At 38.1% G+C, this 56,742-nt stretch carries 68 protein-coding genes (2 of these 68 cut by a window edge); 56 read left to right on the forward strand and 12 right to left on the reverse strand.

Features of this window, described 5'->3' with window-relative positions; translation table 11 throughout:
• The 33 genes from ACQY77_RS15945 to ACQY77_RS16105 all read left to right on the forward strand — a co-directional run.
• Positions 1-834, forward strand: the 3' portion of a protein-coding gene (locus ACQY77_RS15945; RefSeq protein WP_421941169.1) for a hypothetical protein. Its footprint begins 489 nt before the window's first position; only the last 834 of its 1,323 coding nucleotides appear in the window; the start codon falls outside the window, past its left edge; the stop codon is at positions 832-834.
• Between the two features lie 215 nt (positions 835-1,049).
• On the forward strand, positions 1,050-1,886 hold the full coding sequence (locus ACQY77_RS15950) for a sulfite exporter TauE/SafE family protein (protein ID WP_421941168.1): 837 nt from the start codon (positions 1,050-1,052) through the stop codon (positions 1,884-1,886).
• Positions 1,886-2,281 carry a DUF1634 domain-containing protein gene (locus ACQY77_RS15955; RefSeq protein WP_421941167.1) on the forward strand — a complete coding sequence of 132 codons (396 nt, stop codon included), beginning with the start codon at positions 1,886-1,888 and terminating at the stop codon, positions 2,279-2,281. Before ACQY77_RS15950 ends, ACQY77_RS15955 begins: the two co-directional genes overlap by 1 nt.
• Before the next feature lie 170 nt (positions 2,282-2,451).
• Positions 2,452-3,069 carry a 50S ribosomal protein L3 gene (gene rplC, locus ACQY77_RS15960; protein WP_090886600.1) on the forward strand — a complete coding sequence of 206 codons (618 nt, stop codon included), beginning with the start codon at positions 2,452-2,454 and terminating at the stop codon, positions 3,067-3,069.
• A gap of 4 nt (positions 3,070-3,073) precedes the next feature.
• Entirely contained in the window at positions 3,074-3,703 is a 630-nt protein-coding gene (gene rplD / locus ACQY77_RS15965) for a 50S ribosomal protein L4 (protein ID WP_421941166.1), read from the forward strand.
• Between the two features lies 1 nt (position 3,704).
• Positions 3,705-3,995, forward strand: a complete 291-nt coding sequence (gene rplW, locus ACQY77_RS15970) for a 50S ribosomal protein L23 (protein WP_421941165.1) — start codon at positions 3,705-3,707, stop codon at positions 3,993-3,995.
• 23 nt (positions 3,996-4,018) lie between these two features.
• The gene (gene rplB, locus ACQY77_RS15975) at positions 4,019-4,843 is read left to right on the forward strand and encodes a 50S ribosomal protein L2 (protein ID WP_421941164.1); all 825 of its coding nucleotides are present in this window, start codon (positions 4,019-4,021) and stop codon (positions 4,841-4,843) included.
• Positions 4,843-5,109 (forward strand): 30S ribosomal protein S19, encoded by a 267-nt coding sequence (rpsS, locus tag ACQY77_RS15980; RefSeq protein ID WP_090886518.1) that lies wholly within the window; start codon positions 4,843-4,845, stop codon positions 5,107-5,109. Before rplB ends, rpsS begins: the two co-directional genes overlap by 1 nt.
• A 7-nt stretch (positions 5,110-5,116) precedes the next feature.
• Positions 5,117-5,476, forward strand: coding sequence for a 50S ribosomal protein L22 (rplV, locus tag ACQY77_RS15985; protein ID WP_421941163.1), 360 nt, complete (start codon positions 5,117-5,119; stop codon positions 5,474-5,476).
• 9 nt (positions 5,477-5,485) lie between these two features.
• On the forward strand, positions 5,486-6,316 hold the full coding sequence (gene rpsC / locus ACQY77_RS15990; protein WP_421941162.1) for a 30S ribosomal protein S3: 831 nt from the start codon (positions 5,486-5,488) through the stop codon (positions 6,314-6,316).
• 40 nt (positions 6,317-6,356) lie between these two features.
• Positions 6,357-6,779: a 50S ribosomal protein L16 gene (gene rplP / locus ACQY77_RS15995; RefSeq protein WP_113951798.1), complete on the forward strand. Its 423-nt coding sequence runs from the start codon at positions 6,357-6,359 to the stop codon at positions 6,777-6,779.
• Positions 6,780-6,852: 73 nt separating this feature from the next.
• Positions 6,853-7,065 carry a 50S ribosomal protein L29 gene (gene rpmC, locus ACQY77_RS16000; protein ID WP_421941161.1) on the forward strand — a complete coding sequence of 71 codons (213 nt, stop codon included), beginning with the start codon at positions 6,853-6,855 and terminating at the stop codon, positions 7,063-7,065.
• A 13-nt stretch (positions 7,066-7,078) separates the two neighbouring features.
• A complete protein-coding gene (gene rpsQ / locus ACQY77_RS16005) occupies positions 7,079-7,333 on the forward strand; it encodes a 30S ribosomal protein S17 (protein ID WP_090886527.1) in 255 nt (84 codons plus the stop codon).
• 1 nt (position 7,334) lies between these two features.
• Positions 7,335-7,703 carry a 50S ribosomal protein L14 gene (gene rplN, locus ACQY77_RS16010; protein ID WP_090886529.1) on the forward strand — a complete coding sequence of 123 codons (369 nt, stop codon included), beginning with the start codon at positions 7,335-7,337 and terminating at the stop codon, positions 7,701-7,703.
• A 1-nt stretch (position 7,704) separates the two neighbouring features.
• Entirely contained in the window at positions 7,705-8,046 is a 342-nt protein-coding gene (gene rplX, locus ACQY77_RS16015) for a 50S ribosomal protein L24 (RefSeq protein ID WP_090886530.1), read from the forward strand.
• The gene (gene rplE, locus ACQY77_RS16020) at positions 8,043-8,609 is read left to right on the forward strand and encodes a 50S ribosomal protein L5 (protein WP_090886532.1); all 567 of its coding nucleotides are present in this window, start codon (positions 8,043-8,045) and stop codon (positions 8,607-8,609) included. Before rplX ends, rplE begins: the two co-directional genes overlap by 4 nt.
• Entirely contained in the window at positions 8,609-8,878 is a 270-nt protein-coding gene (gene rpsN / locus ACQY77_RS16025; protein ID WP_039475193.1) for a 30S ribosomal protein S14, read from the forward strand. The genes rplE and rpsN overlap by 1 nt, the downstream gene beginning before the upstream one ends.
• Positions 8,879-9,029: 151 nt before the next feature.
• Positions 9,030-9,428, forward strand: coding sequence for a 30S ribosomal protein S8 (gene rpsH, locus ACQY77_RS16030; protein WP_115402665.1), 399 nt, complete (start codon positions 9,030-9,032; stop codon positions 9,426-9,428).
• Positions 9,429-9,447: 19 nt separating this feature from the next.
• A complete protein-coding gene (gene rplF, locus ACQY77_RS16035) occupies positions 9,448-10,005 on the forward strand; it encodes a 50S ribosomal protein L6 (protein WP_421941160.1) in 558 nt (185 codons plus the stop codon).
• Positions 10,006-10,010: 5 nt separating this feature from the next.
• Entirely contained in the window at positions 10,011-10,364 is a 354-nt protein-coding gene (gene rplR, locus ACQY77_RS16040) for a 50S ribosomal protein L18 (RefSeq protein ID WP_428429982.1), read from the forward strand.
• Between the two features lie 17 nt (positions 10,365-10,381).
• Positions 10,382-10,900 (forward strand): 30S ribosomal protein S5, encoded by a 519-nt coding sequence (rpsE, locus tag ACQY77_RS16045; RefSeq protein WP_090886540.1) that lies wholly within the window; start codon positions 10,382-10,384, stop codon positions 10,898-10,900.
• A gap of 4 nt (positions 10,901-10,904) precedes the next feature.
• On the forward strand, positions 10,905-11,084 hold the full coding sequence (rpmD, locus tag ACQY77_RS16050) for a 50S ribosomal protein L30 (RefSeq protein WP_090886542.1): 180 nt from the start codon (positions 10,905-10,907) through the stop codon (positions 11,082-11,084).
• Between the two features lie 104 nt (positions 11,085-11,188).
• Complete coding sequence (gene rplO / locus ACQY77_RS16055; RefSeq protein ID WP_421941159.1) at positions 11,189-11,635, forward strand: 50S ribosomal protein L15; 447 nt, start codon at positions 11,189-11,191, stop codon at positions 11,633-11,635.
• Positions 11,636-11,642: 7 nt separating this feature from the next.
• Positions 11,643-12,983, forward strand: coding sequence for a preprotein translocase subunit SecY (gene secY, locus ACQY77_RS16060; RefSeq protein WP_090886544.1), 1,341 nt, complete (start codon positions 11,643-11,645; stop codon positions 12,981-12,983).
• A gap of 9 nt (positions 12,984-12,992) precedes the next feature.
• Positions 12,993-13,778 (forward strand): type I methionyl aminopeptidase, encoded by a 786-nt coding sequence (map, locus tag ACQY77_RS16065; RefSeq protein ID WP_421941158.1) that lies wholly within the window; start codon positions 12,993-12,995, stop codon positions 13,776-13,778.
• A 71-nt stretch (positions 13,779-13,849) separates the two neighbouring features.
• Positions 13,850-14,068, forward strand: coding sequence for a translation initiation factor IF-1 (infA, locus tag ACQY77_RS16070; RefSeq protein ID WP_010599888.1), 219 nt, complete (start codon positions 13,850-13,852; stop codon positions 14,066-14,068).
• A 1-nt stretch (position 14,069) separates the two neighbouring features.
• On the forward strand, positions 14,070-14,186 hold the full coding sequence (gene rpmJ, locus ACQY77_RS16075; protein ID WP_107214554.1) for a 50S ribosomal protein L36: 117 nt from the start codon (positions 14,070-14,072) through the stop codon (positions 14,184-14,186).
• Between the two features lie 70 nt (positions 14,187-14,256).
• Entirely contained in the window at positions 14,257-14,634 is a 378-nt protein-coding gene (rpsM, locus tag ACQY77_RS16080; RefSeq protein WP_010599886.1) for a 30S ribosomal protein S13, read from the forward strand.
• Positions 14,635-14,730: 96 nt separating this feature from the next.
• The gene (gene rpsK / locus ACQY77_RS16085; protein ID WP_121949556.1) at positions 14,731-15,120 is read left to right on the forward strand and encodes a 30S ribosomal protein S11; all 390 of its coding nucleotides are present in this window, start codon (positions 14,731-14,733) and stop codon (positions 15,118-15,120) included.
• Between the two features lie 63 nt (positions 15,121-15,183).
• Positions 15,184-15,792 carry a 30S ribosomal protein S4 gene (gene rpsD, locus ACQY77_RS16090; RefSeq protein WP_421941157.1) on the forward strand — a complete coding sequence of 203 codons (609 nt, stop codon included), beginning with the start codon at positions 15,184-15,186 and terminating at the stop codon, positions 15,790-15,792.
• Positions 15,793-15,877: 85 nt separating this feature from the next.
• Entirely contained in the window at positions 15,878-16,870 is a 993-nt protein-coding gene (locus ACQY77_RS16095; protein ID WP_090886550.1) for a DNA-directed RNA polymerase subunit alpha, read from the forward strand.
• A 127-nt stretch (positions 16,871-16,997) separates the two neighbouring features.
• Positions 16,998-17,531: a 50S ribosomal protein L17 gene (rplQ, locus tag ACQY77_RS16100; protein WP_421941156.1), complete on the forward strand. Its 534-nt coding sequence runs from the start codon at positions 16,998-17,000 to the stop codon at positions 17,529-17,531.
• 157 nt (positions 17,532-17,688) lie between these two features.
• Positions 17,689-20,658: a glycoside hydrolase domain-containing protein gene (locus tag ACQY77_RS16105; RefSeq protein WP_421941155.1), complete on the forward strand. Its 2,970-nt coding sequence runs from the start codon at positions 17,689-17,691 to the stop codon at positions 20,656-20,658.
• 112 nt (positions 20,659-20,770) lie between these two features.
• Here ACQY77_RS16105 and ACQY77_RS16110 read toward each other — a convergent pair whose 3' ends face one another.
• Together ACQY77_RS16110 and ACQY77_RS16115 are read right to left on the reverse strand one after the other, a co-directional pair.
• Entirely contained in the window at positions 20,771-21,403 is a 633-nt protein-coding gene (locus ACQY77_RS16110; protein WP_421941154.1) for a gluconate 2-dehydrogenase subunit 3 family protein, read from the reverse strand.
• Positions 21,404-21,414: 11 nt separating this feature from the next.
• Positions 21,415-23,151: a GMC family oxidoreductase gene (locus ACQY77_RS16115; protein ID WP_421941153.1), complete on the reverse strand. Its 1,737-nt coding sequence runs from the start codon at positions 23,149-23,151 to the stop codon at positions 21,415-21,417.
• 294 nt (positions 23,152-23,445) lie between these two features.
• Between ACQY77_RS16115 and ACQY77_RS16120 the strand changes: the two genes are divergently transcribed.
• Entirely contained in the window at positions 23,446-24,648 is a 1,203-nt protein-coding gene (locus tag ACQY77_RS16120; protein WP_421941152.1) for a class I SAM-dependent methyltransferase, read from the forward strand.
• 131 nt (positions 24,649-24,779) lie between these two features.
• On the opposite strand, the gene ACQY77_RS16125 is transcribed toward ACQY77_RS16120, so the two are convergent.
• Positions 24,780-25,358 (reverse strand): murein L,D-transpeptidase catalytic domain-containing protein, encoded by a 579-nt coding sequence (locus tag ACQY77_RS16125; protein ID WP_421941151.1) that lies wholly within the window; start codon positions 25,356-25,358, stop codon positions 24,780-24,782.
• Positions 25,359-25,375: 17 nt separating this feature from the next.
• Entirely contained in the window at positions 25,376-25,747 is a 372-nt protein-coding gene (locus ACQY77_RS16130) for a DUF1304 domain-containing protein (RefSeq protein ID WP_421941150.1), read from the reverse strand.
• A gap of 168 nt (positions 25,748-25,915) precedes the next feature.
• Between ACQY77_RS16130 and ahcY the strand changes: the two genes are divergently transcribed.
• Complete coding sequence (gene ahcY, locus ACQY77_RS16135; RefSeq protein WP_421941149.1) at positions 25,916-27,232, forward strand: adenosylhomocysteinase; 1,317 nt, start codon at positions 25,916-25,918, stop codon at positions 27,230-27,232.
• A 279-nt stretch (positions 27,233-27,511) separates the two neighbouring features.
• Positions 27,512-27,856, forward strand: a complete 345-nt coding sequence (locus ACQY77_RS16140; RefSeq protein ID WP_421941148.1) for a DUF6370 family protein — start codon at positions 27,512-27,514, stop codon at positions 27,854-27,856.
• Positions 27,857-28,399: 543 nt separating this feature from the next.
• Here ACQY77_RS16140 and ACQY77_RS16145 read toward each other — a convergent pair.
• Complete coding sequence (locus ACQY77_RS16145) at positions 28,400-28,780, reverse strand: GtrA family protein (protein ID WP_421941147.1); 381 nt, start codon at positions 28,778-28,780, stop codon at positions 28,400-28,402.
• Positions 28,781-28,782: 2 nt separating this feature from the next.
• Positions 28,783-30,423 (reverse strand): ArnT family glycosyltransferase, encoded by a 1,641-nt coding sequence (locus ACQY77_RS16150; RefSeq protein WP_421941146.1) that lies wholly within the window; start codon positions 30,421-30,423, stop codon positions 28,783-28,785.
• Positions 30,424-30,615: 192 nt separating this feature from the next.
• Between ACQY77_RS16150 and ACQY77_RS16155 the strand changes: the two genes are divergently transcribed.
• From ACQY77_RS16155 to ACQY77_RS16175, 5 genes are all read left to right on the forward strand, one after another.
• Positions 30,616-31,332: a pyridoxine 5'-phosphate synthase gene (locus ACQY77_RS16155; protein WP_421941145.1), complete on the forward strand. Its 717-nt coding sequence runs from the start codon at positions 30,616-30,618 to the stop codon at positions 31,330-31,332.
• A 112-nt stretch (positions 31,333-31,444) separates the two neighbouring features.
• A complete protein-coding gene (locus ACQY77_RS16160) occupies positions 31,445-32,335 on the forward strand; it encodes an EamA family transporter (protein ID WP_421941144.1) in 891 nt (296 codons plus the stop codon).
• Positions 32,336-33,324: 989 nt separating this feature from the next.
• Positions 33,325-33,888 (forward strand): hypothetical protein, encoded by a 564-nt coding sequence (locus ACQY77_RS16165; protein ID WP_421941143.1) that lies wholly within the window; start codon positions 33,325-33,327, stop codon positions 33,886-33,888.
• Between the two features lie 372 nt (positions 33,889-34,260).
• Positions 34,261-37,137, forward strand: a complete 2,877-nt coding sequence (gcvP, locus tag ACQY77_RS16170) for an aminomethyl-transferring glycine dehydrogenase (protein ID WP_421941142.1) — start codon at positions 34,261-34,263, stop codon at positions 37,135-37,137.
• Positions 37,138-37,641: 504 nt separating this feature from the next.
• Positions 37,642-38,229 carry a YceI family protein gene (locus tag ACQY77_RS16175; protein WP_421941141.1) on the forward strand — a complete coding sequence of 196 codons (588 nt, stop codon included), beginning with the start codon at positions 37,642-37,644 and terminating at the stop codon, positions 38,227-38,229.
• A 288-nt stretch (positions 38,230-38,517) separates the two neighbouring features.
• Here the strand turns inward: ACQY77_RS16175 and ACQY77_RS16180 are convergent, their stop codons facing one another.
• Positions 38,518-39,285: an MBL fold metallo-hydrolase gene (locus ACQY77_RS16180; RefSeq protein WP_421941140.1), complete on the reverse strand. Its 768-nt coding sequence runs from the start codon at positions 39,283-39,285 to the stop codon at positions 38,518-38,520.
• 127 nt (positions 39,286-39,412) lie between these two features.
• Here ACQY77_RS16180 and ACQY77_RS16185 point away from each other — a divergent pair, with 127 nt between their 5' ends.
• From ACQY77_RS16185 to ACQY77_RS16230, 10 genes are all read left to right on the forward strand, one after another.
• Positions 39,413-40,738 carry a sulfatase-like hydrolase/transferase gene (locus ACQY77_RS16185; RefSeq protein ID WP_421941139.1) on the forward strand — a complete coding sequence of 442 codons (1,326 nt, stop codon included), beginning with the start codon at positions 39,413-39,415 and terminating at the stop codon, positions 40,736-40,738.
• 73 nt (positions 40,739-40,811) lie between these two features.
• Complete coding sequence (recJ, locus tag ACQY77_RS16190; protein WP_421941138.1) at positions 40,812-42,512, forward strand: single-stranded-DNA-specific exonuclease RecJ; 1,701 nt, start codon at positions 40,812-40,814, stop codon at positions 42,510-42,512.
• Between the two features lie 81 nt (positions 42,513-42,593).
• Entirely contained in the window at positions 42,594-43,328 is a 735-nt protein-coding gene (gene lptB, locus ACQY77_RS16195; protein ID WP_421941137.1) for an LPS export ABC transporter ATP-binding protein, read from the forward strand.
• Between the two features lie 4 nt (positions 43,329-43,332).
• Complete coding sequence (locus ACQY77_RS16200) at positions 43,333-44,850, forward strand: GH3 auxin-responsive promoter family protein (protein ID WP_421941136.1); 1,518 nt, start codon at positions 43,333-43,335, stop codon at positions 44,848-44,850.
• 124 nt (positions 44,851-44,974) lie between these two features.
• A complete protein-coding gene (locus tag ACQY77_RS16205) occupies positions 44,975-45,607 on the forward strand; it encodes a DUF2306 domain-containing protein (protein ID WP_421941135.1) in 633 nt (210 codons plus the stop codon).
• Positions 45,604-46,485, forward strand: a complete 882-nt coding sequence (locus tag ACQY77_RS16210; protein WP_421941134.1) for a YARHG domain-containing protein — start codon at positions 45,604-45,606, stop codon at positions 46,483-46,485. Before ACQY77_RS16205 ends, ACQY77_RS16210 begins: the two co-directional genes overlap by 4 nt.
• Before the next feature lie 17 nt (positions 46,486-46,502).
• Positions 46,503-46,937, forward strand: a complete 435-nt coding sequence (locus ACQY77_RS16215) for a YkvA family protein (RefSeq protein WP_421941133.1) — start codon at positions 46,503-46,505, stop codon at positions 46,935-46,937.
• Positions 46,918-47,241, forward strand: coding sequence for a DUF2752 domain-containing protein (locus ACQY77_RS16220; RefSeq protein ID WP_421941132.1), 324 nt, complete (start codon positions 46,918-46,920; stop codon positions 47,239-47,241). Before ACQY77_RS16215 ends, ACQY77_RS16220 begins: the two co-directional genes overlap by 20 nt.
• Before the next feature lie 3 nt (positions 47,242-47,244).
• The gene (locus ACQY77_RS16225; protein WP_421941131.1) at positions 47,245-47,730 is read left to right on the forward strand and encodes a CCC motif membrane protein; all 486 of its coding nucleotides are present in this window, start codon (positions 47,245-47,247) and stop codon (positions 47,728-47,730) included.
• 101 nt (positions 47,731-47,831) lie between these two features.
• Complete coding sequence (locus tag ACQY77_RS16230) at positions 47,832-48,242, forward strand: BrxA/BrxB family bacilliredoxin (protein WP_421941130.1); 411 nt, start codon at positions 47,832-47,834, stop codon at positions 48,240-48,242.
• A gap of 73 nt (positions 48,243-48,315) precedes the next feature.
• On the opposite strand, the gene cdaA is transcribed toward ACQY77_RS16230, so the two are convergent.
• The 3 genes from cdaA to folP form a co-directional block, all read right to left on the reverse strand.
• Positions 48,316-49,107, reverse strand: coding sequence for a diadenylate cyclase CdaA (gene cdaA / locus ACQY77_RS16235; protein ID WP_421941129.1), 792 nt, complete (start codon positions 49,105-49,107; stop codon positions 48,316-48,318).
• A 233-nt stretch (positions 49,108-49,340) separates the two neighbouring features.
• The gene (locus ACQY77_RS16240; RefSeq protein ID WP_421941128.1) at positions 49,341-49,703 is read right to left on the reverse strand and encodes a four helix bundle protein; all 363 of its coding nucleotides are present in this window, start codon (positions 49,701-49,703) and stop codon (positions 49,341-49,343) included.
• A 161-nt stretch (positions 49,704-49,864) separates the two neighbouring features.
• Complete coding sequence (gene folP / locus ACQY77_RS16245) at positions 49,865-50,716, reverse strand: dihydropteroate synthase (protein WP_421941127.1); 852 nt, start codon at positions 50,714-50,716, stop codon at positions 49,865-49,867.
• 100 nt (positions 50,717-50,816) lie between these two features.
• On the opposite strand from folP, the gene ACQY77_RS16250 reads away from it, so the two are divergent.
• Genes ACQY77_RS16250 through ACQY77_RS16270 form a run of 5 tightly spaced genes read left to right on the forward strand, consistent with a single transcriptional unit; the run spans position 50,817 to position 54,535 of the window.
• A complete protein-coding gene (locus ACQY77_RS16250) occupies positions 50,817-51,362 on the forward strand; it encodes a DUF1599 domain-containing protein (protein ID WP_421941126.1) in 546 nt (181 codons plus the stop codon).
• Positions 51,363-51,365: 3 nt separating this feature from the next.
• Entirely contained in the window at positions 51,366-52,517 is a 1,152-nt protein-coding gene (locus ACQY77_RS16255; protein WP_421941125.1) for a BT_3928 family protein, read from the forward strand.
• A complete protein-coding gene (locus ACQY77_RS16260; protein ID WP_421941124.1) occupies positions 52,518-53,573 on the forward strand; it encodes an ABC transporter permease in 1,056 nt (351 codons plus the stop codon).
• Between the two features lie 3 nt (positions 53,574-53,576).
• Positions 53,577-54,020, forward strand: coding sequence for a DinB family protein (locus ACQY77_RS16265; protein ID WP_421941123.1), 444 nt, complete (start codon positions 53,577-53,579; stop codon positions 54,018-54,020).
• Positions 54,017-54,535 (forward strand): shikimate kinase, encoded by a 519-nt coding sequence (locus ACQY77_RS16270; RefSeq protein ID WP_421941122.1) that lies wholly within the window; start codon positions 54,017-54,019, stop codon positions 54,533-54,535. The genes ACQY77_RS16265 and ACQY77_RS16270 overlap by 4 nt, the downstream gene beginning before the upstream one ends.
• Before the next feature lie 14 nt (positions 54,536-54,549).
• On the opposite strand, the gene crtD is transcribed toward ACQY77_RS16270, so the two are convergent.
• Entirely contained in the window at positions 54,550-56,028 is a 1,479-nt protein-coding gene (crtD, locus tag ACQY77_RS16275; protein WP_421941121.1) for a 1-hydroxycarotenoid 3,4-desaturase CrtD, read from the reverse strand.
• 2 nt (positions 56,029-56,030) lie between these two features.
• Positions 56,031-56,742, reverse strand: the 3' portion of a protein-coding gene (locus ACQY77_RS16280; protein ID WP_421941120.1) for a M28 family peptidase. The gene runs 992 nt beyond the window's last position; 712 of the gene's 1,704 nt are visible here — the last part of the coding sequence; its start codon lies beyond the right edge, outside the window; its stop codon occupies positions 56,031-56,033.

Consider the following 56,742-nt stretch of genomic DNA (forward strand, 5'->3'; position numbering starts at 1 on the left):
TTAAATTTAGATGAAAGCCCTTCAGCACAGCTTAATAAGGTTAAAGTTAAGTATGGCAAGCAAGCCATATTCTGGCCGATTGGACTTTTCTTTTCAATAATCATTTGCATTAAAACCTGTGGGATTGATTTTATACAAAAGAATAAGGACAAAGAAATTACTACAGCTTTTCGAAATAGCGAACGCCGGTACCAGGAAAATATTCAGGCATCCAAATTAGTATTGGATAGTTTCGCCAAAACATTAGGTCCCGTGTATCTCTATAGTAATGATCAAAATATCAATGTATTGCTCTTGCCTATAATCAAAGAAGAGAATGCATTAGATCAAGTACCTGCTTTAAAACATGCCCTTACCAGTGTTGAACTCAAAAAGTTCATACAGCATCCGGATAGCGCACAATTTGTTACTGTATTGGTAGATAAGGGACAAGAGATGACGGTAATGAAGAAGAGCATGATGAATTATGGTGATTCGACTGATACATTTCTATTCCTTCGTTTTTATGATCCTGGCCAGATGGTTAATCCTGATTCCTATTCGAAGCGTAAACAGATTGACTCTTCCAGATTTGTTCCCTTTGATTTAACAACTGGTGTAATGATTAAAAAAGGGGAATCGATTAGTGAGAGCCTGGAGAACTCAATTGTCTCTTTAAAGATGATGCTTGCCCAGGCCAAACTCAGACCTCAGTTTCGTATCTATTTAAGCGGCGCAAAATATAATAACGTTTCTAGAGAACTTTTCAATGAGGTGGTTGCCGAACTCAGGAAGAAGCTTGTCGCTGCTGAGGTAGATACACATGCGTTTAAAATCACATCGCATAATCATTAGTTTATTGGGCATTAGTTAATTAGTCATTAGTTCGTTAGTCATGGGGCATTAGGTCAGTTGCCTATTCATTCATTCTATCATTCACTCATTCTCTAATTCTATTATTCACTCATTCTAATCATTTATCCATTCAATCATTTCTATATAGCATATAGACTTTATTTTATCCATTCAATCCTTCGTTTAGTAAAAAACTGTCAGTTATATTTGCCCGCATGTCGGTATTGCTGTTTACTTTAATTGTATTAGTTGGTGCACTTTTAGCTGGTTTCTTAGGCTCTTTGACAGGTTTAGGGGGAGGGGTAATCATTATTCCTTTATTAACACTAGCCTTGGGAGTAGATATCCATTATGCGATTGGGGCATCAATTGTTTCCGTTATTGCAACTTCGTCGGGCTCAGCAGCAGCTTATGTAAAAGAAGGTATTACGAATATCAGGATCGGGATGTTTTTAGAAATTGCAACAACCGTAGGTGCGATTTGTGGCGCTATTGTGGCGGTCTATCTTAACCCGGATTATATTGCTGTGATATTTGGTTGTATCTTAATTTTTTCAGCTATTATGACGCTGAAGAAGAAAGTTGACCATTCTACACAGGACGACTCGAGTAAGCTGGCCAGGTTTTTCAAGCTAAATGGAAGTTTCCCGGATAAGGGGCTAACACACACATATGCTGTAAAAAATGTTGCCGGAGGGTTTTCGATGATGCTTTTTGCTGGTACCCTTTCTGGCTTATTGGGGATTGGCAGTGGCGCTTTAAAGGTTATTGCCATGGATAATATCATGCGTTTACCTTTTAAAGTATCTACCACAACCAGTAATTTTATGATGGGGGTTACAGCCGCTGCCAGTGCAATTGTTTATCTCCACAGGGGTCAAATTGACCCTGGTATTGCGATGCCTGTATGTATTGGGGTACTTACGGGCGCTACTATTGGATCTAAAGTATTAATTAAAACTAAAACCGATAAATTAAAGATGGTATTTGCTGTAGTTGTTATCTTTCTGGCTTTACAGATGATTTATAAAGGTTTAAGCGGGGCAATGTAATGATAGAAACAAAGAAAGAAAATTTGAATGATAGAGATATTCAGGTTATTTTGGGTACGCTGTTGCGTGCCGGAGTAATTATTTCTATGACCATAGTATTGCTTGGTGGAATTATTTATCTGATCCACAATAAAGGGGTGATTACCGATTATGCTGTTTTCAAACCAGAGCTTTCTAAGTTTTCTTCAATTGCTTCTATTTTTAAGTCTGTTTTAACATTTCAGGGAGATGCTGTTGTTCAATTTGGCGTTTTAATGCTGATATTCACGCCTATAGCTCGCCTGGTTTTTGCACTTTTCGGCTTTTTGATCGAGCGCGATTATCTCTATGTGCTCATTGGCTTCATTATCTTAGCCATCATCACCATTAGTTTAAATGGTGGATTGGCACATTAGCCTACTTTTTTAGCTAACTTCCCATCTATCAGCAAATTATTTGAAAAAATATTTAGCTAACTATTTGAAAATTAATAATTCTTTCCTATTTTTGCCGTCCCTTTCGGGGGATGTACAACCACCTTGAACGAAGCCCTACTGCTTCGATGGGTGTTAAATTAAAAGATAAAATGTCAGGAATTATTGGAAAAAAAGTAGGAATGACCAGTATTTTCGATGCTGAAGGAAGAAACATTCCTTGTACAGTAATCGAAGCTGGGCCTTGTGTAGTTACACAGGTAAAAACCGAAGAAAAAGACGGTTATTCATCAATCCAGCTAGGATATGATGAGGCTAAAGAGAAAAACACAACTCAACCGTTAAAAGGCCATTTCGCTAAAGCGAACACAACTCCAAAACGCAAACTGGTAGAATTCAACTCGTTTACAACAGCACTTAATTTAGGTGATGTGGTAACTGTTGATGCATTCGCAGAAGGCGATTTTGTTGATGTTGTAGGAACCTCAAAAGGTAAAGGTTTTCAAGGTGTTGTGAAACGCCACGGATTTGGTGGTGTTGGTATGCAGACTCACGGTCAGCATAACCGTTTACGTGCCCCAGGTTCATTGGGAGCATCATCTTTCCCATCACGTGTATTCAAAGGAATGCGCATGGCAGGAAGAACAGGTGGAGACAGAGTGAAAATTCAAAACTTACAGGTTTTGAAAGTTTATGCTGATCAAAACTTATTAGTAGTTAGTGGTTCCATTCCAGGAGCTAAGGGTTCTTACGTAATCTTAGATAAGTAGTCAGATGGAAGTTAAAGTATTAAACATTTCAGGTAAAGAAACAGGTGCCAAGGTGCAACTTCCTGAATCGGTATTCGGTATCGAGCCTAACGACCACGCGATTTATTTAGATGTAAAACAGTATTTGGCTAACCAACGTCAAGGTACTCACAAATCTAAACAACGTAATGAGATTGCAGGTTCTACTCGCAAACTATACAAACAAAAAGGTACAGGTGGTGCACGTGCAGGAAGCATTAAATCTCCATTATTCAATGGTGGTGGTCGTGTTTTCGGTCCTCAGCCGCGTGATTACAGTTTTAAATTGAACAAAAAATTAAAATCATTAGCACGTAAATCAGCTTTAGCTTACAAAGCAAAAGATAATAACGTGGTAGTTTTAGAAGATTTCAACTTCGATACAATTAAAACTAAAAACTATACAAGCTTAATCGCTGCGTTAAACGTAGGTTCTGAGAAAACTTTGTTGGTTTTACCTTCGCAAAATAATAATATCTATTTATCAAGCAGAAACGTTCAGAAAACTAAAGTAATTACTGCAGCAGAATTAAATACATATGATGTATTAAACGCTGGCAAACTTTTATTAACTGCAGATTCTGTTAAAACTTTGGAGGAGGCATTTGCCAAGTAATATGGAAATTTTAAAAAAACCAATATTAACCGAAAAAGCTTCAGCTTTAACTGAGAAATCTAACCGTTTCACATTTAGCGTAAACCATAAAGCAAACAAATTGCAAATTAAATCAGCTATTGAGAAATTATACGGTGTTACTATCGTAGCGATCAATACCATGGTTGTTGATGGAAAAGCTAAATCTCGTTACACTAAAGCAGGTTTTGTTTCAGGCCGTAGCCCGAAATACAAAAAAGCAATCGTAACGTTAAAAGACGGTGAAACAATAGATTATTACGCAAATCTTTAATTTAAGAATAATTAAAAATAACTATGGGCTTAAGAAAATTTAAACCAGTTACTCCGGGTACCCGCTTTAGAGTTGGTGCTAGTTTTACGGAGATTACAGCAACCAAGCCCGAAAAATCATTGGTTGTATCATCAAAAAAGTCTGGTGGACGTAACAACTCAGGTAAAATGACTATGCGCTACATCGGTGGTGGTCATAAAAAATCATATCGTATTATCGATTTCAAACGCGATAAATTCGATATCCCTGCTACAGTTGCAACTGTAGAATACGATCCAAACCGTACTGCACGTATCGCATTATTAAATTATGCAGATGGCGAGAAGCGTTATATTATCGCTCCTGAAGGTTTACAAGTAGGTCAGAAATTAGTTTCTGGCGATACTGCAACTCCAGAAGTAGGTAACACTTTAAAATTATCAAACATTCCATTAGGTTCTATCATTCACAATGTAGAGATCCATCCTGGAAAAGGAGCACAATTAGCTCGTAGTGCAGGTGCTTATGCACAATTAGCTGCCCGCGATGGTAAATATGCTACCTTGAAAATGCCTTCAGGTGAAACCCGTTTAATCCTGGTTACTTGTTTAGCAACTATCGGAGCTGTATCTAACTCTGATCACGCTAATGAAGTATTAGGTAAAGCAGGTCGTAAACGTTGGTTAGGTCGTCGTCCAAGAACAAGACCAGTAGCAATGAACCCTGTCGATCACCCAATGGGTGGTGGTGAAGGTAGATCATCAGGTGGTCACCCACGTTCTAGAAAAGGTGTGTTGTCTAAAGGCTACAAAACCAGAGAACTTAAGAAATATTCTAATCGTTACATCATAGAGAGAAGGAAGAAATAATGGCTCGTTCGATAAAAAAAGGACCTTATATTGACCATAACGTAGAGAGAAAAGTTAGCTCTATGAATGATTCAGGCAAAAGAACTGTAATCAAAACTTGGTCTCGCAGATCAATGATCTCACCAGATTTTGTTGGTCATACATTTGCAGTACACAACGGAAATAAATTTATCCCTGTGTATGTTACAGAAAACATGGTTGGTCACAAGTTAGGAGAATTTGCTCCAACTCGTACATTCAGAGGACACGCTGAAAAGAAAAAATAATTAGACAATGGAAGCAGTAGCAAAATTAAACAATTGTCCAACCTCACCGCGTAAGATGCGTTTGGTTGTAGATCTTATCAGAGGTGAACGTGTAGAGAAAGCATTAAGCATTTTAAAGTTTACCAATAAAGAAGCAGCAATAAGAGTTGAGAAATTATTATTATCTGCTATTAAAAACTGGGAAGCTAAGAATGAAGGTGCTCGCCCTGAAGAAAGCCAATTATTTGTTAAAACAATAATGGTAGACGGTGGTCGCCAACTTAAACGTTTGAGACCGGCACCTCAAGGCCGTGGATACAGAATTCGTAAACGTTCTAACCACGTAACTTTGATCGTAGACAGTAAAAATACAGAAACTCAAAACTAATATCAGGAAATGGGACAAAAAGCAAATCCAATAGGTAACAGGTTAGGTATCATCAAAGGATGGGATTCTAACTGGTTCGGTGGCAACAACTACTCCGATAAATTAGTTGAGGATGAAAAAATCAGAAAATACCTTTCTGCTCGTATCGCAAAAGGCGGTGTTGCAAAAGTAGTTATTGAGCGTACGTTAAAACGTATCACTGTAACTATCCACACAGCTCGTCCAGGTATCGTAATCGGTAAAGCAGGTGCTGAGGTTGATAAAATCAAAGAAGAGTTAAAGAAATTGACTAAAAAGGAAATTCAAATTAACATTTTCGAGATTAAACGCCCGGAACTTGATGCACAATTAGTTGCAGAAGGTGTTGCAAAACAATTAGAAGCAAGGATCTCATTCCGTAGAGCAATGAAATCTTCTATCGCATCAACAATGCGTATGGGTGCTGAAGGTATCAAAATCATGACTTCTGGTCGTTTAGGTGGTGCTGAGATGGCACGTACTGAGCAGTACAAAGAAGGAAGAGTTCCTTTGCACACTTTACGTGCTGATATCGACTACGCTTTAGCTGAAGCTTTAACTACTTATGGTAAAATAGGTATTAAAGTTTGGATCTGTAAAGGTGAAGTTTATGGAAAACGTGATTTGTCTCCGAACATCGGATCAACAAATAACGGTCCTAAAGGCCAATCAGAGAAACCGGCATTCGGTGGAAGAGATAACAGAGGTGGTGGAAGAGATAACCGTGGCGGTGACAGACGTGGTGGAAACCAAGGTCGTCCGGGTCAAGGTGGTGCGAACAGAGGTGGAGGCGCAGGCGCTAACAGAGGTCCTCGTAAATAATTGATTAATTAACATCGTTTAACGATTAGAACAAAATAAAATGTTACAGCCAAAAAGAACGAAGTTCAGGAAGATGCAAAAAGGCAGAATGAAAGGTTTAGCTTCTCGTGGAGCTGAATTAGCATTCGGATCTTTCGGTATCAAATCTTTAGAAGCAACTTGGATCACAAGTCGCCAGATAGAGGCTGCCCGTATTGCCGTAACCCGTTTCATGAAACGTGAAGGACAAGTATGGATCAGGATTTTCCCGGATAAACCGGTAACTAAAAAACCTGCTGAGGTACGTATGGGTAAAGGTAAGGGTGCTCCTGAATACTGGGTAGCAGTAGTTAGACCCGGACGTGTAATTTTCGAAGCTGAAGGTGTTCCTTTAGAAATTGCTAAAGAAGCATTGCGTTTAGCTGCACAGAAATTACCAATCCAAACTAAATTTGTAGTACGTAGAGATTACGTAGAAGCATAGTAAAGTGTTGAGATGAATGTTGTAAATACTTGTTTTTATAACCGCTACACTCAATCGTAAAAGAAAAATAAAAATGAAAAATTCAGAAATCACAGGGCTTTCAAAAGAAGAATTAGTAGCTAAGATTGCGGAAGAAAAAGAGAACTTGTCGAAATTAAAGTTCGCTCATACCATTTCAGCTATCGAAAATCCTTCACGTATTTCAAAAGTAAGGAAAGATATAGCCCGTTTAAATACTGAACTGACTAGAGTTGTTAAAGCTGAGTCAGCTACTGAAACTAAATAATTTTAGAGTCCAAATGGAAAGAAATTTAAGAAAAACAAGAACCGGGTTGGTGGTAAGCAACAAGATGGATAAATCTGTTGTTGTGTCGGTTGAACGTAAAGTGAAACACCCGATTTATGGTAAGTTCGTGAAGAAAACTACCAAATTTATGGCTCACGATGAGAAAAATGAGTGCGGTATCGGTGATACGGTATTAATCATGGAAACTCGTCCTTTGAGTAAAAACAAGAACTGGAGATTGGTACAAATTTTAGAAAGGGCTAAATAAGATGGTACAACAGGAATCAAGATTAAACGTTGCTGATAACAGCGGCGCAAAAGAAGTATTAGTAATTCGTGTACTAGGTGGAACTGGTAAACGTTATGCTTCAATTGGAGATAAAGTAGTTGTTACCGTAAAAAGCGCTTTACCATCAGGTAACGTAAAAAAAGGTACAGTATCTAAAGCAGTTGTGGTAAGAACAAAGAAAGAGATCAGACGTAAAGATGGTTCTTACATCCGTTTCGACGATAATGCAGCTGTATTATTGAACGCACAGGATGAGCCACGCGGTACACGTATCTTTGGCCCGGTTGCGAGAGAACTACGTGAAAAACAATTCATGAAAATTGTATCATTAGCACCGGAGGTATTATAAAATGGGAAACAAAGTAAATACACCAGTTAAATTAAAGATCCGTAAAGGTGATTTAGTTAAAATCATTGCTGGCGATTCAAAAGGTCAACAAGGAAAAGTACTTGAAGTACTTAAAGATAAAAACAGAGCCGTTGTAGAAGGTATCAATTTAGTGTCTAAACATACTAAACCAAATGCTGCTAATCCAAACGGTGGTATTATTAAAAAAGAAGCCGCTCTTCATATTTCTAACTTGATGTTGGTTGATCCAAAATCTGGTAAACCTACCCGTGTTGGACGTAAAGCTAACGCTGAAGGTAAATTAGTTAGAGTTGCTAAAGTTTCAGGGGAGGAAATTAAATAATGGCTACACCTAGATTAAAAAGCAAATACAAAGAAGAAGTTGTAAATGCATTAAAAGAAAAATTCCAGTACAAAACTGTAATGCAGGTTCCTAAATTGGAAAAAATCTGTATCAATCAGGGTGTAGGTCGTTTTTCTGTTACTGATAAAAAGATTGTAGATTCTACTATCGTTGAGTTAACCACTATTACTGGTCAGCAAGCGGTTCAGGCTCAATCTAAAAAAGATATCTCTAACTTTAAATTACGTAAAGGTATGCCAGTAGGTGTACGTGTAACGTTACGTGATAACAATATGTATGAGTTCTTAGATCGTTTGATCTCTGTAGCTTTGCCACGTATTCGCGATTTCAAAGGTATCAATGATAAAGGATTTGACGGACAAGGTAACTATACATTAGGTGTTACTGAGCAAATCATCTTCCCAGAGATTAATATCGATAAAATCAATAAAATTTTAGGTATGGATATTACTTTCGTAACTTCGGCCAAATCTGATGTTGAGGCTTTAGAGTTATTGAAACAATTCGGATTACCATTTAAAAATCAAAAAACAGCAGAATAATGGCAAAAGAAGGTGTAAAAGCACGCGAAGTTAAGCGCCAAAAATTGGTTGCTAGATACGCTGAAAAACGTGCAGCTTTAAAAGCAGCGGGTGATTTCGAAGGTTTAGATAAATTACCTAAGAACTCTTCTCCAGTACGTTTACACAACCGTTGTAAATTAACTGGCCGTCCTCGCGGATATATGCGTACCTTTGGTATCTCAAGGGTAACGTTCCGTGAAATGGCGTTAGACGGTAAAATACCAGGTGTTAAAAAAGCATCTTGGTAATATAAGTAGCTAGTACTGAGTATCAGGTATCGAGACTTAAAGGTTTCTTGATACTTGATACTTATGTCTATATACTGAAACAGAATTTTAACCGATAGCAGGTCCCATCGCTGGGTTAGCGTCAGGAAACCACTATCAAAAACAATAAATAATGAATACAGATCCAATAGCAGATTATTTAACAAGAGTAAGGAATGCCATTAAGGCCAACCACAGAGTTGTAGAAATTCCTGCATCAAACCTTAAAAAGGAAATTACTAAAGTACTTTTTGATAAAGGTTACATCGCGAATTATAAATTTGAGGATACAACAGTTCAAGGTACAATCAAAATTGCTTTGAAATACAATCCGATAACTAAAATTCCTGCTATTCGTACATTAGTGCGAGTAAGTAAACCAGGTTTGAGACAGTATGCAGGCGTAGAAAATATGCCAAGAGTATTAAACGGTTTAGGTATCGCAATCTTATCGACTTCTAAAGGTGTAATGACCGATAAAGAAGCAGCCAAATTAAACATTGGTGGTGAGGTATTGTGTCACGTTTATTAATATTTAGGAGAACAGCACAATGTCAAGAATAGGAAAAGCCCCAATTACAATCCCTGCAGGTGTTACCATTACTGTATCTAACGATAACGTAGTAACAGTTAAAGGCCCTAAAGGTGAATTAACACAAGCAGTTGATAAAGATATCACTGTTAGTCAGGAAGATGGAATTTTATCAGTTCAACGTCCATCAGAACAAAAGAAACACAAAGCATTACACGGTTTATATCGCTCATTGCTTAACAACATGGTTGTTGGTGTTACAGAAGGTTATAAATTAACACAAGAATTAGTAGGTGTTGGTTACCGTGCTACAAATCAAGGTAACACATTGGATCTAGTTTTAGGTTATTCTCACCACTATGTATTCCAATTACCAGAAGAAATTAAAGTAACAACTTCATCAGAAAAAGGTCAGACTCCTAAAATCATGTTAGAGAGTATCGACAAACAATTGATCGGTCAGGTAGCTGCGAAAATCCGTTCGTTACGTGCACCAGAGCCATATAAAGGTAAAGGTATCAAGTTTGTAGGTGAAGTGTTAAGAAGAAAAGCAGGTAAATCAGCATCTAAAAAATAGTAATCATGGCAGGTAAAAAATTATCAAGAAGAGATCGTATTAAAAAAGGGATCAGAAAAAGACTTACCGGTTCGGAAGAGCGTCCAAGGTTATCTGTATATAGAAGCAATAAAGGGATTTATGCTCAGGTAATTAACGACGTTACTGGTACAACAATAGTTTCAGCATCATCATTATCTAAAGATTTTGCAGGTACTGGAAGCAAAAGCGATCAATCAGTTGCTGTAGGTAAATTAGTTGCCGAAAAAGCAATTGCAGCTGGTGTTAAACAAGTTGTTTTCGATAGAAATGGCTATTTATACCACGGTCGTGTAAAATCGTTGGCAGAGGGTGCCCGCGAAGCTGGTTTAGTATTTTAATCTGAAGAAAAAGTAAGATGTCAACTATTAATATAAAAAGAGTAAAAACCACCGATATCGAATTAAAGGATCGTTTGGTTAGTATACAACGCGTTGCCAAAGTAACCAAAGGTGGCCGTACTTTCAGCTTCTCTGCAATTGTTGTAGTGGGTGATGAGAACGGTGTTGTAGGTTTCGGTTTAGGTAAAGCAAAAGAGGTAACTGAAGCTATTGCAAAAGGAGTGGATGATGCTAAAAAGAACTTGGTAAAAGTTCCAGTTTTAAACGGTACTGTTCCTCATGAGCAAATCGGTAAATTCTCTGGCGGTTTTGTATTGATCAAACCAGCTGCAGTAGGTACTGGAGTAATTGCTGGTGGTGCGATGCGTGCTGTATTAGAAAGTGCTGGTATCCATAACGTATTGGCAAAATCTAAAGGTTCATCTAACCCACACAACGTGGTAAAAGCAACTGTTGATGCATTAACAAAAATGCGTGATGCTTATACAGTAGCTCAAACTCGTGGTATAGATTTAAACAAAGTATTTAACGGATAATATCATGGCTAAGATCAAAGTAACACAAATCAAAAGCGTTATCGACAGAAGCGAGCGCCAAAAAAGAACCGTTCAGGCTTTGGGTTTGTCTAAATTAAACCAAAGTGTTGAGGTTGAAGCTACTCCACAAATTATCGGTATGATTCGCAAAGTGAATCATTTAGTAGCAATCGAAAGTATCTAATAATTATTTGAAGGTAGTATCGGAGAAAATCTGGTACTACCTTTATATATGTTTAATCGTTGTACCTGTTTAGTGAAAGCGAAGGGCAACACAAATTCAAAAAAATGAATTTAAGTAATTTAAAACCTGCAGAAGGTTCTACAAAAAACAGAAAGAGAATTGGCCGTGGTACTGGTTCAGGCCGTGGTGGTACTTCAACACGTGGTCACAAAGGTGCTGGTTCACGTTCTGGTTACTCTAGTAAAGTTGGTTTCGAAGGTGGTCAAATGCCTTTACAACGTCGTGTACCTAAAGTTGGTTTCAAACCAATTAACCGTACAGAGTATGTTGGTGTAAACTTAGATGTTTTACAAGGCTTAGCTGAGAAATTCAATTTAACTAAAATTGATTTCGCTGCTTTACAAGAGCATGGTTTAGCTTCTAAAAACGACTTAGTAAAAGTTTTAGGTCGTGGTGAAGTAAAAGCAAAATTAGAAGTTACAGCACATGCGTTTTCTGCAACCGCACAAAAAGCTATTGAAGCTGCAGGTGGTTCTATTGTAAAATTGTAATTATTAAATGAAGAAGCTATTTACTACTTTAAGTAATATCTGGAAAATTCAAGAATTAAAAGAGCGTATTTTGTTTACGCTCTTAATTCTTTTGGTATACCGTTTTGTATCTCACGTGGTTTTACCAGGTGTAGATCCGAATGCTTTAGGTGATAACGAAAAATCAGGACTTTTAGGCTTACTGGATATGTTTGCCGGAGGTTCTTTTTCTCGTGTATCTATTTTAGCATTGGGGGTAATGCCTTATATCTCTGCATCTATTGTGGTGCAACTATTGGGTATTGCTGTTCCTTCTTTCCAAAAAATGCAGAAAGAAGGCGAAAGTGGTAGAAAAAAAATGAACCAGATTACACGTTACCTAACGGTAGCGATTACCATCGTTCAATCGGTTGGTTACGTTAAAACTCAGGTTCCTGCAGAAGCTATTTTATTACCAAACACTTTGTTTTTAGTGTTATCTACGTTTGTATTAACGGCAGGTACATTATTTGTAATGTGGTTAGGTGAGAAAATTACGGATAAAGGTATTGGTAACGGTACATCACTTATCATCATGGTAGGTATTATTGCACGTTTACCAGTGGCAATCAGCCAAGAATTCAGTGCACGTGTAGGTTCATCTGCCGAAGGCGGAGGTCCTGTTGCTTTGGTTTTAGAGATTGTTGCTTTATTTGCAGTGGTAATGTTTACCATTTTAATTGTTCAAGGTGTACGTAAAGTTCCTGTACAATACGCTAAGAAAATTGTTGGTAACCGTCAGTTTGGCGGTGTTCGTCAGTATATCCCTTTAAAAGTGAATGCTGCCGGTGTTATGCCAATTATTTTTGCTCAAGCGTTAATGTTCATTCCTGGAGCTTTAATGTCGCTTATGCCTTCGTTACAAGGATCTTGGTTAATCCAGTTCAGTAATACAACATCGTTGGCTTATAGCTTAACATTCGCTTTTTTAATTATCGCATTTACTTTCTTCTACACCGCTATTACGGTTAACCCAACTCAAATGAGTGATGATATGAAGAAAAATGGTGGTTTTATCCCGGGGGTTAAACCTGGTTTTGCAACATCAACTTTTATTGATGATGTAATTTCTAAGATCACTTTCCCAGGTGCGGTATTTTTAGCGATTATTGCTATTCTGCCTTCTTTGGCTGTTAAGTTTGGAATTAAGCAAGAATTTGCTCACTTCTTTGGTGGTACTTCATTATTAATTTTAGTAGGGGTAGTATTAGATACTTTACAACAAATTGAAAGTTATCTTTTAATGCGTCACTACGATGGTTTAATGAAAACGGGTAGAGTTACTGGCAGAACAGGTGTTCCTGCAGCTAGTAGCAATGCAGCGTTGTAGTTCTAAAGGATGTCTAAAATTTATTACAAATCTCTCGAAGAGATCGAGTTAATAAGAGAAAGTTCTTTACTTGTTTCTAAAACTTTAGCAGAAGTAGCTAAAGTGATAAAAGCAGGTATGACTACTCTGGCTTTGGATAAACTGGCTTATGAGTTTATTAGTGATCACGGAGCAATCCCTGCATTTTTAAACTACAACGGTTTCCCTTTCTCTTTGTGTATTTCGCCTAATGAGCAAGTTGTTCATGGCTTTCCAAGTGAATATGTAATACAGGAAGGGGATTTGATTTCAGTTGACTGCGGGGTAATCAAAAACAATTATTTTGGCGATTCGGCGTATACTTTTTCAATCGGAGAGGTAGATGCCGAAAAGCAAAAATTGGTAGAAGTAACCAAACGTTGCCTGGAGTTAGGGGTAGAGAAAGCAGTAAGCGGAATGCGGATTGGTGATGTCGGTTTTGCGGTGCAACAATACGCTGAAGCTAATGGTTTCGGAGTAGTAAGAGAACTAGTAGGACATGGTGTGGGTGTAAAGCTTCACGAGAAGCCGGAAGTGCCTAATTACGGAAAACGCGGTAGCGGACCAAAACTTGAAGAAGGGATGGTGATTGCGATAGAGCCGATGATTAATGCTGGCGTAGCCGGAGTTAAGTTTCATAAGGATGGCTGGACGGTAACCAGTAAAGACAATAAACCTTCGGCACATTTTGAACATACAGTAGCCATAAAAAAGGGCCAGGCAGATGTTTTATCAACCTTTTCAATTATAGAAGAAGTTTTACAACAAAAAAAATAAATAATTAAATTTTTTTATTTAATTTTGCAACCCTGTTTAGAAGCAGCTAATTAAGTAACAATCAATAAAATATGGCTAAACAAGCCTCAATTGAACAAGACGGCGTAATAAGAGAAGCATTATCTAATGCGATGTTCAGAGTAGAACTCGAGAACGGACATGAGATTATTGCGCATATTTCAGGAAAGATGCGGATGCACTACATCAAAATTCTTCCTGGTGACAAAGTAAAATTGGAGATGTCTCCTTATGATTTAACAAAGGGACGCATCACTTATAGATATAAATAAAATGAAAGTTAGATCGTCAATTAAAAAACGTAGCGCTGATTGCAAGGTAATTCGCCGTAAAGGAAAACTTTACGTAATTAACAAGAAGAACCCTAAATATAAGCAACGTCAAGGGTAATTAAAAAATATTGTAATGTACCGTACAACGGTGGCCCGCCGTTCGGAATTACTTCAAAACATAAATAAATATGGCAAGGATTTCAGGTATTGATTTACCAAGAAACAAAAGAGGAGAGATCGGTTTAACTTATATCTATGGTATAGGTAGAACAACTGCACAACGTATATTAACAACTGCAGGTATCGATTTAAACAAAAAAGTACAAGACTGGTCTGATGATGAGTTATCGGCTATCCGTACAATGATTAACGATGAGATTAAAGTAGAAGGTGCTTTACGCTCTGAAGTTCAATTAAACATCAAACGTTTAATGGATATCGGTTGTTACCGTGGTTTACGTCACAGAAAAGGTTTACCTTCTCGTGGTCAGCGCACTAAAAACAACTCACGTACTCGTAAGGGTAAGAGAAAAACAGTTGCTAACAAGAAAAAAGCTACTAAATAGGAAATAAATGTTTGAATGTAGAGTGATTGAATTATTGAATGGATACCATTCTCTCATTCACTCAGCTAAACATTCTCTCATTCAGTAATAAAAAACATGGCTAAGAGTAAAAAAGTAACAAAAAAACGTATCGTTGTAATTGAGCCTGTTGGTCAGGCACATATCAATGCTACCTTCAACAACATCATCGTTACCTTAACAAACAACAACGGACAGACTATCTCATGGTCTTCAGCTGGTAAAATGGGCTTCAAAGGTTCTAAAAAGAACACGCCTTATGCAGCTGGTCAGGCAGCTTCAGATTGCGGTAAAGTTGCGTTTGATTTAGGTTTACGTAAAGTTGATGTATTTGTAAAAGGTCCAGGTTCAGGCCGTGAGTCTGCAATCAGAACTTTACAAGTTGCTGGTATCGAAGTAACATCTATCAAGGATATTACTCCACTTCCACACAACGGATGTCGTCCTCCTAAAAAGAGAAGAGTTTAATTAAAATTTTTAAAGCTAAGAATCTTCGGTTACAGATCGAATGATACTTTAAAACAAAGAAAAATGGCAAGATATACAGGCCCAAAAAGTAAAATCGCCCGTAAATTCAGAGAACCAATCTTCGGTCCTGATAAGGTGTTAGACAGAAAAAATTATCCTCCTGGCCAACATGGCGTTTCAAAAAGAAGAGGAAAACAATCTGAATATGCAATCCAGTTAATGGAGAAGCAAAAAGTAAAATACACTTATGGTGTGTTAGAAAAACAGTTCAGTAACTTGTTTAAAAAAGCATCTTCTCGTGCAGGTATCACAGGTGATAACTTATTACAATTGTTAGAAGCACGTTTAGATAATACCGTTTACCGTTTAGGTATTGCAACAACCCGTTCTGGTGCACGCCAGTTAGTTAGCCATAAACACGTAACCGTGAATGGTGAAGTTGTAAATATCCCTTCATATCAGTTGAAAGCTGGTGATGTTGTTGCGGTTCGCGAGAAATCAAAATCACTAGAATCAATTACTAACTCAGTTGCAGGCAGAACAATTAACAAATTTGCCTGGTTAGAGTGGGATGCTAGTCAGTTATCAGGAAAGTTCTTAACTTATCCTCAACGTGACGAGATTCCTGAAAACATTAAGGAAAACTTAATCATCGAGTTATACTCAAAGTAATAAATGACTTAGTTAATTACCTCCAAAGGGTAATTAACTTTTTTCATGTTACTATATATTCAATAACGAATTTAAAAAATTATAAATGGCAATTTTAGCATTTCAGAAACCAGACAAAGTGATCATGCAGAAATCGACTGATTTCGATGGTACATTCGAATTTCGTCCTTTAGAGCCCGGTTTCGGTGTAACAATTGGTAATGCCTTAAGAAGAATTTTACTTTCTTCATTAGAAGGTTATGCTATTACTACTATTCGTTTTTCTGGCGTTTCTCATGAATTTTCTACCATCAAAGGTGTTGTAGAAGATTTAACAGATATCATCTTAAACTTAAAACAAGTTCGTTTTAAGAAAACTGGTGAATCTGGAGATGCGGAGAAAGTGTTCATCATCGTTAACGGCCAGGAGCAGTTTAAAGCTGGTGATATCACTAAATTCTCTAACAACTTTACAGTTTTAAACCCTGAGCATGTAATTTGCAACATGGATAAATCTGTTACTTTAGAAGTAGAATTAACCATCAATAAAGGACGTGGTTATGTTCCTGCTGAAGAAAATAAAGTTGCTGATGCTGTTGTAGGTGTTATCGCTATCGATTCGATCTACACACCAATGAAAAACGTTAAATACACGATTGAAAACTTCCGTGTAGAACAAAAAACGGATTACGAGAAATTGGTGCTTGATATTTCTACTGATGGTTCAATCCACCCAGAAGAAGCATTGAAAGAAGCTGCTAAAATCTTGATCCAACACTTTATGTTATTCTCTGATGAGAATTTAGTGTTAGAATCTCAAGCCAAAGAAGAAACTAAAGAAGTTGATGAGGAAATTTTACATATGCGTAAAATCCTTAAAACTGAATTAGTGGATATGGATCTTTCAGTTAGAGCGTTAAACTGCTTAAAAGCTGCTGATATCCGTACTTTAGCTGATTTAGTTTCTTATGATGTTGCTGATATGTTAAAATTCAGAAACTTCGGTAAAAAATCTTTAACAGAGATTCAGGAACTTGTAAAATCTAAAGGTTTATCTTTCGGAATGAACCTGTCTAAATTCAAATTAGACGAAGAGTAAGATTAGTCGTGAGTCTTTAGTACGGAGACCATCGTCTTCTTACTAAAGTCTTAACTAATATAAAATAATTTTTCACAGTGTATAATTCCCTCAATTAAAGAGACGGTATACACTTAATTACAGAACAATGAGACACGGTAAAAAAGTTAATCACTTAGGCAGAACCGACAGCCACAGAAAAGCAATGTTAGCTAACATGGCTACATCTTTAATCAAAGCAAAAAGAATTACTACAACTTTAGCAAAAGCTAAAGCTTTACGTACTTATGTTGAGCCAATCATTACAAAGTCTAAAAATGATACTACTCACTCACGTCGTACAGTTTTCGCTTACTTACAAGATAAAGAAGTAGTGACTATTTTATTCCGCGAGATTGCTGAGAAAGTTGCAAATCGTCCAGGTGGTTATACTCGTATCATTAAATTAAACAACCGTTTGGGTGATAACGCTGAAATGGCTTTAATTGAATTGGTAGATTACAACGAAATTTACGGTAAAAACGTAGAAGCTAAAGAAGAGAAGAAAACTACTCGTCGTGGTAGAAGCAAAACTGCTGCTCCTAAAGCTGCTGAGGCAAAAGCTGAAGCTGCTGAAGAGGTTGCTCCAGAAGCTGCTCCTGCTGAAGAAGCTCCAGCTACGGAAGAGCCTAAAGGAGAATAATTTATTCTACTTTAAAGTTTTAAAAGTCCTGCTCATTGAGCAGGACTTTTTTTGTTTTATATCAGCCTGTTTTCAAACACAAACGTTTGCCTCATTTTTTCATTACATAGCTTTAATTCCGCTGGGTATCTATAAATTAGCCTAAAACAAATTCGAAATGAAATTCAGGCTTTTTCTTTTGCTCTGTTTATTAGGGCAAGTTTCACTCCATGCGCAGATTATTAAATATACCAATGGTAATAATGGTTGGAATCCCGATTCTTTGGGCAATCACAGGGCAGTTGTTCAATATAATGGTAACAATGGCATCGCTCATGTAAAAATTGATTGGAGAAGGAGGGATGTGCACCCTGAGCTGAAAGGGATTATCATTCAGGATGCTCAAGGGAGGACCATAAGCAATTCTATTGCCGATGAGGTTACGAGGGAAAGTGCAGATATTTACTTCGAAGCACCCTCCACAGGAAAGTATTTTGTTTATTATTTACCCTATAAAAATGAAGGAAGGAGTAATTATCCGAAGGGTGTATACCTTAAACCGAACACTGCAAACTCTTCTTGGGCAAATAAAGCAAAAACTGTAAGTATTAATAGCCAGGTTTTAGAAATCCAGTCTGTAGATGCCTTTAATTCTTTCTATCCAATGGAGGTTATTGCTACTGCAAAAGAAACAGGGGCAATTAAATCCAGATATGCCTCAGCGGCTTTTGTTGTATTTCCAGAAGACAGAATGTATCCAATCAAAATGCAAAAGGATCTTCCTTACCGCTGGATACAGCGGGGCAGCACAAATGTTTTCTCAGGAAATGCCAGCAAGGGAGAAAATTATGCTTTTCAATTGGGAGTATATGCACTTACAAAGTTAAATGATTTGAGAATCACCTATGGCGACCTGAGGACAAGTACAGGCCAGGTTATTTCTTCAAAATATATCAATTGTTTAAATACAAATGGTACAAGCTATGATAATAAGCCTTTAACAAAAACGGTACAGGTTAGTCCCGGAAATGTTCAGCCAATGTGGATAACAGTTGATGTTCCAAAAAATAGTACCGCGGGATCCTATATTGGAAAATTCACAGTAAAAGCAAATGGAAAGACAAAGGTAATTGATGTTAAACTCAACATAAGTAATACAATTTTAGCAGATGCCGGGGTAGCTGAACCTGAAAAGCAAACCCGCTTAACCTGGCTTAATTCTACTTTAGCTCAATCCAACACTGTTGTTGCACCATACACACCACTACAAGTTGAGGGCAACGTAATCTCGCTTTTAGGGCGCAGGTTTGAAATTAATACAGATGGGTTTCCTAAGCAAATTCAGACGCTGTATAACGCCGAAATGACGGGCTATACCGATAAACCCAATAATATTTTAGCTGAACCCATTCATTTTCATTTTTTCAATACCCCAAAAACTCAGGAGAAATTTACCACAACGAACTTTCAGATATCTGGTAAAGAAGCGGGAACAGTTAAATGGACTGCCACCAATACTTCTGAAAACCTGAAGATGGATTTGGAAGGTGCTTTGGAGTTTGATGGCTATGTTCATTATGTGGTTAAAGTTACTGCACTAAAAGATGTTGAGTTTAGTAATGTTGACTTTCACATCCCCTTTGATAAGGGATCTACGAAATACCTGATGGGATTAGGTGAAAAGGGAGGTGTGAGACCCGATACTGTGAAGTGGAAATGGGATGTTGCCAATAAAAACCAGGATGCAGTTTGGATAGGTAATGTAAATGCGGGCTTATATTACAATTTACGCGATGAGAACTATGTTAGGCCATTAAATACCAATTTTTATTTACAGAAGCCCTTATTGTTGCCTAAATCCTGGGGAAATGATAATAAAGGAGGAATCCAGATCAATGTAAAGGGAAGTTCTATGTTAGCTGATAATTTTACAGGTGCAAGAAGCATGAAAAAAGGCGATGTGCTTTACTACAACTTTAATTTGTTGATTACACCTTTCCACCTGATTGATACTAACTTTCAGTGGGATAATCGTTTTTATCATAAATATGGAAACCTGGATACCATTAAATCCAATGGAGCTACTGTTGTAAATATTCATCATGCTACACCAATCAATCCCTGGATTAACTATCCATTTATCGAATGGAAAAAAATGAAGGGATACATCGGCGAAGCACATTCGAAAGGTTTGAAAGTGAAAATCTACAACACTGTGCGCGAGCTTTCCAATCATGCTTATGAATGGCCAGCCCTGCGTAGTTTAGGTACTGAGGTGTATTCTCCCGGAAATGGGGGAGGATTCAGCTGGTTGCAGGAGCATATCGATTCTAATTATATTGCTGCCTGGTTTGTACCTGAAATCAAAGATGCGGCTATTATTAACAGCGGGATGAACCGTTGGCATAATTACTATGTTGAAGGAATGAACTGGTTAGTAAAGAATGTGGGGATTGACGGCGTTTATTTAGATGATGTTGCCTTTGATCGGGTCACCATGAAACGGATCAAGCGTGTTTTAACGCAAGATAATCACCCGGGGATTATTGATTTACATTCAGCCAATCAGTACAATAAGAGCGATGGTTTTAACAACAGTGCGATTCTGTATATGGAGCATTTCCCTTATTTGAATCGTTTATGGTTTGGCGAATATTTCGATTACGAAAAAAATAATCCGGACTTCTTCCTTACCGAGGTAAGCGGTATTCCTTTTGGTTTAATGGGCGAGATGTTACAGGATGATGGAAACCAATGGAGGGGAATGATTTATGGTATGACCAGTAGATTAGGCTGGTCGGAGAAGAGTGACCCTAAGCCTTTATGGAGAATCTGGGATGCCTTCGGAATTAAAGATTCGGAATTGATTGGCTATTGGAGTGATAACTGTCCGGTAAAAACGGATAACCCTAAAGTTTTAGCCAGCGTATACAAGAAAAAAGGTAAAACCATGATCGCCCTGGCAAGTTGGGCAGATTCTGATGTGAAGGTTAACCTGAGCATCGATTGGAGTAAGTTGGGCTTAGCAGCTGAAAAGGTGAAAATTACTGCACCAGCGATTGATAAGTTTCAAACTCCGGGTAGCTACCCAGATGGGAAATCCATCCCGGTTGGAAAAGCTAAGGGATTGATATTGATTGTAGAGTAGGAGTTGAGCTGATAGCTACAAAGGCGCTAAGACACTAATAGAATAAGTATTTTTCGTGTTTCAGCGCCTTTGTGTTATTTACTTTTTTTATATGCAGAGCAGGTAAAAATATTTAAACTTTTACGTTTTGCATGCCGTATTGTTTCAAAACATCATCGGGCACACCTGCCCATTGATTAGGTGAATTCCCAACATAGCCAATATCCTTTACCCCAATTTCTGTGGTATAAAATCCTGATGCCGTTAAATCGCGCATCCGGTTGAAGAAAATAACGCCTGCCTGAACTTCTGGCTTTGCCTTTTTAGGATAAGCAATCTCATCAATAATAGCGATTTGCTGTTGTTCAGAAGCCTCTATAAATGATTTCTCGTATTTGTTAAAACAATATACATCAAGCCATTTTAAGCCGCCACGCATGGGTACCTGGTGCTCAGGGATATCTTTCACAATAAACTCTATAAATTCTGGCACTTTAGCATCTGTAGCACTCCCAGAGACATCATCTTTTGGGATGATAATATCTGCCAAAACCGTAATGGTAGCCATTTCATGCTTATTGAAAAAAGTCTCCGATTTTAATTTTTTATCTCTGTCCAGTTCCCATTTTTCCCTGCCAGCTTCTTTGGCGGTTTCTTCCGGGGCTGCAACCTCTGTTTTTGTTTCCGGCTGTTTACAGGCATCTATCAGTACCGTAGTACTTAATGCAGTTAGGCCTAATGCTTTTATGGAATCACGTCTGTTCATGTTGTAATTCTTTAAATGTTTTGTTTTTTCTTTTGTGCCAATATGTATTCTGCAGTGCGCATAGAGAGCGCAAGTATGGTCCAGGTCGCATTTTTATCGCCTTGCTGAACAAATGGTCCGGCATCCACCACAAATAAATTCTTGCAATCGTGTGCCTGGCAATATTTGTTTAAAGCCGATTTCTTAGGGTCATCGCCCATGCGTATTGTTCCTACTTCATGAATGATTTTTCCCGGAGGAAGCAAGCCATAATTGGTTTCTGGGCCTTGAATTTCTGATGTTACTACACCACCCATTTCTTTCATCATGTGTAAGAAAGTTTCCTGCATGTGTTTGGCCTGGAGAATTTCTTCTTTTGCCCATTTGTAATGAAATCTCAATACAGGAATACCATATTTATCCACTAGGTTAGGATCTATTTCACAATAGTTGTCTTCCCGTGCAATTGCGGTGCCCCTACCAGCCATGCCCACTGTTGTACCGTAAAATCTTCTGTAATCATCTTTCAAGGATTTGCCATAACCTCCGGCTTCCTTCATTTTGCCATTCCGGTCTGGAACCATGCCATTCATATGCGGAACACCACCACCAAAGCCATAAGCAGGCATACCCATACCGCCCCAATATTCGATGTGGTAGCCACGAGGGAAATTTAGTTTCTTATTGTCGAGCCACCATGGAGAGTAAATATGAACACTACCTAAACCGTCTTCATTGAAGCGCTTTCGATCCATTAATTGGGGTAAAAATCCCGAAACACTAACACCCGTAGAATCGTGAAGGTATTTTCCTACCACACCACTGCTATTTGCTAATCCGTTTGGATGAGAAGAAGATTTAGAATTGAGTAGGATTCTGGCCGACTCGCAGGCACTCGCCCCTAAAATAACCAGTTTTCCATTTACCTGATACTCCTGAAGATCTTTTCTGTTTACATAAGAAACGCCTTTAGCAGTACCATCTTTATCCGTAATAACCTCGCGCACCATGGCATCTGTGATTACCGTTAAGTTTCCTGTTTTTACTGCCGGAATTACTAAGCAGGACGAAGAAGAAAAATCACCATAAACCTTACAACTTCTTCCGCACTGACCACAATAGAAACAAGGTGCACGATCGCTGTTGTTGGGTAAGGCTTCTGTAAGCACAGAACCCCTTCCGGCAATTACTTTAACGCCGGCTTTTTCAGCTCCTTTTTTGATGAATAATTCGTTCAGGCGAGGCTTAGGCGGTTTCATAAAAATTCCATCGGGCTCATTTTCCAGCCCCTCGGTACTGCCATAAATCCCGATCATTCGGTCTATTTTATCGTAAAAAGGCTTTACATCGTCGTAAGTAATCGGCCAATCGTCTGTTAAGCCATCTTTTGCCTGAAAATCTTTAGGCCCCATGCGAAGCGAAATCCTTCCCCAGTGATTGGTGCGTCCACCTAACATCCGCGATCTGAACCATTCAAATTCAGTTTTATTTTTGGTTGTATAGGGTTCACCTTCTAATTCCCAGCCACCGTAAGAAGCATCGAAATCACCGAAAGGCCTTACTGTACTGGCGCCTCTTCGGGGCGATTCCCATGGCCATTTTAGTTGATGTGCATCTATTCGTGGATCGAAATATTGACCTGCCTCGAGCATTAAAACTTTTTGTCCGGCATGCGCTAAAACGTAAGCCGCCATTCCACCCCCTGCGCCTGATCCAACAATAATGGCATCATAAACAGTAGGCGATTTTTTTATCTGAAAGTCACTCATGAAATATGGTTAGAAATAAAACGATAATTCTAATCTAAACTTTAATTTGCGCAATTGAAAGTAAGGTAATCGCCTAGCTGGCTTTTTGGAATGATTATAAATAATCTGCCATTCGAGTTTAGTAAATCGTATTATGTAAATGTTGCCCCTGGAATATTTTGACAGCTGCTTTTCACAACGGGTGAGCAAATATATGCTGATACAGCCTACATAAAGTCGCTCAATTGTTACATTCTACAGGGAAGATCAACTGTGCCAATAAACTTGATTATCTTTGCCCTTTAAAATTTTCTCATGTCAGTCCAGCAACACGCAACAACATTTATTTCTACGGTACAGGAGAGTTTGGGTGATCAAACTTTTGTTAAGCTTTCTTTAGGTAATTATAAAGGTGAGGAAGAAGCACTCAAACAAATTCTTATCCGGAGAGTAGTCATTAAACGTGAAGATAAACTGGCTTTTACCTTTCGCTATAAAACGCGCGATGTAGTTAAAAACTACTTGGCTCCGGAAGGCTTAACACTTATAACCCGCTACCTGAACGCCGGATTTAAGATCGCAACTTTGTTCAGCATTCAAAAGAACCTCATTCTGGAAGAACTGAAAAATGGTAAAGTGGTTTTAAGAGAAAGCACAGCATCAAGTACGGTAGCACCTTCTGCCAGCCACGATAAAGCGAAAAACCGCCTCATCAAACCTGAATCTAAAACTTACCTCCAGGAATTGAAAATAACCGATGCGGCAGGAAATGTTTTCAAAAATGCACAGGACAAATACCGGCAAATCAATCATTACATTGAGATTTTAAGTGCTTTAATCAAGGAGCTACCTGCGGGAACCATAAAAAAAGTAGCTGATATGGGCTCCGGAAAGGGGTATCTGACTTTCGCTTTATATGATTATTTACACTCGGTTCTAAACCTGCAATCGGAAGTGGTTGGGGTAGAATACCGTCAGGATATGGTCGATTTGTGTAATCAGGTTGCGCAGGCTTCTCACTTTGATCAATTGAACTTTGTTCAGGGTACTATTCAGGATTATAATGCCGATGATGTAAATCTGTTGATCGCACTTCATGCCTGCGATACCGCAACCGATGATGCAATTTACAAAGGGATTAAAGCCAATGCAGCATTAATAGTGGTAGCACCTTGCTGCCATAAGCAGATCAGAAGGGCAATAGAAAAGAACAAAGTTAAAAATGATGTTACGTTTTTGACCAAATATGGGATTTTCCTGGAGCGTCAGTCAGAAATGGTAACTGATGGGATCCGCGCGCTGATATTGGAATATTTTGGCTATAAAACAAAAGTTTTCGAATTTATTTCCGATGCGCATACGCCTAAAAATGTTCTGGTAGTGGGGCTGAAAAGAGCGGAAAACTTTAAACCTGAAGCAGAAAGCGAAAGGCAGGCAGCAGTTTTACAGAAAATAAAAGATAGTAAAGCATATTTTGGGATTGATTACCACCACTTGGAGCGGTTGTTGGAGTTGTAATTTTTCAACCCGTTTTTATGTATGGCTAAAATAAACTTAATCTGATTGTCCCTGATGAAGGTTTCCTTAAGAAAAAATATTTCTTAAGGAAACATAAGGTGATGATACAAACTTTCAAAAAAATGAGGAGTTTAATTATATATCCAAAGCAATACTGGTTTACGCTTCGCCTTAAGCAGTGTATCTATCTTTTTCATTGCAACATTGGATATAACCGGGCAACCCGCACTTTGTCCGAATAATGTTTGAGGATAGATTTCCTTATTTGGAACCGGAGTGTAAGAATGTAAAACTACTATGCGTTTAAATGCATTGCTATTCGATTTTTCCAATCCATACATTTTGTAATGAATGTTGATGCCCCAATTACTATAAGAGCGGCCCTTCACTTTGTATTTGCCCAATGATGTACAGTAACTCCCTTCCTGATTACTGAAAACAGGTTTTAAAGGCGTACTTCCACCGCCAACACCATGAGCACAAAGGCTTTCGATTAAAACCTGATTTTTCTTGAAATTATATACAAAAAGCCTGTTCTTGCCAGAATGGTTACTCATGTCTACCATGATGCAGATGGTAGTATCCATTTTATTTTGCTTGCAAAAAGCCAATGCCTCTTTAATTTTAGATTGAGTAATGGTTGGAGGAGGCTCGTTATTAAGGTAAGTACTGAGCGTGGAAAACAGGAACAGAACAAGACATTTCAGCATATTGACTTGTAATTATGTTAGGAGAACTTCAGTAGCAGAATCAAAATCAATCCTATTGCAGCAGGTAAGCTCTGTACCATTAAAATTTTCTTACTCGCTGTTGCTGCACCATAAACGCCGGCGACAAAGACACAACCTAAGAAAAACAAGGCTACGTTCAGTTTCCAAACCGGATCGCAAATGAATAAAGACCAGATCAATCCAGCGGCTAAAAATCCATTATAAAGCCCCTGATTCGCCGCCAACGATTTTGTTGGTGGAAAAAGCTCCTTCGGGAAATTTCTAAAAACCTTTGGCGCTTTGGTTGTCCAGGCGAACATTTCTAACCAAACAATATAAAGGTGAATCAAGGCAACCAAGCCAATGACCAATTGAGACGCTATTTGCATAAATGTAAAGATAAGATCTAATTCTAAGTTAGTTATTTTTAAATTACAAATAGACCATGCCACCGCCTAATGCAGATATTACATTTTGTAAACCAGCTTGCACCCGCTATTATTTGGCTTTCACAAAGCAATGGCGTAACTTTGCATTACATTTAAAAACAAGAAATTATGTCATCAGTAGAGACAACTTACATCCCTTACAAAGTTAAGGACATTTCACTGGCAGAATGGGGCCGTAAAGAAATCGAATTAGCCGAAGCAGAAATGCCGGGTTTAATGAGTTTACGTAAAGAATTCGGTCCTTCGCAACCACTAAAAGGTGCTCGTATCGCAGGTTGTCTGCATATGACTATCCAAACAGCGGTTTTAATTGAAACTTTAGTGGCTTTAGGTGCAGAAGTTACCTGGTCATCTTGTAATATTTTCTCCACTCAGGATCATGCTGCTGCTGCAATTGCTGCTGCGGGTATTCAGGTTTATGCCTGGAAAGGTTTAACAGAAGAGGAATTCGACTGGTGTATTGAACAAACTTTACACTTCGGTCCGGAGCAACAACCTTTAAACATGATTTTAGATGATGGTGGCGATTTAACCAATATGGTTTTTGATCGTTTCCCGGAATTAATTGCTAACATCAAAGGTTTATCAGAAGAAACCACTACTGGTGTTCACCGCTTATATGAAAGAATGAAAAACGGAACATTGCACTTGCCTGCAATTAACGTTAACGATTCTGTAACTAAATCTAAATTCGATAACAAATACGGTTGTCGCGAATCATTAGTAGATGCGATCCGTCGTGCTACAGACGTGATGATGGCTGGTAAAGTAGCCGTTGTTTGCGGTTATGGTGATGTAGGTAAAGGTTCTGCAGAATCTTTAAGCTCACAAGGTGTACGTGTTATCGTTACTGAAATTGACCCAATTTGTGCTTTACAAGCTGCAATGGAAGGTTATGAAGTAAAAAGATTAGATACCGCTATTAAAGAAGCAGACATCGTTGTAACGACTACAGGTAACTGTGATATTGTTCGCGAAAAACACTTCAGAGCATTAAAAGATAAAGCAATCGTTTGTAACATTGGTCACTTCGATAATGAAATCGATATGGCTTGGTTAAATGGTGCATATGGCAATACTAAAGTAGAAATCAAACCTCAGGTAGATAAATATACCATCGATGGTAAAGATGTTATTGTATTGGCAGAAGGTCGTTTAGTAAACTTAGGTTGTGCAACTGGCCACCCTAGTTTCGTAATGAGTAATTCATTCACCAACCAAACTTTAGCACAATTAGAGCTTTGGACTAACCCTGGTAAATACGAAAACAAGGTTTATACATTGCCTAAACATTTAGATGAGAAAGTAGCTCGTTTACACCTAGAAAAAATCGGTGTAGAATTAGAAGTTTTAGATCAACACCAGGCTGATTATATCGGCGTATCGGTAGAAGGTCCTTTCAAATCAGACGAATATCGTTACTAATTAATTCCGGAGTCCTGATTAAGGAGTCTTGAGTTTTATATACAAAAGGGATGTGCTGCATGCATATCCCTTTTTTGCGTTTTACCCGTTTTTCCAGGGTATCAATTTTTTTGTTTGAAAAACTGCATTATGTAGTTCTTGGCAGAATGCAGTCCTGCTGTACACTTTACTCCTCCCGATAAATATTGGGATCCGTGTTCGTTTCCATCAGGTTTATTTTTCAAAAGGTTGAAGCACTTTTGTCTGGTAAAAACCTACATTTGCTTTAAATATATTATCATGAAGAGAATAATCATGGCCTTAGCGTTTGGTGTTTTCGCTATCAGTGCAAGTGCCCAAACAGCACCCAAGAAAGCAAAAACTACAGCAAAAGAAATTAACCATAAAGTGGTAGATATTGCTTGTGGCGAGTGTCAGTTCAAATTGAAGGGTAAGAGTTGCGATCTGGCAGTAAGAATTGATGGTCAGGCATATTTCGTAGATGGAAAGAATATTGATGAATTTGGCGATGCGCACGGAAAGCATGGTTTCTGTAATGCGGTAAGTAGGGCAGAAGTAACCGGAGAGATTGTTAATAATCGTTTCAAAGCCAAAGAAATTAAGTTGCTGCCGAATAAGAAATAGCTTAATCAAAGGAATCTTTATAAGTTAACCACAAAGAAAAAGAGGTTTACACAGAGAAGCACCTGGAAAATACTGCCAAAGTGCTAAGAAAATTATACTTACGTACTCTTGCATGTTTTATATGGTAAAGACAGGTGCTTTTCTTTGAACCATGTAAGACATATAAGAAAATATAAGCCTAGCCCTGTGGCCTTCGTGCTGAAAGGTAGGCATTAAACGCTGTGTTCTCCGTGCTTTTCTGCTCTGCATGCTCGGTGGTAAATAATTAACCATGGGAAATAACTTGAATGTGCTTAAATGCGCACTATTTAAGCCTTTGTCTAGGGTATTACATCCCAAATCCCCTTATTTAAAATCTTTCTAATTTAGCTGAAATCTTTTATCTTTACAGAGAATCATCTCCATGAATAAAGAAAAAGTAAAATTGTGGTTTAAAAGGGTGGGGCTTGTAGGGTTTCTATTCTTCCTGATTAAGGGATTAATCTGGTTGGTGATCTTCTATTTTGTAGGTAAAAACGTTACCTAGTTGCCAATAATAACATTCTATCTGAATGTAAAAAGCATATTCGCTAAGAAATTCCATACAAATACGATTACAATTGCAAAGAATTTGGCCAGGTAAAAATTCGTTCCATTTTTACGCTGGTGGAATAAGTAGATAATAATGGTATTTAAGCCTAATCCAATCAAGCTCACCACTAAAAATTTACTGAATTCCGTTCCCCAATGGCTATTCGTACTTTGGAAAGTCCATACCCGGTTAATGAGATAGTTATTTGTTACCGCAAGTGTAAAGCCTATTGCGTTGGCTACATACTTATTAATCTTTATTTTTTCCTTACACAACCAGGTGGCACCGAAATCTATTGCCATTCCGAGGAAGCCTGTTAATCCAAATTTGATGATGCGAAAGAATAAATCCATTGTTAATGTAGTTTTACCAGATAAAATTGCTCTAAAACCTGAGGGCGTGTTTCAGCATTAATAAATTTTCCGGTAAGTTTTGTAATGTGGTAGTATTCAAAAGATTTTAACACCTCAGCATGGTATTCGGTTTTTAACCTTTCCAGTTCTGCGGCTGGCGTATAAATAATTAGCTCTTTTTTGTTGCTGCATTTTACCAAATCCTCATAACTCCATAAATATTGAGGTTCGCCATTCGCATAAAAATCAAATGAGTAAGCATCAGGATACATCAATACAGCAGCCTTTGCATTCGGGTGGTTTTCTTTTAGCCAATTGCCAGCCTGCATACCCGATTCATATTTAAGTAAAGAAGGGTAAAAGAAACCAGATAAGAAAACCATCAACCCTAAAGAGATGAAAGTACTTCTTGCCAGGAGTGTATTTACTTTTAAACCTTTAAACAACATGAATGCTGATACAAATATTAAGATCAACACGCCGATTGCGACAAAGTATAAATTAAACTTAAAAAATACGGCGATCGCTGATAGGGCTAACACAACTAATACATATAGTATATTTTGTATTCTAATAAAGGATTTTATGGCTTTTTCTCTAAGCTTCTCTATATATAAAGCGGTTATTATTGCAAACTGCGGTAGAATAATTAAAATATAATGTGGCAACTGAAATTTGGATAATGAAAATAATAAAAACGTGATTGCTGCACTGGTCCAGATCATGATGCTTTCTGCCGGCAACGCTATCCTGTTTTTCTTCTTGAAAAGATTTACAACAGCTGTGTAAAAAAGTATCGACCAGGGTAAAAAAGCCCAAAGGGTGGTATGCAGAAAGAAGCTGAGGTCGCCTTTTCCTTTTATTGGGCCGTTGTTAAAGAAACGTCCGAATTGACTATCCCAAAAGAAAAATTTAATGCCCGAAACGCCTGTTTTTCCAAATACAACTTTCTCTGGATGCAGGTCAAATTGAACGTAAAGCGTGTATAATTCCGGAATGATAAAAAGAAGAATTAATGCAATGGCAATCCACCATTTCAGTTTCAGTAATTGTTTCCATTGCCTGGTAAGCAACCAATAAATAACAAAGCCTCCAAAAACGGGGATCAAAACAAAAATACCTTTAATCATGATGGCACAGGCGGCAAAGAACGATCCTGAAACGATATGCCAAAATGAGCCTTGATGTGCTTTGTAATAATGGTAAATGGCTGCCAGTGTGAAAGTAGTGATATAAACTTCTGCGCGCACATCAAATGTGGAGATTAGAATGTGCAGCGAACTCAGAAAAATCAAAGCGCTGATTAATCCTGTTTTTTCGCTATAAATATCTTTCGCTAATTTATAAAGGTATCCTGCGCCTAATAATCCAAATAAGAAAGAAGGGAGTTTGTAAGCAAAAGCATTAATGCCGAAAACTTTGAATGATGCGGCAGCTAGCCAGAAAGTTAAATGAGGTTTATCTAACCAATCTGCACCACGAACATAAATGTTAATCCAGTCATTTCTCAACACCATGTTTTTGGCAATGGAAGCATACAACGCTGAATCTGGCTCCATAATGCCGCCAAATAATGCCAATGAGCTCACAACTGCAATAACGACAATTAAGATTTTATATAATGTGGTGTCCTTTATATTCATGTATAGCTTTCAATCATTCACTCACTGAGCCATTATCTGATTAACAAATCTTTCATTCAATCAATCTCTCATTCACTCAATCAATTATTAGATCATTCGCGCGTTCAGATCTTAAAAGGCAAATATGAGCAAAAAAAAGTCAAATTTTTTTAAGGATTCAGATTAACAGGGGCAAAGCATTATCTTTGCTTCATGACAAAGTTATCAGTAAACATCAATAAAATTGCTACACTTCGCAACAGCCGCGGAGGTAATAATCCTGATTTGGTTAAGGTTGCCTTAGATTGTGAGCGTTTCGGTGCTCAAGGTATTACGGTGCATCCACGCCCTGATGAACGTCATATCCGCTATCAGGATGTTTACGATTTAAAAGCAGTTATTGCTACCGAATTCAATATTGAGGGTAACTGTAAAGAAGATAAGTTTGTAGATTTAGTTTTGGCTAATCAGCCTGCACAGGTAACCTTAGTTCCGGATGCTGAAGGTCAAATTACTTCCAATCACGGATGGGATACCATTAAGCACAAAGATTATTTAAAAGAAATGGTTGCTGTTTTTCAGAAGGCAGGCATTCGCGTTTCCATCTTTGTAGATCCTGTGGTCGAAATGGTAGAACATGCAGCAGAAACAGGTACAGATAGAATTGAACTTTATACAGAGGCATACGCACATAATTACTTCGCAGATAGAGAAAAATCTATCGTAAATTATATCGCAGCGGCACATAAGGCAAATGCATTAGGTTTAGGAATCAACGCTGGCCACGATCTGGACTTACATAACCTGCATTATTTCGCCCAAAGCATCCCCGGTTTGCTGGAGGTTTCTATTGGCCATGCTTTAATTAGTGATGCGCTTTACTTAGGACTGGAAACTACCATTCAGAAATATTTACAACAACTTGCCTAGAAAGCCAAAAGCTTAAAGCAGAAAGACTGAAGCTTAGGGTTGATGAGGATTATTTGCACCTTGATTAACCCTATGAATTTTCTTTTTTCTGTGGCCAGATAAATAAAATACCATGCTAAAAGGAATCCTCCTTGTTTTTTTCGGTGCTTGCAGTTTCGGCATCCTTTCCACTTTTGTAAAACTGGCTTATCATGAAGGTTATACTTTAGGCGATGTAACAGGGGCTCAGGCGTTTTTTGGGGCTTTGATTCTTTGGGTGTTATTTTTCTTCCAAAGTCAGACCAAAAAATATAAAGCTCAGGCAAGGATAATTAAAACTCCCTGGTGGAAAATGATTCTGGCCGGTTTCAGTACAGGACTGGTGAGTATATTTTACTATCAATCGGTAAAACTTGTTCCTAATTCTGTAGCCATTATTCTGCTTATGCAGTTTATATGGATGAGTATTTTAATGGATTACATCATCTTTAAAAAGAAACCCACCGGATTACAATTTGTGGCGATACTTTTGGTTTTAGGCGGGACGGTTTTGGCGAGTGGAATGGTTGAAGCGACTATCCAAAGCATGAATTTAAAAGGGATTGGATTTGGCTTGTTGGCGGCACTTTCTTATGCAGCTTTTTTAATGTTGAGTGGTAAAATAGGGAATGAATATCCGCCATTGAAAAAGAGTGCATTGATGATTACGGGAGCCTGCATCCTTATATTCATCATTTTTCCACCATCGTTTTTGTACAATGGTGCATTAACAGGTACTTTACTCAAATGGGGATTAATTATTGCTGTTTTTGGAACGGTTATTCCTCCATTGTTCTACGCAGAGGGTGTGCCCAGAATAGGTACCGCCTTAAGTTCTATATTAAGCGCAGCTGAGTTACCAGTGGCGGTTATGATGGCGGGTTTTGTACTCCAGGAGCAGGTATCTTTTCTTCGCTGGCTAGGAGTAGTGGTGATATTATCGGCTATGATTTTACCCAATTTGAAGTATTTGAAGCGGGGGTGATGGGTTGGTGTTTTTACCACAGAGTCGAGGCATTTTTTACCAGATAAGACATGTAAGCGCATTTAAGTTGATTTCCTAGGTGGTTTTTACCACAGAGCACAACAGAGAAAAAGGCACCAAGGACACAGAGTAGGGTGCATATTTTTAATACGAAGGCCACCAGGCTAAGCTTATATTTTCTTATATGTCTTATATGGTTTAAAGTAAAGCTCCTTTTTTGCCAGATAATACATGTAAGCGTATTTAACCTTGGTGGTTTTTACCACAGAGCACAACAGAGAAAAAGACACCAAGGACACAGAGTAGGGTGCATGTTTTAATACGAAGGCTACAAGGCGAGGCTTATTTTTTCTAAAATGAATTATATGGTTTAAAGTAAAAGGCCTATTTTACCATATGAGACATGTAAGCACATTTAAGTTGATTTTCCTTGGTGGTTTTTACCACAGAGCACAACAGAGAAAAAGGCACCAAAGACACAGAGTAGGGTGCATATTTTTAATACGAAGGCCACCAGGCTAAGCTTATATTTTCTTATATGTCTTACATGGTTCAAAGTAAAGCTCCTTTTTTGCCAGATAATACATGTAAGCGTATTTAACCTTGGTGGTTTTTACCACAGAGCACAACAGAGAAAAAGGCACCAAGGACACAGCGTAGGGTGCATATTTTTAATACGAAGGCCACCAGGCTAAGCTTATATTTTCTTATATGTCTTATATGGTTCAAAGTAAAGCTCCTTTTTTGCCAGATAATACATGTAAGCGTATTTAACTTTGGTGGTTTTTACCACAGAGCACAACAGAGAAAAAGGCACCAAGGACACAGAGTAGGGTGCATATTTTTAATACGAAGGCCACCAGGCGAGGCTTATATTTTCTTATATGTCTTACATGGTTCAAAGTAAAGCTCCTATCCTATTCTCTATGGCGATCAATTTGCGATTAGCTTAAAATTAAATATCTTTAAAAAGCATAAAGCATTTACTCATGAAAAAATTAGCTGTTTATATTTTATTCCTTATTGTTATCGGCTTTGCAGGATGTAAAACCAAAACAACCATCAATCAAGACGAAGCCGCAGAAGTAATTACAGACTATCTTAAAGCTAATCCAGAATATAAAACTACTCACTTCAAGTTTGGTGAAATCAAATTTAACAGCACTAATGACATGTTCGAGCTAGGGAAATATAAAACCTTAGCCAGCAAAGGGTTGGTTGATCTCAATTTGAAAGAAGCTAAAAAGAAATTCCTTTCTAAAGACAGTAGCTTTGTTTATCAAATTACTTTAACCGATAAGGCTAGTCCGCTTGTTTTAAAGCAAGAACGCGACAAGGCAACGGTAAAAGTAATAGAATACGTCTTATCTGATGAAAAACCGGTAGATTTTGAACAGGTAAATTCAAGTACAGCCAAAGTAACCGTTTCGCTAAAAATGGTTGGTACCGATTTCGAGCCTTTCGATAAAGATGCGAGCAAGAACAGCAACTTCATTACCAAAACTTATAAACTAAAGTTAAGTAAAGATGAAGGATGGAAAGTACAGCGCTAGCTTAATTTTGAGTTTTAGGTCTGAACAACTGATTCTGATTGATCAGTCGTTTGGCGCAGTATCCTGTGTTTTTAAACCCCGACAGTAGCGGAAATACTTTTTGCTTTTACAACCGCTGATAAGCCTTGGATGGTTGGCAAATAGATTGGAGTAAATGGTGGGAACAGACTTAAATTTTAGAACGGGCATTGCTTTCCAAATAAAACCATTTTTAAAGTGAAAAATGAACAAACGTTTGACTCTGTCTTTACACATAAAATCTATCTATTTTATCGCTTTTAAGTATAAATAAGACACCTTTTTTACACTGATTGATAGTGTAATACAGCTCGTTTTTGCTACCTTTGCACGCAAATTTATTATTCATACTGCATGAGCTTAAATATCCACTACAAGGAAGATTTTCAGAATCGTCATATTGCACCAAATCAGGAAGATACTGAGGCAATGTTGCAAAAGGTTGGCGTTAATTCTATTGATGAATTAATTGAACAAACAGTTCCGGCGGCGATTAGGTTAAAACAACCTTTGAATTTGCCTGCTGCAAAATCAGAAACTGAATATCTGTCTACCTTGAAACAAACTTCATTGTTGAATAAAGTTTTCAAAAGCTTTATAGGTCAAGGTTATTATGATACCATTACACCAGGTGTAATCTTACGTAATGTATTTGAAAACCCGGGATGGTATACGCAATATACGCCATATCAGGCCGAAATTGCACAGGGCCGTTTACAGGCGCTGTTAAATTTCCAAACCATGGTTATCGATTTAACCGGAATGGAAATTGCCAATGCATCTTTGTTGGATGAGGGTACAGCCGCTGCCGAAGCCATGTTCATGCAATATAGCTTGCGTAAAAATCAGGCAGCTAAAAAGTTTTTCGTATCAGAATTAATTTTTCCACAAACCATAGATATTTTAAAAACCCGTGCAAATCCTTATGGAATTGAACTGGTAATCGGAAATCACTTAGATTTCGTAGCTACAGAAGATTTCTTTGGTGCAATTGTTCAATATCCTGCCGGAAATGGTGAAGTTTTCGATTACAAAAACTTTGCTTCAGATTTGCACAACCAAAATATTAAGTTAACCGTTGTTGCCGATATTTTAAGTTTAACCTTATTAACGCCTCCGGGCGAGTGGGGTGCAGATGTAGTAGTAGGTACTACCCAACGTTTAGGAATTCCGATGGGATTTGGTGGCCCTCATGCTGCATTCTTTGCTACTAAAGAAGAATACAAACGCTCAATCCCAGGTCGTATTATCGGTGTAACCATTGATAGTCACGGCGATTACGCTTTGCGTATGGCGCTACAGACCCGTGAGCAACACATCCGCCGAGATAAAGCAACTTCAAACATTTGTACTGCACAGGCGCTTTTAGCGATTATGGCAGGTTTTTACGCTGCTTATCATGGTCCTAAAGGATTAAAAGCAATTGCTGAACGTACACATGGTTTAGCGGTTAGTTTAGCATCTACATTAAAAAATTTAGGATACGAGCAATTAAACGCTGCTTATTTCGATACGATCCGTTTTGATTTGGGCGATTTAAAAGGTGGCATTCATTCAGCTTGTTTAGATAATGAGATCAACCTTAATTATGTAGGCAACACTGTTACCATCTCTTTCGATGAAACCAGCACTTTTGAAGATGTTCAGTTAATTGCTAAGATCTTTGCTAAAACTAAAGCTATCGCTGGCGATCAGGTAGAGGTTGTAGAAAATGTAGAAACCGTTATCCCTGAAGCATTACAACGTACTTCAGCTTATTTAACACACCCAATTTTTAATTCGCACCATTCAGAACATGAAATGTTGCGTTATATTAAATTATTAGAGGCAAAAGATTTATCGCTTTGTCACTCTATGATTGCTTTGGGTAGCTGTACCATGAAATTAAATGCAACTTCAGAAATGATCCCGGTAACCTGGTCTCACTTCGGTCGCATTCACCCGTTTGCCCCTGCCGATCAGGTTTTAGGTTACTATTCAGTTTTTAACGAATTAGATAAGTGGTTAAGTGAAATTACTGGTTTTGCAGCGATGAGCTTACAACCAAATGCAGGTGCACAAGGTGAGTATGCTGGTTTAATGGTTATCCGTGCTTATCACCAGGATAGAGGAGATTTCCATCGTAACGTAGCATTAATTCCAGCTTCAGCACACGGAACTAACCCGGCTTCTGCAGCAATGGCTGATATGAAAATCGTTGTAGTTAAATCTTTAGAAAACGGAAACATCGATGTTGAAGATTTAAAGGCAAAAGCCGAATTACATAAAGATAACCTTTCATGTTTGATGGTAACTTACCCATCAACACACGGGGTATTTGAAGAAAGTATTATCGAAATCTGTGAAATTATCCACGCCAATGGTGGACAAGTTTATATGGATGGTGCAAATATGAACGCACAGGTAGGCTTAACAAGTCCAGCCAATATTGGAGCCGATGTTTGTCACTTAAACCTACACAAAACTTTCTGTATCCCTCACGGTGGAGGTGGTCCGGGTATGGGGCCAATCGGTGTTGCGGCACACCTGGTGCCTTATCTTCCAGGTCACGCAGTAGTAGATATCGATAAAGGAAAATCAATTTCAGCAGTATCATCAGCTCCATGGGGTTCAGCTTCAATTTTGATTATCTCTCATGCATACATTGCCATGATGGGAAGCGAAGGCTTAACCAATGCCACTAAATATGCTATTTTGAATGCTAACTACATGAAAGCGCGTTTAGAGGAGCATTATCCGGTACTTTACTCTGGTGCTCAAGGCCGTTGTGCACACGAAATGATTTTAGATTGCCGTTCATTCAAAGCATTCGGAATCGAAGTAACCGATATCGCTAAGCGTTTAATGGATTACGGTTTCCACGCACCAACCGTTTCATTCCCGGTTGCAGGTACTTTAATGGTAGAGCCTACAGAATCTGAGCCTAAGCATGAGTTAGACCGCTTCTGCGATGCTTTAATTGCCATCAAAAACGAAATTACCGAAGTTGAAAACGGTACTTTGGATAAAACAGATAACCCACTAAAAAATGCGCCTCATACCGTAGCGGTAATTACAGCTAACGAATGGGATCACGCATATAGCCGTCAAACAGCGGCGTTTCCACTTCCTTATGTGTTAGAACGTAAGTTCTGGCCATCAGTGGGTCGTGTTAACGATAGCCATGGCGATAGATCGTTAATCTGCGCTTGCCCTCCTGTAGAGAGCTATTTAGAGGAAATCGTACCTTAATTAGCTTTAAGGTAAAAGGCCTAAGGTTTAAGGTTTTTGCAAGATGTTTCGGCGTTTTGTAAAGATCTTAAACCTTTTTTGTTTTATAGCGGTATTAATCTTATCGTTTATTTGAAAACGAGCGTCAGTTTTATTGGTACCGGTTGCCCTGCCACAGGGAAATAAATAAAAACATTCTCATCCTGAGCCTGTCGAAGGATAATGTTTTTATTTTCAATTATTAAAGGGCTTCGACAAGCTCAGACTGACAAGTTGATTGAGCTTAAGTTAATGACAGCGCCCCCTTAAAAAAAGATTGTAGCTGGATTGTGAGGTACGACACTTTATTCGGGGTTGCTGCAATTTAAAATTAAAACGTGCAGCCCATTAAACCTCATTAAGAAATTATAGTCCATTAAATTTGATTTGAAATAGTTCCGATTATTTTTGAAAATCTTAACATAGGTCAACAACAAGGGATAGACCTTAATTATATATTTGTATCATAATTTAAAAAACCAGAAAATGAAATTAAAAATCAGCTCAATTTTTTTATTAGTAGCCGTGGTAGCTTTATCAGCTTTTAAAAACCCTACTAAACCAGTTACTTATACTGTAGATGCAGCAAAATCAACCATCACCTGGTTAGGTAAAAAAGTAACAGGATCTCACAATGGAACTATCTCTTTAAAATCAGGATCATTAAACGTTGATGGTAAGAAAGTAACCGGTGGAACTTTCGTAATCGATATGACTTCAATCAAAGATGCAGATGGTAGCGCTAAATTAGAAGGGCACTTAAAAGCAGACGACTTCTTCGGTTCAAGCAAATTCCCAACTTCAACTTTCGTAATTACTAAAGTTACAGGTTCAGGTGCTAAAATAACCGTATCAGGTAATTTAACAATCAAAGGAATTACTAAGCCATTAAGCTTCCCTGCAGCTGTAACTACTAATGCAGACGGTACTGTAAGCGCTGTTGCTGGTAAAATCGTTGTTGACAGAACTAAATATGACATCAAATATGGTTCTAAGTCATTCTTCGATAGCATTGGCGATAAAGCAATCAACGATGAATTCGAAATCGGTGTGAAATTAGTAGCTGCGAAATAATTTAAAAATAATTCAACAAAAAAGGGTTTTCATCGCAAAATGAAAACCCTTTTTTGTTTTAGTATCCCAGTACCCAGTACCCAGTATCCAGTATCCAGTACCCAGTACCCAGTATAAAGTAGCTAGTATCCAGTATCAAGTAGTTAGTATGAGGTACCGATATTGGAAATGCTTTTCACTGTTTTCCTGGCTCACAACTCGACGTTCCAAACTAATGCACCAGCACTAATGACCAATGACTACTGACCAATAACTACTGACTAATGACTAATGAAAATTGCCAAATGACTAAGATTTAACAACAAACCCATCTTCAATTTCTTCTACGAAACCCGTAGCAGCACTTTTACCGTGGTAGAATAAACATTCCCAGTTTTCTTCGGCAGCTCTTTTACCAAAAGCTTTGCGTAATTCCATCGCCTTGCGGCCATCGAAATCGTATTTGGCGATAAAATTCTTAATCAATTCTTCCGGTTCGGGCAGAACATCCCCACCAAAAAAAACTTTTTTATTGCCTTCTGTTAATAGAAATACAATGTGGTTAGGGCAATGTGCCCCGGTAAATTCATATGCTATTGTTTCATCTAAATTTCCATCACCTTCAATAAACTTTAATTGGGCATTTCGCTGCACAACCTCAAAAATATCTGTGTGGTAAGACGAAGAGGTACTGCTAAATGCCGTTTCCCATTCTCCACGGTTGATCACATATTCTGCTTCAGGAAAACTGAGTTCAATCTTATCCCCTGATTGATGTACCATCCCACCAGCGTGGTCGTAATGCAAATGCGACATTAAAACCTTGGTCACATCGGTAGGGTCAAAACCTGCATTTCTGATGTTTTTATGTAAAATTAACTCGCCATGGTCATCACTGAACCCCAAACCAGTATCAAATAAGATCAGGTCATTTTTCAATTCCACTAAAAATGGTTGTACATTAATGAATAAAGAAGCTGGTCGGTCTTTGAAACTATGTATAGCCGAGTCAAAAGGAATAAATTTTTTGGTTGCATCAACCGAATAAGTTCCTTCGTATAAAGTATGTACTTGCAAAATATTACGTTTTGAATTTGTTGGTAAAGTTAAGCGAAACAATCTAAATGTAATATCATTTTAGTAAAAGCTTGGCTACTTGCAATGAATGTAAAATTTGATTCCTAAATTCAGGCAAATTATTTCAATGAAAGCGAGATCAATCATTTTTCTATTTTTAACCAGTATCTCTTTAGTGCTTAGTGCGCAACAAAAACCAAATGTTATTATTGTTTTGGCAGATGATATGGGATATGCAGATATCGCCTGTTATGGCAATCCACTCAATAAAACACCATTTTTGGATGGTATGGCAAGTAAAGGCGTTAAGGCAACCAGCTTTATTACCACTTCTCCTACCTGCACACCTTCAAGAGCATCATTGTTAACGGGCAGGTATTGCAGCAGGATGGGGCTTCCACGTCCAATTGGCCCTGGTGATAAAAGCGGTATCCCGCAAGATGAAGTGACGATTGCACAAATGCTTAAAACATCAGGCTATGCCACAGCATTGGTTGGGAAATGGCACCTGGGCGATTATGGCGTTTCTTTGCCCAATAAAAAGGGATTCGACGAATTTTATGGCATGCTTTACAGCCACGATTATCGTTCCCCATATGTTAAAACAGATACCGTAATCAAAATTTTCAGAAATACTAAACCTGAGATATATAAACCACATGATAGTATTTTAACTAAATCTTATACGCGTGAATCTGTTAATTTCATTAAACGCAGTGCAGCAGCTAAAAAGCCATTCTTTTTATATTTAGCACAAAATATGCCGCATTTGCCCGTCGCTTTTGCTGCTAAAAGCAGTAGAAAAACAACATCTGCAGGAGGCGAATTAGGCGATGTAATTGAAGATATGGATGCTGGTTTAGCTGAAATATGGAAGCAGGTTGTGGCTTCAGGTCAGGGCGATAATACCATTTTTATCTTTACCAGCGATAACGGACCATGGACGAATGCACCTTCACGCATGTACGAAGACGGTTTTACCCAGCCGTACCATGTGGGTTCAGCAGGAATATTCAGAGGTTCAAAGGCCGTTTCTTATGAGGGAGGACATCGCGTACCCTTTATAGTTTACTGGAAGGGACATACCCTAAGCAATCTGCAGCTAACCAAACCGCTGTCCAATATAGATGTTTTTCCAACATTAGCAGAGTGGACCAAAACTAAACTTCCAAACCGTGTTTATGATGGTGAATCTGTTGCAGGCCTGCTAACTGATCCGAACTATAATAAAACCCATCGTCCAATTTATTATCACAATTATGTGTTGGAAGGAGTTAGAGATGGCGACTGGAAACTGAGGATTACCAAAAAAGACAACCAGGAATTATCAGAGCTATATAATCTTTCCTGGGATCCTTACGAAAGAGTTAATCTGATTAACGAAACGAAGTATAGTAGCCAAAAAGAGCATTTATTAGCATTGTTTAAAGCGTATCCGGGCAATACGAAGTAATATCATTTCGAATTTTGGGGAGGATTTCCCAATATTCAATTAAAATGTATATTTACTGTTCGGAAAATAGACAATGGAAAAAAGATGGGTGCTGGCATCAAGTTGCAACGATGCTACTGTAAAAGAGATTTCAGATCAACTAAATATAGATCGGGCATTGGCTCAGATCCTAGTACAAAGAAATATTTGCAGCTTCGAAGAAGCCCGGAATTTCTTCAGACCTGAAATTGCTCATCTTCATGATCCTTTTTTAATGAAGGATATGGACAAAGCTATTGAACGAATTGATCTTGCCCTTGAAACAGGGGAGAAGATTCTCATTTACGGAGATTACGATGTGGATGGAACTACATCAGTGGCTCTAGCTTACAGTTTCTTTTCTCAACTAACTTCTAACATCGAATACTACATACCAGATAGATATCTGGAAGGCTACGGTATTTCTACCGCAGGAATAGATTATGCTAATGCCAATGGTTTTTCATTGATTATTGCCCTGGATTGTGGTATTAAATCCATCGATAAAATTGATTATGCAAATACTTTTGGGATTGATTTTATCATTTGTGATCACCACTTGCCTGGAGATGCGATTCCCAAAGCCCTTGCTGTGCTTGATCCGAAAAGGAGCGATTGCGAATATCCTTTTAAAGAGTTGGCCGGCTGCGGTATCGGTTTTAAACTGGCACAGGCTTATTGTCAGAAACACGATCTTCCGAAGGAAAAATATCTCCAGTATTTAGATCTTGTAATGGTCAGCATTGCAGCTGATATTGTACCCGTAGTGGGTGAAAACCGAATTTTGGCCTATTATGGTTTAAAGAAGCTTAATAATAATCCATGCGAAGGCTTGCGGGCATTAATGGAGGTTTCTGGTAAAACAGAAAATTATACCATTACCGATGTAGTGTTTACGCTGGGACCAAGAATCAATGCTGCAGGTAGAATAGATCATGCGAAGCATGCTGTAGCCATGTTACTTTGCCAGGCCGATGGAAATGCATTAGAACAAAGTGTTGAAATAAACCTCAAAAATACCGAACGTAAAACGTACGATCAGGACATTACCCGCGAAGCTTTAGCGCTGATTGGCGACAGCGAAATCCTGATTAACAAGAAAACAACAGTCGTATTTAATGAAAACTGGCACAAAGGAGTTATAGGAATTGTAGCCTCCCGCTTAACAGAGAAATATTATCGTCCAACTATCGTTCTTACTAAGTCTAACGGACATGTAGCAGGTTCTGCACGTTCAGTAGCCGGTTTTGATTTGTATGAAGCCTTAAGCGGATGTGCACATTTGCTCGATCAATACGGTGGACACAAATTTGCCGCTGGCTTAACCATGCAGCAACATAATGTGGATGCATTTGCAGATAAGTTCGAAGAAATTGTATCGGCGAGTATTGCAGATGAATTACTTATTCCGATGATTAAAATCGACGCCGAAATTGAGTTGGCGCAGATTGATGGCAAATTTTTTAGGGTGCTGGCACAAATGGGGCCTTTCGGACCAGAAAATATGGCACCAGTATTCGTAACCCATGATGTTTATTTAACACAACATGCCATGACAGTTGGGGCAAATCATTTAAAAATTAATATAAAACAACAAAATTCGCCTATTTTTGAGGGCATTGCTTTTGGATTAGCAGAATTTGAGAAACTTTTACAACCAAAAGTGCCTTTTTCTGTTTGTTATACGATTGAAGAAAATGTGTGGCGGGATAAGAAGCGTTTGCAACTCAATATTAAAGGAATAAAAATTAATTAAATATATCCTGGTGCCATTCTGAGCCTATAGAAAAACATTTCAATAAGCTCAATGTGACAACCAAGAGGATCATTTATATATATGATATTAAGAGCCGAAAATCTGGTTAAAAAATATAAGCAACGTACCGTTGTTAACGATGTGTCATTCAATGTAAGCCAGGGAGAAATTGTTGGCCTTCTTGGCCCGAATGGAGCAGGAAAAACCACATCCTTTTACATGATTGTAGGCTTGATTAAGCCTAATGAGGGGCGTATCTTCCTGGAAGAAGAAAATATAACCGAAGACGCCATGTATCGCAGGGCACAAAAAGGTATAGGCTATCTGGCTCAGGAGGCCTCGGTTTTCAGAAAACTTACCGTTGAAGAAAATATTCTGGCCATTTTAGAAATGGGTAATATGAGTAAAGAAGAGCAACGTGAAAAACTGGAAGAACTCATTAACGAATTCAGTTTACATAAGGTACGTAAAAACCGTGGTGATTTACTTTCTGGTGGAGAACGCCGCCGTACCGAAATTGCCCGTGCCTTAGCCGCAAATCCTAATTTTATTTTATTAGATGAGCCCTTTGCAGGGGTAGACCCGATTGCGGTGGAAGAAATCCAGAGTATTGTGGCCAAGCTGAAACATAAAAATATTGGAATTTTAATCACCGACCATAACGTACAGGAAACACTTTCGATTACTGACCGGGCTTATTTGCTTTTTGAAGGAAAGATTTTAGAACAAGGTGTTCCGGAGGTTCTGGCAGAAAATGAAATGGTTAGAAAGGTGTATTTGGGATCAAATTTCGTACTCAAGCGTAAAAAATTCTAGTTGCATGGCAATTGTAAACTCGATATTTACCTGGTTAATGAAAAAGCGGATCCACCAGATTGAGCTTTTCATGAAATACCCGTATGATGTTCAGGAAGAATGGTTCCATAGCCTCATCGATAGTGCAGAAAATACAGAATGGGGAAAGCTTTATGATTATAAAACGATATTAAGTACCCAACAATTTCAGGAGCGTGTTCCAATCCAGAATTATGATACTTTAAAACCATATATCGAGCGTATGCTCAATGGTGAACAAAATATCCTTTGGCCTTCTGATATTAAGTGGTTTGCTAAATCATCGGGTACGACCAGCGATCGGAGCAAATTCATCCCGGTTTCGCAAGAGTCTTTAGAAGAATGCCACTTTAAAGGTGGTAAGGATATGCTATCTATCTATTGCAATAACCGTCCGGATAATCAGATGTTTACCGGAAAAGGACTTGTGCTTGGTGGAAGTCATCAGGTTAATCAACTTAATGAAGACTGCTTCTACGGTGATTTATCGGCAGTTCTGATCAAAAATCTACCCATCTGGGCCGAATATTACCGAACACCTGATATGTCTATCGCCCTGATGGATAATTACGAAATAAAAATGGATCGGATGGCAGAAGCCACGATCAATGAGAACGTAACAAGCATTTCTGGTGTACCTACCTGGACAATTGTTTTGGCAAAAAAGGTTTTAGAACTCACGGGTAAAAGTAATCTTTTGGAGGTTTGGCCGAATTTAGAGCTTTACATTCACGGTGCCGTAAACTTTACGCCTTACCGGGAACAGTTTAAGCAATTAATTCCCTCCGCAGATATGTATTACCTCGAAACCTATAATGCATCAGAAGGTTTCTTTGGTATTCAGGATCAGGACAATTCTGAAGAAATGTTGCTCATGCTCGATTATGGTATTTTTTATGAGTTTGTTCCTTTAGAGAATATTGCAGAAGAAAACCCTAAGGCATTATTATTGGGAGAAGTAGAGCTCCATAAAAATTATGCAATTGTAATTTCTACCAATGGTGGTTTGTGGCGGTACATGATAGGAGACACCATTCAATTTACTTCACTTGCACCTTATCGCATTAAAATAACAGGAAGAACCAAACACTTTATCAATGCATTTGGTGAAGAGGTAATCATAGATAATGCTGAGCAAGCCTTAACTAAAGCCTGCTTTGCAACAGGTGCTGAGATTAAAGACTATACTGCTTGTCCAATTTATTTTAAAGGGAAAGAAGCCGGTGGACATGAGTGGATTATAGAGTTTTGCAAACAACCGGATGACTTTGAGAAGTTTATAGATGTTTTGGATAATACACTCCGTGAAGTCAATTCTGATTATGATGCCAAACGATTTAAAGATATGGCACTCGCCAGGCCTACTGTTCACAATGCACCAGCTAATACTTTTTACAACTGGCTGAAAGCGAGGAACAAACTGGGTGGGCAACATAAAGTGCCTCGTTTGGCTAATGAAAGGAAATATGTGGAAGATATTTTAGCGATGATGAAATCATCATAAAATATAATATTTTACTACAAAGGAGCTGGAAAACACTAAGTAAATTAATGGTATCAGCCACCAAGTTATTATGTTTAAAATGCTATTGGGAAAAGTAAAGGCTTAAAGCTAAAAGAAATAAATCATGCGCTACCTCATCAGCTATAAGCGTCTTATTTGGCTATTAGTTTTTGCATGCTTTTTCTGGCTGATGCTCAGAATTACCATACGCTATATTCCGGCTCAAAGTGATGTTTCTTTTTTGCAGATTAAGCAAACAGAGGTAATTGGGGTAAAGGGATATCTACTGGTCTTTTACATTCACGTTTACAGTGCCATTTTTGTACTGCTTGCTGGTTTTACCCAGTTTAACAGCCATATTTTAGCTAAATATCCTAAAATACATCGCTCTTTAGGCTATTTGTACACAGGCACAGTATTGGTTTTAGCTGCCCCCTCAGGAATATTTATTGGCTGGTTTGCTAATGGGGGTTTAACTGCCAAAATATCTTTTGTTCTTTTGGGCTTGCTATGGTTTTGGTTCACGATTAAATCCATCCTGTTAATTTTAAAAAGAAATGTAAAAGGACATCAAAGCTTTATGTACCGCAGTTTTGCCCTGGCTACTTCAGCTATTACCTTGCGTCTGTGGAAAGTTATTTTAGTATATTTATTTCATCCCGCACCAATAGATGTTTATCAAATCATTGCCTGGTTAGGATGGATACCTAATTTGTTAATAGCCGAATGGATCATTAAAAATAAAACTACCCAATGAAAAACATCTTATTACTCTCTTTAATCTGTCTTACCTTATTTGCTTGTAAGGATACTAAAAAAAAGAACAACACTGAAAAGAATACAGCAGTAGCACAAGCAGAAATACATCAGGAGCTTTATGGCTCCTGGGTTGGTGATTTTCTGGATGCTGGATCAGAAGAATATGAAGGCGATTACGATTACATCAAAAAGCTTAACATCATTATCAAAAAGATCACGAAAGATACCGTTATTGCGCAAAGTATCGTTTCCGGAAATAATCGTCCCTTGTTTGGCAAGATGTCTGAAGATGGGAGTAAAATTACTTTCATCTTAGATGAGCCCGGTACTCATAAGTATGATGGACGATTCGAAATTGAGCTGGTAGGCGATACCCTGAAAGGAAAATGGAATGCTTATAAAACAGAACTTAAATGGCCCGAAAAGGAATATAAGCTGATCAAAAGGCAGTTTGTTTATAATCCGAACCTGATGTTACCAACGGAAGCGAATTATGTAGATTGGAATGACCATAAATTTGTTGAAAAGTTAGATACCCTGGAGGATGGTAAAGTAGATACTGCCGCTATGGATTTTTATAGAAGTGCCTCCGATCAGATTTTTAAATTGAATGCATCTGCTCATTTGTTAAAGGAACAGGATCTGAAGAACTTAAGAAAACTTGATCTGCAGATTCTTAAAAATACCATTTTTGCCAGACATGGATATGCCTTTAAGAAAGATACTTACAGGCAGTTTTTTGATCCTGTAGAGTGGTATATTCCTATTTCCAGTAACGTTGACGATCAATTAACGTCTATAGAAAATAAAAACATTAAACTGATAGATCGGTTTACCAAATATGCCGAAGACAATTATGACACCTTTGGCCGTTAAATAGGTAAAGACTAAGCATGAAATTAAACAGGCAAAAGATATTAGACTTTTTTAGGAAGTCGGAAAATAGGGCTACAGTAATTTTGAAAGATAAAACTGAGGCTAATGCCACTATCCAGGAGGCTTTAGGAAAAGCAGTCAGCAACCGTGGTGATTTAGAAGGGGTATGGGAGAAGCTGGTACTGTTATATGCTGTGGCCAAAGATTATGTTAATGGCGATTACCGCGAAATTCCCAAGCGTTCTATTGTGGCCATTGTAGGCGGGTTAATTTATTTCCTTTCTCCGGTGGATGTGGTTCCTGACTTTGTACCTGTACTGGGCTTTATTGATGACATCTTTGTTTTGAATCTGGTTTATAAGCAAGTGATAAAGGACCTGGAAAAGTACAAATCCTGGAAAGATAGTCAGGTGAAAGAAATAGGAGATGTGAATGGCTCTGCAGCTTTGTAATCTCGTCGATTGGTTAGGCAGGCACCTGTTAAGTTGCCCGGTAAAGGCAACTTTCGGGATTGACTGCCCGGGTTGTGGATTACAACGCTCTGTGCTGGCTTTACTGAGAGGAGACTTATTAACCTCTTTTAAACTTTATCCTGCCACGATTCCGCTAATTTTTATCGTTGTTTTTACACTTTTACATTTAAAAATTGAATTTGAACACGGGGCCCGATTAATTAAAATCGTTTATGCAGGTGTTGCAGTAATTATCTTAATCAATTACATTTACAAAATATACACTCATCAACTTATTAGCTAAATTATGTCAGAAAACGCATCTAATCCTTTTGAAAATCAGTCAGAAAAGCCTACAAATAGTGAAGTAACCCCTGTAGTACCTGTTAATAACGGGCCTGGAAACACACCTCCATTTCAACAACCTCCACCTTTTGGACAGTTTGGCGGTGGTATGGGGCAACAAAATTTACCAAACTCAACAATTGCATTGGTTTTAGGAATTATTTCTATTCCCGGGTGCTGCTGCTACGGTGTACTGGGTTTAATTCTAGGAATCATTGCCTGGATTTTGGGCGGTAAAGACATTAAACAATATGCATTAAATCCTGGAGCGTATTCTTTGCCATCTTATAAAAATGCGAAGGCAGGTAAAATATGCGGGATTATTGGTGTGGTATTAAGCGCTTTATACCTTATTTTCATTATTGCATTTATTATTTTCTTTGGCTGGGCAGCATTACAAGACCCGGAACTAATGAAAGAGATGCTAAGAGAAAAAGGCTTGCAATAATTTCAAATTTAATTTTACCTTAAAAATATAAATCGAACGGGAGGTGCCGTTCGATTTTCTTATTTTTGTACCGTAAAGTTGTAAATAAAAAACTCAAGATAATGTATCCAGAATATTTAGTTGAACCCATGCGTAAGGAATTAACCAACGTTGGTTTCGAAGAATTAAAAAATGCCCAAGAGGTTGACGCTGCTATCAAAAGCGAAGGAACTGTTTTTGTGGTCGTGAATTCAGTATGTGGGTGTGCGGCAGCAAATGCCCGCCCGGCGGCAAGAGCTGCGGCAGCGCATGAAAAACACCCAGATAAACTGGTAACCGTTTTTGCCGGAATGGAAAAAGAGGCTGTAGATCAGGCGAGAAATTATATGTTGCCATATCCTCCATCTTCTCCTGCAATGGCGCTTTTTAAAGACGGTAAATTGGTTCACATGATTGAACGTCACCAAATTGAAGGAAGACCGGCTCAAATGATCGCTGATAATTTAATTGGCGCTTTTGAACAATATTGCTAAGCTATTTTTAGCTCCATAAAAAAAAGTGCCATCTTGAAAACAGGATGGCACTTTTTAGTTTAGGCTTAGCCTTTTAAAAATCTTTGTTGAGGAGTTTTTCCAGTTCTCCGAAAGAAACATTCATTCTTACACGGCCTTGCTTTGCATAAGAAATTTCACCTGTTTCTTCAGAGATAATTACAGCCACGGCGTCTGTAGTTTCTGAAACACCAATACCCGCACGATGCCTTAAGCCAAATTGAGAAGGCAGCTGATCATTATCCGTTAGTGGTAGGATGCAGCTGGCACTTTTAATTTTATTCTCCGAAATCACTACAGCACCATCATGCAAAGGACTGTTTTTTTGAAAAATACTTTCCAGTAAACGTTTGGAAATTTTAGCATCAACCACTTCGCAACTGTTAGCAAAGAACTGTTCATCATAAAATTTTACAAAAACGATAAGCGCACCTGTCCGGGTTTTCTTCATGCTTTTGCAGGCATCTATAATGGGTTTAATTCGCGCAAGATTATTCCGCTCAATCTCTTTTCGTCCAAAAAGATAGCCCCACCAGGCTTTATTCTTCTGCAAAAAAGCATTTTTCCCAATTAATAAAAGAAATCGCCGAATTTCCTGCTGGAAAATAACAATGAGCGCAATAATACCCACACTCATAAATTTCTCTATGATGGTAGTTAACAGCTCCATGTGAAGTGCTTTAACAATCCAATAGAAGACGGTGATGATAAACATCCCCACCAGTAAATTTACGGCAAGTGTATTGCGTATTAAGGTATAAACATAGTAGATTAACAAGGCTACCAGCACTATATCAACCACATCTGTTACAGATACTTTTAGAAAATCGAAATCAAATCCTTTCATTGAAGGCAAGATAATAAATATTGTTTAATTGATTTGAGGTATGTTTAACTGTTTAATTGCTGAGGTGTTTAATTGAACACGACAAGTTTGAAAACTAAGGGGAGTAATACTAATAGTTTAGAAGAAAGCATAATACTTGCAGTTGCATCTTACATTGAATCATTCAACTATTACCGATTTACATTGAGCACTAAATCAAACATTATGCATACACAAAGCAAATTTGAGAAATGCTATTTTTTCAATACTGCTTTTCTCAGCGAATTAATTTTATTGTTTAATTCATCCAATTTTGAGCGGAAACTGAGATACTCCTCTTCAGTAATATAGCCGAGATCCTGAGCGCCGATAACATGGTTAATGGTTTCAATCGCACTTGCATATGCTATTGCAAAGAAATGAACTTGATCTTTAGGTGTAATTCTACTTGAACCCTCTGCTAAGCAATCGCCAATGCTACTTGCTGATCGTTTTATTTGGCTTGTCAGACCAAAAATTTCTTCTTTAGGAAATTTCTTCGTTAGAATATATACATCTTTTCTGAAGAATCTGGCTTTTTGCCAGACGTCTAATTTTTCAAACGAATAAATATGCATAACAATTTGAGCTTAAGTTGTCTTGTTATGCAATCAAACAATAGGTGCCGTAAGGTAGTAAATTAATATTGTTTTTATAGGTTATACTTTCATCATATTGAGTGAAAGGTAAATTAGGTTTTTTGTTCGTTTGTCAATTAAACAGTTAGTCACTTAAACAATTAAACCATCAAACTAACCAGCTTCACACACTCAACTGCCTCCTTAACATCATGCACCCTTAAAATCTTGGCTCCTTTTTGGAGCGCTATGGTATGGAGAACAGTTGTTCCGTTCAGCGCTTCAGAAGCCGTTATTTCAAGCGGTTTATAAATCATTCCTTTTCTGGAAAAGCCTACGAGTATGGGAAGGCCAAAGATTTGAAAATCTTCCATCTTATTCAGCAATTCGTAGTTATGTGCTATGGTTTTGCCGAAGCCGAACCCGGGATCTAAAATGACATCGTGAATTTTTAAAGCCCTAAGCTTTTCTACTTTGCGGGAGAAATAATCCACGATATCCAACAGTACATTGTTGTAAACTGGTGCCTGTTGCATGGTTTGCGGTGTTCCCTGCATGTGCATAAAAATGTATGGGACCTGAAGTTTTGCTACCGTTTCAAGCATTTCATCATCCATATCTCCCGAAGCGATATCGTTCACAATGTGTGCGCCTGCAAGAATGGTTTCTTGTGCAACCCTGGCTCTGAAAGTGTCAATAGACATGATGGCTTCTGGAAAGTTGTTTGCAATACTTTCTACCACAGGGATAAGTCGTTCGAGTTCTTCATCAGCGGAAATATCTTTTGCACCAGGCCTCGATGAATACCCGCCAATATCAATAAAAGTTGCACCTTCCTTTAAAAATTGTTCCACTTTTCTTAGCGCATCTTCAATGGTTTCGGTTCTGCTTTTGTTGTAAAATGAATCAGGAGTGACATTCAAAATTCCCATCACCTTGGGGCTGCTCAGATCAAGGAGCCTGCCTTTTATATTTAAGCTTTGTTTAGCTTGGAAAAAGTTTTTTTCTGACATAATAAAACCCATTCAGGATTTGTGTTTCGCTATAAAAATGTATCTTTAGCTTTTGTTTTTTCGATACAAAAATACACTAAAACTACTTAATACATCAGCTTTGACACAAACAAAAACCGCTATAGAATTTGATGAAGTGATTGCAGTTTGCAGATCATTATTCCTGAAAAAAACTAAAGATTATGGCACCGCCTGGCGCATTTTAAGGCCAAGTTCTATTACTGATCAGATCTTCATCAAAGCGCAGCGCATCCGTACTTTAGAAGAGAAAAAAGTGAGTAAAGTAGGGGAGGATGTGACTTCAGAATATATCGGAATTATAAACTACTGTGTGATTGCCATGATGCAGCTGGAGCTGGCCGAAGATGCACCCTATGAGCTGCCATTTGAAGAAGTAGAGCAGGGTTTTGAAAAGAAAGTTCAGGAAACTAGGGATTTAATGTTTGCAAAAAATCATGATTATGGAGAGGCCTGGAGAGATTTGCGTATTAGCTCTTTAACAGATTTGATTCTGATGAAAATATTGAGAGTTAAACAAATAGAAGATAACGAAGGTAAAACACTCGCCTCGGAGGGTGTAAAGGCTAATTACCAGGACATGTTGAATTATTCGGTTTTTGCTTTAATAAAATTAGGTGTACGATAGATAATGAAGAATTTTTTCCTTGCTTTTGCCAGATTTTTTGTAGGTGCTTTATTTATTTTTTCAGGTTTAATCAAAGCCAATGATCCTTTGGGTTTTGGCTATAAATTGCAGGAGTATTTTGAGGTTTTTCACCTCAACTTTTTAAATGGAATGGCAACAGGTATAGCCATTTTACTGTGTACATTGGAGATTATTTTAGGCGTACTTTTACTTTTAGGCCTCTGGAGTAAAAAGGTGGCCTGGGGCTTACTCCTGCTGATTATCTTTTTTACGTTGCTAACTTTCATTTCAGCTGCATTTAAAGTAGTTACCAGCTGTGGTTGTTTTGGCGATGCCATTCCACTTACACCTTGGCAATCGTTCTCTAAAGATTTGGTACTCCTGGTGTTAATTTTATATATCTTCATTAAAAAGGACCTCATTAAGCCACTAGTAACAAAAGAGCGTACGCAAATCAATATCGCTGCAATCGTAACCGTTCTTTCTTTGGGATTTGGACTGTATACTTATAACTTTTTACCCATCATCGATTTCCTACCCTATAAAGTTGGGGCACACATCCCTTCATTAATGGTGATTCCTCCGGGAGAAAAGCCTGATGAATTTGAGATCATGTATCACTTGAAAAACAAGGCTACCAAGGCTGAAAAGGACATGAGCGATAAGGAATATCTTAAAACAGAAATCTGGAAAGATAACAACTGGGAAATTGTTGGTGAGCCCTCAAAAAGGTTAGTTAAGAAAGGATTTGAACCTAAAATTAAGGATTTAATCATCACCGATGCTTCGGGAACAGACTATACCAAGGAATTAATCGAAAATCCTTATTATAGCTTAGTATTCGTAGCTTACGACCTTAAAAATACGAATGTAAAAGCCATCGGAAACTTAAACGCTTTGGCTTTGAATGCTACGCAACAATTTAATATCCGCACGGTGCTGTTAACATCAAATTCTGCGCAGGATGCAGAAGTATTCGTGAAGAAAAATAATCTTTTCTCAGAGGTATTCTATGTGGACGCCGTTCCGTTAAAGAGTATGGTAAGAGCAAATCCAGGCGTATTATTGCTCAGAAATGGTGTAGTGGTAAACAAATGGCATTACCACAACGTACCTACTTTCGATCAGTTAAGTAAAAAGTATTTTAGTAAATAGATGTTAAATTATGCACTAAAAAAAATCATGTACGGTTTCCTGGTTATGGCCGGGGTTGTGCTGATTGTTTTTGTGCTTTTTAATATTTTGCCTGGCGACCCTGCAAGGATGACCATGGGACAAAGGGCAGATGTACAATCCCTGGAAGCGGTGCGTAAGGAATTTGGTTTGGATCGATCCAAGCCTATGCAGTTTGTACTTTATGTAAACGACCTTTCGCCAGTTAGCCTGATCAATAACGACAGTACAACACAAGCTAAATATCATGCCCTACAGCTGATTCGCTTCAAAGAACAGAGCCTGGTGCTTAAACTGCCTTATTTACGCAGTTCTTATCAAACCAAAAGGGACGTTACAGCTATACTTTCGGAAACCGTACCCAATACTTTTATTCTGGCTTTTACGGCCATGATTTTTGCAACACTAATAGGGGTATTTCTCGGGGTATTGTCTGCTGTTTATAAAGATTCGTGGATTGATAAAACGGCCAATGCATTTGCAATACTGGGAATTTCAGCACCTTCTTTCTTTGCAGGAATTATTATCGCCTGGCTCTTTGGTTTTGTGTTGAGTGATTTTACCGGCCTAAAAATGAGTGGAAGTTTGTACAGCTACGATCCTTTTAAAGGAGAAGTACTAACCTTAAGGAATCTCTGGCTGCCCATGATTACTTTAGGTTTAAGGCCATTGGCCATTATTGTACAACTTACAAGAAGTGCCATGCTCGATGTTTTAGCGCAAGATTATATTCGAACGGCAAGGGCAAAAGGGTTGAGTAGGAATGCTATCATTTATAAGCATGCCCTGCGAAACGCGATGAATCCTGTGGTGACAGCTATTTCGGGTTGGTTTGCCTCCTTATTGGCTGGTTCATTTTTTGTAGAATATATTTTTGGCTATAATGGTTTAGGTAGAGTCACAGTTTCTGCATTGGAAATGTCTGATTTTCCTGTTGTGATGGGTTCAATCCTGTTTATTGCTTTTGTGTTTGTGGTGATTAATATTCTGGTTGATATTTTATATGCCTACATTGATCCTAGAGTCAAATTAGCTTAACATATGTTCGAAGAAATTGTTAATTATACTGAGGTTGCTGATAAAAAGATTATTTCAATTTTTGAGTCTGCAATAATAAATATGCCAGAGGCTGAACGTTTATTTAGCCATGTTTTAAATGCTCAGCATGTTTGGGTAGAAAGAATATTGGGCAATGTTCCCCTTTATGGAATCTGGGAAACTCATTCTAAAACTCACTTTAAAATCATTTCCGCAAACAATTTCGAAAGTATACGGCGTATTCTGTCCAATAGAGCACTCGATGAGCAAATTGTTTATCAAAATTCTGTAGGAGAGCAGTTTCAAAATACTGTTAGTGAAATTTTATTTCAATTATTAAATCATTCTACTTATCATCGTGCACAATTAGCAACGCTGTTTAAAAAAGAAGGTATTGTCCCTCCTGTAACAGACTATATTATATTTAAGCGCAATCACTTGTTATGAAAGTTTTTTTAATCGGATTTATGGGCTGCGGTAAAAGTACTAAAGCAAAACAGCTGGCACATCGACTGGAATGCCCGGTTATAGATTTAGATGCCGAGATTGTAACTAAATCTGGCAAAACAATAGCAGAATATTTTGAAGCATATGGCGAGCAGGGGTTCAGGAATTTCGAAAGTGAGATGCTAAAAACCTATCCGTATCCGGAAACTTGCGTGATAGCCACGGGCGGAGGTTTGCCTTGCTTTTTTGATAATATGGACTGGATGAATGCCAACGGTGAAACGGTATATCTTCAAATGGAACCTGCTCAACTGGTTTCGAGATTACATAACAGGCAAAAACGACCGCTTATTAAAGACATGGATGACGAGCAGCTTTTAGCTTTTATTCAGGTTAAGCTTAAAGAAAGAGATCAATTTTACAAACAAGCCAAATTAGTAATCAATGCGTTTGATTTAGATGCTGAAAGGCTGGAAGAAGAGATTGTTAAGGGGCAGCAACCCTCGGTTATTTAGCCCATGCCCTTAGATCAGATCACTGGACATATCTCATCGCTCACAATTTTTGCAGACAAAAGTGCTAACGGAATTCCTCCTCCGGGATGCACGCTTCCTCCGCAAAAGTAGAGGTTCTTAATTTTTGAGCTGAAGTTTGGGTGTCTTAAGAAGGCCGCGAACTGATTGTTTGAGCTATTTCCATATAGAGAACCCTGATAGGAACCGGTTTTGGATTCAATTGTTCTCGGGTCGAGGATTCGCTCACATAAGATATCTTTTTCAATATTTCGGTTGAGCACACGGCTTATCTTTTTGATGATGTTAGTCCTGGCATCTTTAATCAGTGTATCCCAATCCTGTCCCTCGTTTGCCGGAACATTGATCATTACAAACCAATTTTCACATCCATTTGGGGCATCCTTTCTAATTTGTTTGGAGGTAATGTTTATATATACGGTTGGATCAGTGCTGATACTTTTCTCCTGCCAAATCGTATCGAACTCCTTTTTATAATCGGAAGCGAAAAGGATGTTGTGAAGTCCGAGATCACTGTAGTAATTATCCATCCCCCAATAAAAGATGAGAGCTGAACTGCTCCTTTCTTGTTTTAAAAGTTTTTCGGGAGCGGGAAAGTGTTGTAGCAGGTTCTTGTAAGTGAAATAGATGTCCAAATTCGAAACAACCAGCTCGCATGGCAAAAACCTGTCGTTTACGCTAACCCCTGATATTTTAGGTTTAGCATCTTTCGTATATACAATTTCCGCTACCTTTTGGTTATAACGAAACTGCACGCCTAGATCTTCGGCTAATTTTACCAATGACTTCACAATGCTATACATGCCGTTTTTTGGTAAAAAGGCGCCAAAATGATATTCAAAATGAGGGATTACATTTAATGTGGCAGGTGCCTGATAGGGGTTAGAACCATTGTAAGTAGCATAACGGTTGAAAAGCTGAACAATCCTGTCGTCTTTGAAAAAATGTTTATTAGCAGTGTTTTGCGTTCTGAAAGCATCGATCTGACCGAAGCTAAAAATAGATTTTAGGGTATCCCAGTGTAAATAGCTTTTTATTTTGTGTAAAGTTCTTTCTAAAAAGACCCGATGAGTAACCTGATAAATAGTATTGCTTTTTGCCAGAAAATCGGTCACTTCCTTTTCACTTGAAGTGGTTTTTTCTGCTATTTCTTTAGCAAATTTATGGGTATTCGCACTGGCTGTTAACCGAAGTCCATCCTCATAAAAATACCGGCAAATCTCTGATAGTTTTTCGTACTGAAAATAATCAGATGGATTTTTGTTGGCCAGTTTGAAGAGTTCATCCACATACTGAGGCATGGTAAACAAGCTGGGGCCGGCATCAAACCTAAAACCGTTAAATTCAATTTCTGACAGTTTTCCGCCAGCATAAGCATTAGCTTCGAAAACTTCAACCTGATAACCTTTTACTGCTAATCTAATGGCAGTAGCGATTCCACCAATTCCTGAACCGATAATAATTGCTTTTGGCATGGTTACTTTAACGTTTCAAGGTATACCTCGGTTTGCTTCTCCAATTCATTTGTTGCAATCTTAATTGCCGAACCTAGTCGTGTAGTTTCCATTTTGACAGGCATTTTACTTATGGTTGCGAGTGCATCAACGTACCATTTGTTCCAGGTTTGAAGAATATGCTTTTCATCCGATATGGATTTGCCTTCAGCAACTGCTTTCTTACTCAGTTCAAATTCTGTTTTCAGCCTGATTAAACCATCAGATTTCACTTGGTCAACAACTTTCGTGGCCATGCTTTCATCAGCTGAGATTAAGGCGTATGCAGCTGTTAAACCACTTATCCCTACGTTTTTCATCTCTGTGGGTGAAACCTTATCAATCCGGTCATTATCGGTATGGTAGAAAACATCTGTAAAATGCCACATCAATAGGCCCGGAATTTTATTTTGTAAGAAAGGGGTATGATCGCTCCCACCTTCAAATGGGTTGTAATTCACTGTCCAGTTGGCAAATTTTCCTTGCTGTTTGCAGATATCGAAAATAAAATCGTTGAAATAATGCGGAAAAAGATCTTTCTCGGTCACATCGCCCGCGCCCCATTCAGTGTGCTTATCCGTTCCCCTGGTCCAGATGGCAGCAGGATCAGGCATTTTTTCGATTAGAAAGGAGCCGCCGGTTTTTTGAGTATCCTCGCCAACCATGTCCAAACTCATTCCCCATAAAATCCCTTTT

Origin of the sequence: Pedobacter sp. (assembly GCF_965279535.1) — a bacterium.
In the GTDB taxonomy this organism is placed as follows: Bacteria; Bacteroidota; Bacteroidia; order Sphingobacteriales; family Sphingobacteriaceae; genus Pedobacter.

Coding starts and splice junctions, on each gene's coding strand:
- ACQY77_RS16260 (WP_421941124.1), top strand. CDS start 52,518: ATGTTAAATTATGCACTAAAAAAAATCATGTACGGTTTCCTGGTTATG.
- ACQY77_RS16265 (WP_421941123.1), top strand. CDS start 53,577: ATGTTCGAAGAAATTGTTAATTATACTGAGGTTGCTGATAAAAAGATT.
- ACQY77_RS16125 (WP_421941151.1), bottom strand. CDS start 25,358: ATGCTGAAATGTCTTGTTCTGTTCCTGTTTTCCACGCTCAGTACTTAC.
- ACQY77_RS16150 (WP_421941146.1), bottom strand. CDS start 30,423: ATGAATATAAAGGACACCACATTATATAAAATCTTAATTGTCGTTATT.
- rplP (WP_113951798.1), top strand. CDS start 6,357: ATGTTACAGCCAAAAAGAACGAAGTTCAGGAAGATGCAAAAAGGCAGA.
- rpmD (WP_090886542.1), top strand. CDS start 10,905: ATGGCTAAGATCAAAGTAACACAAATCAAAAGCGTTATCGACAGAAGC.
- ahcY (WP_421941149.1), top strand. CDS start 25,916: ATGTCATCAGTAGAGACAACTTACATCCCTTACAAAGTTAAGGACATT.
- infA (WP_010599888.1), top strand. CDS start 13,850: ATGGCTAAACAAGCCTCAATTGAACAAGACGGCGTAATAAGAGAAGCA.
- ACQY77_RS16145 (WP_421941147.1), bottom strand. CDS start 28,780: ATGGATTTATTCTTTCGCATCATCAAATTTGGATTAACAGGCTTCCTC.
- ACQY77_RS16200 (WP_421941136.1), top strand. CDS start 43,333: ATGGCAATTGTAAACTCGATATTTACCTGGTTAATGAAAAAGCGGATC.
- rplQ (WP_421941156.1), top strand. CDS start 16,998: ATGAGACACGGTAAAAAAGTTAATCACTTAGGCAGAACCGACAGCCAC.
- ACQY77_RS16140 (WP_421941148.1), top strand. CDS start 27,512: ATGAAGAGAATAATCATGGCCTTAGCGTTTGGTGTTTTCGCTATCAGT.
- secY (WP_090886544.1), top strand. CDS start 11,643: ATGAAGAAGCTATTTACTACTTTAAGTAATATCTGGAAAATTCAAGAA.
- ACQY77_RS16130 (WP_421941150.1), bottom strand. CDS start 25,747: ATGCAAATAGCGTCTCAATTGGTCATTGGCTTGGTTGCCTTGATTCAC.
- rpsK (WP_121949556.1), top strand. CDS start 14,731: ATGGCTAAGAGTAAAAAAGTAACAAAAAAACGTATCGTTGTAATTGAG.
- rpmJ (WP_107214554.1), top strand. CDS start 14,070: ATGAAAGTTAGATCGTCAATTAAAAAACGTAGCGCTGATTGCAAGGTA.
- ACQY77_RS16225 (WP_421941131.1), top strand. CDS start 47,245: ATGTCAGAAAACGCATCTAATCCTTTTGAAAATCAGTCAGAAAAGCCT.
- ACQY77_RS16240 (WP_421941128.1), bottom strand. CDS start 49,703: ATGCATATTTATTCGTTTGAAAAATTAGACGTCTGGCAAAAAGCCAGA.
- ACQY77_RS16205 (WP_421941135.1), top strand. CDS start 44,975: ATGCGCTACCTCATCAGCTATAAGCGTCTTATTTGGCTATTAGTTTTT.
- rpsM (WP_010599886.1), top strand. CDS start 14,257: ATGGCAAGGATTTCAGGTATTGATTTACCAAGAAACAAAAGAGGAGAG.
- ACQY77_RS15950 (WP_421941168.1), top strand. CDS start 1,050: ATGTCGGTATTGCTGTTTACTTTAATTGTATTAGTTGGTGCACTTTTA.
- rplD (WP_421941166.1), top strand. CDS start 3,074: ATGGAAGTTAAAGTATTAAACATTTCAGGTAAAGAAACAGGTGCCAAG.
- rplO (WP_421941159.1), top strand. CDS start 11,189: ATGAATTTAAGTAATTTAAAACCTGCAGAAGGTTCTACAAAAAACAGA.
- rpmC (WP_421941161.1), top strand. CDS start 6,853: ATGAAAAATTCAGAAATCACAGGGCTTTCAAAAGAAGAATTAGTAGCT.
- rpsH (WP_115402665.1), top strand. CDS start 9,030: ATGAATACAGATCCAATAGCAGATTATTTAACAAGAGTAAGGAATGCC.
- ACQY77_RS16105 (WP_421941155.1), top strand. CDS start 17,689: ATGAAATTCAGGCTTTTTCTTTTGCTCTGTTTATTAGGGCAAGTTTCA.
- rpsC (WP_421941162.1), top strand. CDS start 5,486: ATGGGACAAAAAGCAAATCCAATAGGTAACAGGTTAGGTATCATCAAA.
- ACQY77_RS16220 (WP_421941132.1), top strand. CDS start 46,918: ATGGCTCTGCAGCTTTGTAATCTCGTCGATTGGTTAGGCAGGCACCTG.
- ACQY77_RS16270 (WP_421941122.1), top strand. CDS start 54,017: ATGAAAGTTTTTTTAATCGGATTTATGGGCTGCGGTAAAAGTACTAAA.
- rpsQ (WP_090886527.1), top strand. CDS start 7,079: ATGGAAAGAAATTTAAGAAAAACAAGAACCGGGTTGGTGGTAAGCAAC.
- rplC (WP_090886600.1), top strand. CDS start 2,452: ATGTCAGGAATTATTGGAAAAAAAGTAGGAATGACCAGTATTTTCGAT.
- rpsN (WP_039475193.1), top strand. CDS start 8,609: ATGGCAAAAGAAGGTGTAAAAGCACGCGAAGTTAAGCGCCAAAAATTG.
- ACQY77_RS16210 (WP_421941134.1), top strand. CDS start 45,604: ATGAAAAACATCTTATTACTCTCTTTAATCTGTCTTACCTTATTTGCT.
- rplB (WP_421941164.1), top strand. CDS start 4,019: ATGGGCTTAAGAAAATTTAAACCAGTTACTCCGGGTACCCGCTTTAGA.
- rpsE (WP_090886540.1), top strand. CDS start 10,382: ATGTCAACTATTAATATAAAAAGAGTAAAAACCACCGATATCGAATTA.
- rplN (WP_090886529.1), top strand. CDS start 7,335: ATGGTACAACAGGAATCAAGATTAAACGTTGCTGATAACAGCGGCGCA.
- gcvP (WP_421941142.1), top strand. CDS start 34,261: ATGAGCTTAAATATCCACTACAAGGAAGATTTTCAGAATCGTCATATT.
- ACQY77_RS16155 (WP_421941145.1), top strand. CDS start 30,616: ATGACAAAGTTATCAGTAAACATCAATAAAATTGCTACACTTCGCAAC.
- ACQY77_RS16230 (WP_421941130.1), top strand. CDS start 47,832: ATGTATCCAGAATATTTAGTTGAACCCATGCGTAAGGAATTAACCAAC.
- ACQY77_RS16185 (WP_421941139.1), top strand. CDS start 39,413: ATGAAAGCGAGATCAATCATTTTTCTATTTTTAACCAGTATCTCTTTA.
- rplF (WP_421941160.1), top strand. CDS start 9,448: ATGTCAAGAATAGGAAAAGCCCCAATTACAATCCCTGCAGGTGTTACC.
- lptB (WP_421941137.1), top strand. CDS start 42,594: ATGATATTAAGAGCCGAAAATCTGGTTAAAAAATATAAGCAACGTACC.
- ACQY77_RS16095 (WP_090886550.1), top strand. CDS start 15,878: ATGGCAATTTTAGCATTTCAGAAACCAGACAAAGTGATCATGCAGAAA.
- ACQY77_RS16160 (WP_421941144.1), top strand. CDS start 31,445: ATGCTAAAAGGAATCCTCCTTGTTTTTTTCGGTGCTTGCAGTTTCGGC.
- ACQY77_RS15955 (WP_421941167.1), top strand. CDS start 1,886: ATGATAGAAACAAAGAAAGAAAATTTGAATGATAGAGATATTCAGGTT.
- ACQY77_RS16120 (WP_421941152.1), top strand. CDS start 23,446: ATGTCAGTCCAGCAACACGCAACAACATTTATTTCTACGGTACAGGAG.
- ACQY77_RS16115 (WP_421941153.1), bottom strand. CDS start 23,151: ATGAGTGACTTTCAGATAAAAAAATCGCCTACTGTTTATGATGCCATT.
- rpsD (WP_421941157.1), top strand. CDS start 15,184: ATGGCAAGATATACAGGCCCAAAAAGTAAAATCGCCCGTAAATTCAGA.
- map (WP_421941158.1), top strand. CDS start 12,993: ATGTCTAAAATTTATTACAAATCTCTCGAAGAGATCGAGTTAATAAGA.
- rplV (WP_421941163.1), top strand. CDS start 5,117: ATGGAAGCAGTAGCAAAATTAAACAATTGTCCAACCTCACCGCGTAAG.
- cdaA (WP_421941129.1), bottom strand. CDS start 49,107: ATGAAAGGATTTGATTTCGATTTTCTAAAAGTATCTGTAACAGATGTG.
- rplX (WP_090886530.1), top strand. CDS start 7,705: ATGGGAAACAAAGTAAATACACCAGTTAAATTAAAGATCCGTAAAGGT.
- ACQY77_RS16255 (WP_421941125.1), top strand. CDS start 51,366: ATGAAGAATTTTTTCCTTGCTTTTGCCAGATTTTTTGTAGGTGCTTTA.
- folP (WP_421941127.1), bottom strand. CDS start 50,716: ATGTCAGAAAAAAACTTTTTCCAAGCTAAACAAAGCTTAAATATAAAA.
- crtD (WP_421941121.1), bottom strand. CDS start 56,028: ATGCCAAAAGCAATTATTATCGGTTCAGGAATTGGTGGAATCGCTACT.
- ACQY77_RS16165 (WP_421941143.1), top strand. CDS start 33,325: ATGAAAAAATTAGCTGTTTATATTTTATTCCTTATTGTTATCGGCTTT.
- ACQY77_RS16175 (WP_421941141.1), top strand. CDS start 37,642: ATGAAATTAAAAATCAGCTCAATTTTTTTATTAGTAGCCGTGGTAGCT.
- rplR (WP_428429982.1), top strand. CDS start 10,011: ATGGCAGGTAAAAAATTATCAAGAAGAGATCGTATTAAAAAAGGGATC.
- rpsS (WP_090886518.1), top strand. CDS start 4,843: ATGGCTCGTTCGATAAAAAAAGGACCTTATATTGACCATAACGTAGAG.
- rplW (WP_421941165.1), top strand. CDS start 3,705: ATGGAAATTTTAAAAAAACCAATATTAACCGAAAAAGCTTCAGCTTTA.
- ACQY77_RS16110 (WP_421941154.1), bottom strand. CDS start 21,403: ATGAACAGACGTGATTCCATAAAAGCATTAGGCCTAACTGCATTAAGT.
- ACQY77_RS16215 (WP_421941133.1), top strand. CDS start 46,503: ATGAAATTAAACAGGCAAAAGATATTAGACTTTTTTAGGAAGTCGGAA.
- recJ (WP_421941138.1), top strand. CDS start 40,812: ATGGAAAAAAGATGGGTGCTGGCATCAAGTTGCAACGATGCTACTGTA.